Origin of the sequence: Candidatus Dactylopiibacterium carminicum (assembly GCF_014736495.1) — a bacterium.
GTDB lineage: Bacteria > Pseudomonadota > Gammaproteobacteria > Burkholderiales > Rhodocyclaceae > Uliginosibacterium > Uliginosibacterium carminicum.
Map to the genome: position 1 here is coordinate 1 of NZ_MDUX01000015.1, position 56,844 is coordinate 56,844.

53 protein-coding genes, 1 tRNA gene and 1 pseudogene (1 of these 55 only partly in view) are annotated in these 56,844 nt (G+C 60.7%); 29 read left to right on the plus strand and 26 right to left on the minus strand.

Annotated features, from left to right (window positions below; translation table 11 throughout):
* Positions 1-364: 364 nt before the first annotated feature.
* Positions 365-556 (plus strand): hypothetical protein, encoded by a 192-nt coding sequence (locus BGI27_RS06340; RefSeq protein ID WP_095524055.1) that lies wholly within the window; start codon positions 365-367, stop codon positions 554-556.
* A gap of 19 nt (positions 557-575) precedes the next feature.
* On the opposite strand, the gene sthA is transcribed toward BGI27_RS06340, so the two are convergent.
* A complete protein-coding gene (gene sthA / locus BGI27_RS06345) occupies positions 576-1,964 on the minus strand; it encodes a Si-specific NAD(P)(+) transhydrogenase (protein ID WP_095524056.1) in 1,389 nt (462 codons plus the stop codon).
* Between the two features lie 235 nt (positions 1,965-2,199).
* Between sthA and BGI27_RS06350 the strand changes: the two genes are divergently transcribed.
* The gene (locus tag BGI27_RS06350; protein ID WP_095524057.1) at positions 2,200-4,416 is read left to right on the plus strand and encodes an NADP-dependent isocitrate dehydrogenase; all 2,217 of its coding nucleotides are present in this window, start codon (positions 2,200-2,202) and stop codon (positions 4,414-4,416) included.
* Positions 4,417-4,485: 69 nt separating this feature from the next.
* Here the strand turns inward: BGI27_RS06350 and dut are convergent, their stop codons facing one another.
* The 3 genes from dut to coaBC form a co-directional block, all read right to left on the minus strand.
* Positions 4,486-4,935 carry a dUTP diphosphatase gene (gene dut, locus BGI27_RS06355; protein WP_095524058.1) on the minus strand — a complete coding sequence of 150 codons (450 nt, stop codon included), beginning with the start codon at positions 4,933-4,935 and terminating at the stop codon, positions 4,486-4,488.
* A gap of 126 nt (positions 4,936-5,061) precedes the next feature.
* Positions 5,062-5,454 (minus strand): tautomerase family protein, encoded by a 393-nt coding sequence (locus BGI27_RS06360; protein ID WP_095524059.1) that lies wholly within the window; start codon positions 5,452-5,454, stop codon positions 5,062-5,064.
* A 9-nt stretch (positions 5,455-5,463) separates the two neighbouring features.
* On the minus strand, positions 5,464-6,657 hold the full coding sequence (gene coaBC, locus BGI27_RS06365) for a bifunctional phosphopantothenoylcysteine decarboxylase/phosphopantothenate--cysteine ligase CoaBC (RefSeq protein WP_095524060.1): 1,194 nt from the start codon (positions 6,655-6,657) through the stop codon (positions 5,464-5,466).
* A 415-nt stretch (positions 6,658-7,072) separates the two neighbouring features.
* Here coaBC and BGI27_RS06370 point away from each other — a divergent pair, with 415 nt between their 5' ends.
* The 6 genes from BGI27_RS06370 to BGI27_RS06395 all read left to right on the plus strand — a co-directional run bounded on the left by BGI27_RS06370 (position 7,073) and on the right by BGI27_RS06395 (position 11,419).
* On the plus strand, positions 7,073-7,615 hold the full coding sequence (locus tag BGI27_RS06370; RefSeq protein ID WP_095524061.1) for a cytochrome b: 543 nt from the start codon (positions 7,073-7,075) through the stop codon (positions 7,613-7,615).
* 97 nt (positions 7,616-7,712) lie between these two features.
* Positions 7,713-8,390, plus strand: a complete 678-nt coding sequence (radC, locus tag BGI27_RS06375) for a RadC family protein (protein ID WP_095524062.1) — start codon at positions 7,713-7,715, stop codon at positions 8,388-8,390.
* Between the two features lie 92 nt (positions 8,391-8,482).
* Complete coding sequence (rpmB, locus tag BGI27_RS06380; protein ID WP_095524063.1) at positions 8,483-8,719, plus strand: 50S ribosomal protein L28; 237 nt, start codon at positions 8,483-8,485, stop codon at positions 8,717-8,719.
* Positions 8,720-8,750: 31 nt separating this feature from the next.
* Positions 8,751-8,918: a 50S ribosomal protein L33 gene (gene rpmG, locus BGI27_RS06385; RefSeq protein WP_095524064.1), complete on the plus strand. Its 168-nt coding sequence runs from the start codon at positions 8,751-8,753 to the stop codon at positions 8,916-8,918.
* A 149-nt stretch (positions 8,919-9,067) separates the two neighbouring features.
* A complete protein-coding gene (locus tag BGI27_RS06390) occupies positions 9,068-10,141 on the plus strand; it encodes a 3-deoxy-7-phosphoheptulonate synthase (protein WP_095524065.1) in 1,074 nt (357 codons plus the stop codon).
* 39 nt (positions 10,142-10,180) lie between these two features.
* Positions 10,181-11,419: a DUF1015 domain-containing protein gene (locus BGI27_RS06395; RefSeq protein ID WP_095524066.1), complete on the plus strand. Its 1,239-nt coding sequence runs from the start codon at positions 10,181-10,183 to the stop codon at positions 11,417-11,419.
* Between the two features lie 92 nt (positions 11,420-11,511).
* On the opposite strand, the gene BGI27_RS06400 is transcribed toward BGI27_RS06395, so the two are convergent.
* The 3 genes from BGI27_RS06400 to ylqF are packed head-to-tail and all read right to left on the minus strand — an operon-like array spanning position 11,512 to position 14,367.
* Positions 11,512-12,636 (minus strand): M14 family metallopeptidase, encoded by a 1,125-nt coding sequence (locus BGI27_RS06400; protein WP_095524067.1) that lies wholly within the window; start codon positions 12,634-12,636, stop codon positions 11,512-11,514.
* 26 nt (positions 12,637-12,662) lie between these two features.
* On the minus strand, positions 12,663-13,442 hold the full coding sequence (yaaA, locus tag BGI27_RS06405; protein WP_095524068.1) for a peroxide stress protein YaaA: 780 nt from the start codon (positions 13,440-13,442) through the stop codon (positions 12,663-12,665).
* 4 nt (positions 13,443-13,446) lie between these two features.
* On the minus strand, positions 13,447-14,367 hold the full coding sequence (gene ylqF / locus BGI27_RS06410) for a ribosome biogenesis GTPase YlqF (RefSeq protein ID WP_095524069.1): 921 nt from the start codon (positions 14,365-14,367) through the stop codon (positions 13,447-13,449).
* An 81-nt stretch (positions 14,368-14,448) separates the two neighbouring features.
* Between ylqF and BGI27_RS06415 the strand changes: the two genes are divergently transcribed.
* The 3 genes from BGI27_RS06415 (at position 14,449) to BGI27_RS06425 (ending at position 18,029) form a co-directional block, all read left to right on the plus strand.
* The gene (locus BGI27_RS06415) at positions 14,449-15,333 is read left to right on the plus strand and encodes an NAD(+) kinase (RefSeq protein WP_095524070.1); all 885 of its coding nucleotides are present in this window, start codon (positions 14,449-14,451) and stop codon (positions 15,331-15,333) included.
* A gap of 10 nt (positions 15,334-15,343) precedes the next feature.
* Positions 15,344-17,071, plus strand: a complete 1,728-nt coding sequence (gene recN / locus BGI27_RS06420) for a DNA repair protein RecN (RefSeq protein ID WP_095524071.1) — start codon at positions 15,344-15,346, stop codon at positions 17,069-17,071.
* A gap of 61 nt (positions 17,072-17,132) precedes the next feature.
* A complete protein-coding gene (locus BGI27_RS06425) occupies positions 17,133-18,029 on the plus strand; it encodes an alpha/beta hydrolase (RefSeq protein ID WP_170942973.1) in 897 nt (298 codons plus the stop codon).
* A 25-nt stretch (positions 18,030-18,054) separates the two neighbouring features.
* Here BGI27_RS06425 and BGI27_RS06430 read toward each other — a convergent pair whose 3' ends face one another.
* On the minus strand, positions 18,055-19,428 hold the full coding sequence (locus BGI27_RS06430) for an MATE family efflux transporter (RefSeq protein WP_170942974.1): 1,374 nt from the start codon (positions 19,426-19,428) through the stop codon (positions 18,055-18,057).
* A 115-nt stretch (positions 19,429-19,543) separates the two neighbouring features.
* On the opposite strand from BGI27_RS06430, the gene BGI27_RS06435 reads away from it, so the two are divergent.
* Complete coding sequence (locus BGI27_RS06435) at positions 19,544-20,320, plus strand: SDR family NAD(P)-dependent oxidoreductase (protein WP_095524107.1); 777 nt, start codon at positions 19,544-19,546, stop codon at positions 20,318-20,320.
* 6 nt (positions 20,321-20,326) lie between these two features.
* Here BGI27_RS06435 and BGI27_RS06440 read toward each other — a convergent pair whose 3' ends face one another.
* Together BGI27_RS06440 and BGI27_RS06445 are read right to left on the minus strand one after the other, a co-directional pair.
* Positions 20,327-20,647 carry a putative signal transducing protein gene (locus BGI27_RS06440; RefSeq protein WP_095524074.1) on the minus strand — a complete coding sequence of 107 codons (321 nt, stop codon included), beginning with the start codon at positions 20,645-20,647 and terminating at the stop codon, positions 20,327-20,329.
* Positions 20,648-20,764: 117 nt separating this feature from the next.
* Entirely contained in the window at positions 20,765-22,087 is a 1,323-nt protein-coding gene (locus BGI27_RS06445) for a hemolysin family protein (RefSeq protein WP_223871641.1), read from the minus strand.
* A gap of 306 nt (positions 22,088-22,393) precedes the next feature.
* Here BGI27_RS06445 and BGI27_RS06450 point away from each other — a divergent pair, with 306 nt between their 5' ends.
* The 4 genes and pseudogenes from BGI27_RS06450 to BGI27_RS06465 all read left to right on the plus strand — a co-directional run.
* Positions 22,394-23,659, plus strand: coding sequence for an L-lactate MFS transporter (locus BGI27_RS06450; protein ID WP_095524076.1), 1,266 nt, complete (start codon positions 22,394-22,396; stop codon positions 23,657-23,659).
* Between the two features lie 83 nt (positions 23,660-23,742).
* Entirely contained in the window at positions 23,743-24,390 is a 648-nt protein-coding gene (locus tag BGI27_RS06455) for a 6-phosphogluconolactonase (RefSeq protein WP_095524077.1), read from the plus strand.
* A gap of 41 nt (positions 24,391-24,431) precedes the next feature.
* Positions 24,432-26,057: a glucose-6-phosphate isomerase gene (gene pgi, locus BGI27_RS06460; RefSeq protein ID WP_095524078.1), complete on the plus strand. Its 1,626-nt coding sequence runs from the start codon at positions 24,432-24,434 to the stop codon at positions 26,055-26,057.
* A 359-nt stretch (positions 26,058-26,416) separates the two neighbouring features.
* Positions 26,417-27,172: pseudogene (locus BGI27_RS06465) on the plus strand (amino acid ABC transporter substrate-binding protein); the annotation flags it as partial.
* A gap of 1,135 nt (positions 27,173-28,307) precedes the next feature.
* On the opposite strand, the gene BGI27_RS06470 reads toward BGI27_RS06465, so the two are convergent.
* From BGI27_RS06470 to BGI27_RS06480, 3 genes are all read right to left on the minus strand, one after another.
* Positions 28,308-28,398: transfer RNA gene (locus BGI27_RS06470), tRNA-Ser, on the minus strand.
* Between the two features lie 57 nt (positions 28,399-28,455).
* Positions 28,456-28,992, minus strand: a complete 537-nt coding sequence (locus tag BGI27_RS06475; RefSeq protein WP_095524079.1) for a hypothetical protein — start codon at positions 28,990-28,992, stop codon at positions 28,456-28,458.
* A 90-nt stretch (positions 28,993-29,082) separates the two neighbouring features.
* Positions 29,083-31,044, minus strand: coding sequence for a DNA repair helicase YoaA (locus BGI27_RS06480; protein ID WP_095524080.1), 1,962 nt, complete (start codon positions 31,042-31,044; stop codon positions 29,083-29,085).
* A 249-nt stretch (positions 31,045-31,293) separates the two neighbouring features.
* Here BGI27_RS06480 and tfpB point away from each other — a divergent pair, with 249 nt between their 5' ends.
* Complete coding sequence (gene tfpB, locus BGI27_RS06485; RefSeq protein WP_478210097.1) at positions 31,294-32,988, plus strand: type IV pilus assembly ATPase TfpB; 1,695 nt, start codon at positions 31,294-31,296, stop codon at positions 32,986-32,988.
* Between the two features lie 94 nt (positions 32,989-33,082).
* Here the strand turns inward: tfpB and rplI are convergent, their stop codons facing one another.
* The 11 genes from rplI to rluD form a co-directional block, all read right to left on the minus strand.
* A complete protein-coding gene (rplI, locus tag BGI27_RS06490) occupies positions 33,083-33,532 on the minus strand; it encodes a 50S ribosomal protein L9 (protein WP_095524081.1) in 450 nt (149 codons plus the stop codon).
* A 15-nt stretch (positions 33,533-33,547) separates the two neighbouring features.
* Positions 33,548-33,820, minus strand: coding sequence for a 30S ribosomal protein S18 (gene rpsR / locus BGI27_RS06495; RefSeq protein ID WP_095524082.1), 273 nt, complete (start codon positions 33,818-33,820; stop codon positions 33,548-33,550).
* A gap of 2 nt (positions 33,821-33,822) precedes the next feature.
* Positions 33,823-34,137 (minus strand): primosomal replication protein N, encoded by a 315-nt coding sequence (gene priB, locus BGI27_RS06500; protein WP_095524083.1) that lies wholly within the window; start codon positions 34,135-34,137, stop codon positions 33,823-33,825.
* The gene (rpsF, locus tag BGI27_RS06505; RefSeq protein WP_095524084.1) at positions 34,137-34,526 is read right to left on the minus strand and encodes a 30S ribosomal protein S6; all 390 of its coding nucleotides are present in this window, start codon (positions 34,524-34,526) and stop codon (positions 34,137-34,139) included. Before rpsF ends, priB begins: the two co-directional genes overlap by 1 nt.
* Before the next feature lie 105 nt (positions 34,527-34,631).
* The gene (locus BGI27_RS06510) at positions 34,632-36,041 is read right to left on the minus strand and encodes an FAD-binding oxidoreductase (protein ID WP_095524085.1); all 1,410 of its coding nucleotides are present in this window, start codon (positions 36,039-36,041) and stop codon (positions 34,632-34,634) included.
* Position 36,042: 1 nt separating this feature from the next.
* Positions 36,043-36,402 (minus strand): DnaJ family domain-containing protein, encoded by a 360-nt coding sequence (locus BGI27_RS06515; protein ID WP_095524086.1) that lies wholly within the window; start codon positions 36,400-36,402, stop codon positions 36,043-36,045.
* Between the two features lies 1 nt (position 36,403).
* Positions 36,404-37,753 carry a 30S ribosomal protein S12 methylthiotransferase RimO gene (rimO, locus tag BGI27_RS06520; protein ID WP_095524087.1) on the minus strand — a complete coding sequence of 450 codons (1,350 nt, stop codon included), beginning with the start codon at positions 37,751-37,753 and terminating at the stop codon, positions 36,404-36,406.
* Positions 37,754-37,826: 73 nt separating this feature from the next.
* Positions 37,827-38,378 carry a polyhydroxyalkanoate synthesis repressor PhaR gene (phaR, locus tag BGI27_RS06525; RefSeq protein WP_095524088.1) on the minus strand — a complete coding sequence of 184 codons (552 nt, stop codon included), beginning with the start codon at positions 38,376-38,378 and terminating at the stop codon, positions 37,827-37,829.
* Between the two features lie 178 nt (positions 38,379-38,556).
* Positions 38,557-39,297, minus strand: coding sequence for a beta-ketoacyl-ACP reductase (gene phbB / locus BGI27_RS06530; RefSeq protein ID WP_095524089.1), 741 nt, complete (start codon positions 39,295-39,297; stop codon positions 38,557-38,559).
* Positions 39,298-39,453: 156 nt separating this feature from the next.
* The gene (gene phaC, locus BGI27_RS06535) at positions 39,454-41,205 is read right to left on the minus strand and encodes a class I poly(R)-hydroxyalkanoic acid synthase (RefSeq protein WP_223871643.1); all 1,752 of its coding nucleotides are present in this window, start codon (positions 41,203-41,205) and stop codon (positions 39,454-39,456) included.
* A 323-nt stretch (positions 41,206-41,528) separates the two neighbouring features.
* Positions 41,529-42,509, minus strand: a complete 981-nt coding sequence (gene rluD, locus BGI27_RS06540) for a 23S rRNA pseudouridine(1911/1915/1917) synthase RluD (RefSeq protein ID WP_420886920.1) — start codon at positions 42,507-42,509, stop codon at positions 41,529-41,531.
* Here rluD and BGI27_RS06545 point away from each other — a divergent pair.
* The 5 genes from BGI27_RS06545 (at position 42,496) to BGI27_RS06565 (ending at position 47,917) form a co-directional block, all read left to right on the plus strand.
* Positions 42,496-43,257 carry an outer membrane protein assembly factor BamD gene (locus BGI27_RS06545; protein WP_095524091.1) on the plus strand — a complete coding sequence of 254 codons (762 nt, stop codon included), beginning with the start codon at positions 42,496-42,498 and terminating at the stop codon, positions 43,255-43,257. The genes rluD and BGI27_RS06545 overlap by 14 nt on opposite strands.
* 5 nt (positions 43,258-43,262) lie before the next feature.
* Positions 43,263-43,910, plus strand: coding sequence for a LysE family translocator (locus BGI27_RS06550; RefSeq protein ID WP_095524092.1), 648 nt, complete (start codon positions 43,263-43,265; stop codon positions 43,908-43,910).
* Between the two features lie 144 nt (positions 43,911-44,054).
* Entirely contained in the window at positions 44,055-45,971 is a 1,917-nt protein-coding gene (locus BGI27_RS06555) for an ABC transporter substrate-binding protein (protein ID WP_095524093.1), read from the plus strand.
* A 321-nt stretch (positions 45,972-46,292) separates the two neighbouring features.
* On the plus strand, positions 46,293-47,549 hold the full coding sequence (locus tag BGI27_RS06560) for a putative Na+/H+ antiporter (RefSeq protein ID WP_095524094.1): 1,257 nt from the start codon (positions 46,293-46,295) through the stop codon (positions 47,547-47,549).
* A 161-nt stretch (positions 47,550-47,710) separates the two neighbouring features.
* A complete protein-coding gene (locus BGI27_RS06565; protein WP_095524095.1) occupies positions 47,711-47,917 on the plus strand; it encodes a hypothetical protein in 207 nt (68 codons plus the stop codon).
* 1 nt (position 47,918) lies between these two features.
* On the opposite strand, the gene BGI27_RS06570 is transcribed toward BGI27_RS06565, so the two are convergent.
* Positions 47,919-48,917: a LacI family DNA-binding transcriptional regulator gene (locus tag BGI27_RS06570; RefSeq protein ID WP_095524096.1), complete on the minus strand. Its 999-nt coding sequence runs from the start codon at positions 48,915-48,917 to the stop codon at positions 47,919-47,921.
* Between the two features lie 135 nt (positions 48,918-49,052).
* Here BGI27_RS06570 and BGI27_RS06575 point away from each other — a divergent pair, with 135 nt between their 5' ends.
* Entirely contained in the window at positions 49,053-50,870 is a 1,818-nt protein-coding gene (locus BGI27_RS06575; RefSeq protein WP_141239731.1) for a hypothetical protein, read from the plus strand.
* Between the two features lie 25 nt (positions 50,871-50,895).
* Here BGI27_RS06575 and BGI27_RS06580 read toward each other — a convergent pair whose 3' ends face one another.
* Positions 50,896-51,609, minus strand: a complete 714-nt coding sequence (locus BGI27_RS06580; RefSeq protein ID WP_095524098.1) for an ABC transporter ATP-binding protein — start codon at positions 51,607-51,609, stop codon at positions 50,896-50,898.
* Here BGI27_RS06580 and BGI27_RS06585 point away from each other — a divergent pair.
* The 6 genes from BGI27_RS06585 to BGI27_RS06610 form a co-directional block, all read left to right on the plus strand.
* Positions 51,596-52,201, plus strand: a complete 606-nt coding sequence (locus BGI27_RS06585; RefSeq protein ID WP_095524110.1) for an arylesterase — start codon at positions 51,596-51,598, stop codon at positions 52,199-52,201. The genes BGI27_RS06580 and BGI27_RS06585 overlap by 14 nt on opposite strands.
* A gap of 97 nt (positions 52,202-52,298) precedes the next feature.
* Positions 52,299-52,823, plus strand: a complete 525-nt coding sequence (locus BGI27_RS06590; RefSeq protein ID WP_095524099.1) for a gamma carbonic anhydrase family protein — start codon at positions 52,299-52,301, stop codon at positions 52,821-52,823.
* Positions 52,820-53,257 (plus strand): D-aminoacyl-tRNA deacylase, encoded by a 438-nt coding sequence (gene dtd / locus BGI27_RS06595; protein ID WP_095524100.1) that lies wholly within the window; start codon positions 52,820-52,822, stop codon positions 53,255-53,257. Before BGI27_RS06590 ends, dtd begins: the two co-directional genes overlap by 4 nt.
* Positions 53,254-53,757 (plus strand): C40 family peptidase, encoded by a 504-nt coding sequence (locus BGI27_RS06600; protein ID WP_095524101.1) that lies wholly within the window; start codon positions 53,254-53,256, stop codon positions 53,755-53,757. The genes dtd and BGI27_RS06600 overlap by 4 nt, the downstream gene beginning before the upstream one ends.
* Before the next feature lie 93 nt (positions 53,758-53,850).
* Positions 53,851-55,014 (plus strand): DUF2863 family protein, encoded by a 1,164-nt coding sequence (locus BGI27_RS06605; RefSeq protein ID WP_095524102.1) that lies wholly within the window; start codon positions 53,851-53,853, stop codon positions 55,012-55,014.
* A gap of 38 nt (positions 55,015-55,052) precedes the next feature.
* A protein-coding gene (locus BGI27_RS06610) for a glutamine--tRNA ligase/YqeY domain fusion protein (RefSeq protein ID WP_095524103.1) crosses the window boundary here: on the plus strand, positions 55,053-56,844 show its 5' portion. Its footprint extends 32 nt past the window's final position; only the first 1,792 of its 1,824 coding nucleotides appear in the window; the start codon lies at positions 55,053-55,055; its stop codon lies beyond the right edge, outside the window.

The following is a 56,844-nucleotide window of genomic DNA, read 5'->3' on the forward strand; positions in this document are numbered from 1 at the left end:
CCACTTGGTTGCCAGCTTAAGGCTTCGAAGTGTCTAGTGAACCGGGGGCGATTCACATGGCATGTTGCTGCTAGCCCTCAAGATGGGTGCAGATGCTCCAGCAGCACAAGAGAAACCACCCGACACGCTGCAAACACGACTAGTGCTAAGCACACCTGTACCAATGGCAACCACAGCACGTGTTGCCAAGTCCATCAACCCCAAGACCAGCAGTACATCAAGTACGACTTCCGCCAAGCAAGATGCAGCGGGACCTAAAAAGCATTATTAGTCTGCTGACAGCTTGGAGCAGCAACCAGTACCAGTCTCGGCGCCAGACATAAACTGGCTCGAAGGCTCCGACCTTCCGACTGCCAATGTGCGCGTGCGGCTCTACATAGATACCGAAGGCGAGGTTCGCCGCGTTCAGATCATGGCCGAGAACGCCGGGGAGTGGGCTCCCTTGCAGCGCATGTTTGAGCGCACGCGCTTTCTGCCCGGACGACGCGCCAACGCAAACGTGGCCAGTTGGCTGGAAATTGAAGTGGAGGTCTTGGAGTTGCTCCGCGTCCTGTAATACGGCCAAGCCAAGGCTTTCAGCACAGCCTATTCAACCCATTCAACGCCGCCACACGATAGGCCTCAGCCATCGTCGGATAATTGAATGTGGTGTTCACGAAATAGGTGATGGTGTTGTTTGGCGCAGGTTGCATCATGATGGCTTGGCCAATGTGGATGATCTCGGAAGCCTGGGCACCAAAACAATGGATGCCCAGCACTTCCAGCGTATCACGGTGAAACAGAAGCTTCAGCATGCCCGTGGTCTGGCCTGCAATCTGTGCGCGTGCCAGGCTACGAAACAGGCTGTGCCCTACTTCATAGGGCACTTTGGCTTCGGTCAGTTCCCGCTCGGTTTTGTTAAGTGAGCTGATCTCCGGCAGTGTGTAGATTCCTGTCGGGATTTCCCGTGCCAACTCCGACTGATAGACACCATCAACCAAGTGGGCGGCCGCATGGCGTCCTTGGTCATAGGCTGCCGACGCCAGGCTGGGCCAACCGATGACATCGCCCACTCCGTAGATATGGGGCAATGCGGTCTGATAATTCTCATTGACGGCGATCACTCCGCGCTTGTCTGGCTGAATGCCCAGGGACTCCAGCCCCATGTCGTCTGTGTTGCCCTGACGACCATTTGCCCATAACAGATAGTCCGTCTTGATGCGTTTGTTGGATTTGAGTTCGAGCACCACGCCATCCTCCTGCGGAATGACACGGGCAGCCTCTTCGTTATGGCGAACCAGCACGCCCTGCTCGCGCAGATGATAGGCCAGTGCATCGACGATCTCGTCATCCAGGAAAGACAACAGTCGATCCCGCGTGTTGATGAGATTCACCTTGCAGCCGAGGTTGCGGAAGATCGATGCGTATTCGCAGCCGATCACGCCTGCACCATAGATCGTGATGGATTCTGGTGATTCATTTAGGCGCAGAATGCTGTCGCTGTCATGCACACGCGGATGCGTGAAGTCGATTTCCGGTGGATGGTAGGGGCGCGAGCCGGTCGCAATCACGAATTGGTGGGCACGCAAGATCTCCTGTCCGCCATTGTGGAGTGCGACCTCCAATGTATTGGCATCGCAGAAACGTGCTCGGCCGTGAATGACCTGCACCGTATTGCGATCGTAGAAGCTCTGGCGCATCACCACCTGCTTGCGGATCACGCTCTCCGCCGTACGCAGCAAGGCAGGGAAAGAGATCCCCATTTCCATGGCGTCATGAAACTGCGGGTTCTCGCGTATCTCGCGCAGACCGGAAATTACCTGACGCAATGCTTTCGATGGGATGGTCCCCCAATGGGTACATCCGCCACCGACGAATTCGTACGCTTCCACCATGGCAACCGATTTGCCCGATTTTGCGCATTTCATCGCAGCCCCTTCTCCTCCCGGGCCCGAACCGATCACCACCACGTCAAATTGCTGCATCGATGTTCTCCGAGCGATCTTGCTGACATACCAGACGTGACATCCAGCGTTCCGGCTTGAATGTTTCGATTATCCTGCCTTTGTCGTAGCACATAAAGCAGATCGACCATAAGCAAGCCATCCACGAGCATGGCATGGGGAGGCCTGCGGCCATCGTTGCTATACTTGGTCGCTTGCCCGCAGCGGACCTGCCCGGCCATCCCCAATCGACCTGTCTGATTCCGGAAAGAGACTCATGAGCGACGCCAAGATCATCTACACCTTCACCGACGAAGCACCTGCCCTTGCCACCTACTCCTTGCTGCCGATCATCCAGGCCTTCACCAAGTCGGCTGGCATTCAGGTGGAAACCCGTGACATCTCGGTGGCCGGCCGCATCCTGGCGAACTTCCCCGAATTTCTGAAACCGGAACAGCAGATGGCCGATGCGTTGGCTGAACTGGGGGCACTGGCCAAGACACCTGCCGCCAACATCATCAAGTTGCCGAACATCAGCGCCTCAGTCCCTCAGCTCAAGGCAGCAATCAAGGAGTTGCAGATTCAGGGGTATGCCGTGCCGGATTACCCGGAGAATCCCACGAACGAAGCAGAACAGAAGATCAAGGGGCGCTACGCCAAGGTGCTGGGCAGCGCCGTGAATCCTGTACTGCGCGAAGGCAATTCGGATCGCCGAGTGGCCAAGGCAGTCAAACAGTACGCACAGAAACACCCGCACTCCATGGGCGCCTGGAGCCCCGACTCACAATCTCATGTGGCCAGCATGACCTCCGGGGATTTCTATGCCAACGAGCAATCCGCAGCCATTTCCGCCGCCGGCACATTGAAGATCAAGTTGGCCGGCCAGGCAGGCAGCAAGGTGTTCAAGGAAGTCAAGGTCAAGGCTGATGAGCTCATCAGCGCCACCTTCATCGATACTGGTGCGCTGCAGGCCTTCTATGCCAATCAGATCGCAGATGCCAAGGCAAAAGGATTGCTGTTTTCCCTGCATCTGAAGGCGACCATGATGAAGGTTTCCGACCCCATCCTGTTCGGTCACGCTGTCAGCACCTACTACAAGGATGTATTCGCCAAACACGCCGACACTTTTGCCAAGCTAGGCGTGAATCCACGCAACGGCATCGGTGACGCCTATGCCAAGATCCAGACGCTGCCCGAAGTTGACAAGACAGCCATCGAAGCTGACCTGCGCGCAGCAGAGGCAGCCGTGGCTGTCGCCATGGTGGATTCGGACAAAGGCATCACCAACCTGCATGTCCCCAGCGACGTCATCGTCGATGCCTCCATGCCGGCAGCCATCCGCAGCTCAGGCCGCATGTGGAATGCAGCCGGTAAGCTGCAGGACACCAAGTTCGTGATCCCTGACCGCTGCTACGCTGGCGTCTATCAGGCCGTGATCGACGATTGCAAGGCCCATGGCACTTTCGACGTCACCACCATGGGCAGCGTCAGCAATGTCGGGCTGATGGCCCAGGCCGCCGAGGAATACGGCTCACACGACAAGACCTTTGAAATCACCGAGGACGGTGTCGTCACGGTGACCGATGAAGCCGGCAAGGTACTCACCCGCCACGAAGTCAAGAAGGGTGACATCTGGCGCATGTGCCAGACCAAGGATGTGGCCGTTCGCGACTGGGTCAAGCTTGCCGTCACCCGTGCCCGTGCCACCGGCGCCACCACCATCTTCTGGCTGGACTCTGCGCGCGCTTACGACCGCAATCTGATTGCGCGCGTCGAAACCTACCTCAAGGCCCACGATACCGCTGGCCTGGATATCCGCGTGCTTGCTCCGGTGGAAGCCACCAAGCTCTCGTTGGAGCGCATCCGCAAAGGGCTGGACTCCATCTCAGTCACCGGCAACGTGTTGCGCGATTACCTCACCGACCTTTTCCCGATCCTGGAGCTCGGCACCAGCGCCAAGATGCTCTCCATCGTGCCCTTGCTGGCTGGTGGAGGCATGTACGAAACCGGTGCCGGAGGCTCTGCGCCGAAGCATGTGCAGCAATTCCTCGAAGAGAACTACCTGCGCTGGGATTCGCTTGGCGAGTTCCTCGCGTTGCAGGTCTCCATCGAAGATCTGGCCGCCAAAACCGGCAATAGTGCTGCAGCTGTACTGGCAGAAACGCTGGACACGGCCAACGCCAAATTCCTGGAAAACGACAAGTCGCCTGCACGTAAGGTCGGACAGACCGACAACCGTGGCAGCCATTTCTACCTGGCGCTCTATTGGGCACAAGCACTGGCCGGACAAACCAAGGATGGCGCACTCGCCGCAGCGTTCAAACCGGTAGCGGAAAAACTGACGGCTGACGAAGCCAAGATCGCCAAGGAGCTGATCGATGCCCAAGGCAGACCGGTGGATATCGGTGGCTACTACCACGCCTCATCAGACAAAGCCGCTCTCGCCATGCGCCCCAGCGCCACGCTGAATGCCGTGATTGACGCCTTGCGCTGAGCCGTCCCTGGAGAAACAAAAAGCCCCGGAACTCCGGGGCTTTTTCATTTACGGGTACGTTCAGCCCGATTACTGCCGCCCGGTACTGCCGAAACCACCAGCGCCACGCTTGCTGACATCGAACTCGTCAACCACGTTCAAAGCCACTTGCACCACCGGCACCACCACCAGTTGTGCAATGCGGTCCATCGGCTGGATGGTGAAAACTTCATTGCCACGATTCCAGGTTGAGACAAAGAGCTGCCCCTGGTAATCCGAATCGATCAGGCCAACCAGATTGCCCATCACGATGCCGTGTTTGTGCCCCAAGCCAGAGCGCGGCAAGATCAACGCTGCCAGCTTCGGATCCGCCAGATGGATGGCCATCCCCGTGGGGATCAGGTGGGTATTGCCGGGATTCAGCGTCAGCGGCGCATCGATGCAGGCACGCAGGTCGAGGCCGGCGGCACCGGCAGTGCCGTACTGGGGCAGGTTGTCGCGCACGCGCGCGTCGAGGATCTTGATGTCGAGTTGGTGCATGGTTGCCTTACGTGACAGTGACAGGTGACGAGTGATGGGTGGATGACTGGCGCGTTCAGCCAGCCATAGCCCGCATGCAGCGCAGCGAAATCCGGGCTATGCGCAACGGGATGAAGGCGAAACGGATCAAACCTCGACCTCGAAGCCAAGATCGATATCGACCGCGGATAAACCCTTGATGCCCCAATCTTCGCGCGGTATTTCGCGCAGGCGCACCAGCAGGTGGTCCGGCGGGATACCGAGCACGGCAAGCCGCTGCGCCAATTCGGAGTAGAGCTTGCGCTTGGCTGCCGGCGAACGACCGGAAAACAGATCGATGCTGATCAAGGTGAAACGCTCGGGTTGTACCTTGTCCGTCGGGCACGCGAAGCGCTCTGGCGGATGCACGCTCAGCCGTACGATGCGGTCATGCTCGGGAATCTGCAGACTGCAAACCAGCGCGGCATGCACGCTCTCGATCAAGGCTTGCTCTTCAGCCGGACTGTACTGGCGCCGGACTTCAATATGAACGACAGGCATCCTGACCTCCTAGCCGCCGGTGGCCAGCAACTGCACCAGATGCCCGACGATACCGACGGCGACCTCGCGCTTGCTGGCACGCGGCAGCGGATGGGAGCCCCAGGCGTCGTACAACACGACCTGATTGGTATCACCGCCCATACCGTCCTGCACCAGATTGCCCACCACCAGTTGCAGGCGCTTTGCCTCCAGCTTGCCGCGCGCATAGCTGTCGAGATCGCGGCTCTCGGCGGCGAAGCCGACGCAGAATGGCGCAGCCGGCAATGAAGCCACGTCAGCCAGGATATCGGGATTGCGTTCCAGCCGAATTGCCGGCAGTTCGCCAGCTTTCTTGATCTTGTCTGCAGCCACATCGACCGGACGGTAATCCGCCACGGCAGCCACGCCGACAAAGACATCTGCCTCCCCCACGTGCTGCATCACGGCCTGATGCATCTGCGCAGCGGTCTGCACGTCAATACGCTCCACACCATAAGGTGTAGGCAATGAAACCGGACCGCTCACCAGTTGTACACGGGCGCCGGCCTGTACAAACGCACGCGCCAACGCGTAGCCCATCTTCCCGGAGGAGATATTGGTGATCCCGCGCACAGGGTCTATGGGCTCATAGGTAGGGCCTGCGGTCATCAGTACACGCCTGCCGGCCAGAGGCTTGGGTTGCAGGAAAGCGGCCAGCGCCTCGAAGATCTCCACCGGCTCGCTCATGCGTCCTTCGCCAACCTCGCCACACGCCTGCTCGCCCGCTGCCGGTCCGATCACAGCCACGCCATCAGCACGCAGTCGTTCGACATTACGCTGGGTCGCAGGATTGCCCCACATCTGCTTGTTCATCGCCGGCGCCACCAGGAGTGGGCAATCCCGCGCCAAAACCAGCGTGGAAAGCAAATCGTCGGCCAATCCGTTCGCCAGCTTGGCCAGGATGTTCGCCGTAGCGGGCGCGATCAGCAGCGCATCCGCTGCCCGCGTGAGTTCGATATGGCTCATATTGTTGGCACGACGATCATCCCAGGCCTCGGTCCACACCGAATTGCCCGAAAGCGCCTGAAACGTGGTGGGCGTCACGAAGCGCACACCGTTTTCCGTCATCACCACATGTACGCGCGCACCGGCCTTGATCAGCAGACGCACAAGCTCAGCCGCCTTGTAAGCGGCGACTCCACCGGAAACCCCCAGTACGATGGTCTTGCCAGCCAGTTCACTCATGAGCAGCAACCGTCACATGAAAAGGGGAAGTGATTCTAGCCGCAATGCCGCCCGATCAGGGTAACCCGCCGCCAACAGCAGGAAGAGCTGCAAGCCCCTCGGCCAACCAGGCAGATCAACAAGAGACGACGCACGACGAAGGAAATTGGTCTCCTTCATGTACAAACTTCGCAGGATTTGTCCTGCGACATATTCCCGGCCCTTGAGGCGGTACTAATCTACACACGGTCTCGATCCTTGGCTTTTTGAACTTCGTCGCCCAATCGTCGAAGTCGCGCCGGCCAGCGCAGGAAAGAGGCTTACTTTTCATCGCTGCCGCCCCGCCTCCTCTGTAGCTCCTGCCCTCGTGCGCAAGCACGAAGGCCTCCGCCATCAGCGCCGGCTGACTTCCTCCTCCCCGCTTCCCGAGTCGCAAATGAAGTTTTCCCGTGTATCCCCTTTTCTCCGCGTCCTGCACTGGAGCGTGGTTGTCCTGACTGTTGCACTTCTGATTACCGGTATTTTCGTACTGGCCCGCTTTCCAGACACCGACCCGTCAAAACTCACAACAATCCTGCGTCACATGGTTCTCGGATTTCTGGTGTGCGTTGCAGTCCTGATCCGGATGTCTCTGCGCTTTGCCGGCAAGTACCCGCCGCCGGTCCTGTCAGGCATCACCTGGGTGGATCTGCTGGCCAAAATGGTTCATTGGATCCTCGATTTCATGGCTGTACTGATGGCTGTGACTGGTGTGGCCCTTGCGCTGCAGAGCCACCTGTTCGAAGCCATCCAGGACGGAAACGGCATGCCCGCAAATATGGCCAGAAACCCCTTGCTGCTGATTCATGCCTTTGTGGCCGGACTCTTTATCTCCATGATCTTTCTGCATGTAGCGGGAGCCCTGTTCCATCGCTTCATCCTGCGAGAGAGGAAACAGGACAATACGCTGGTCGACAGTAACGATCTGACCACTGTCTGACGCCTCCGCCAGTACTGATCGGGCAGCCCGCATGTCACCTATGTCCAGAGCATGTCCCGGGCAACAATCCGGGCTTTCTTTCTCAGCCCTGACACATATGGCAATCACCGACTGGCCCGAAGACGAAAGACCCCGCGAACGCCTGCTGGCTAACGGAGCCGCAGCATTGTCGGACGCAGAACTGCTGGCGATATTCCTTCGTGTCGGCATTCGTGGCAAAAGCGCCGTGGATCTTGCACGCGAACTGGTCACGCATTTCGGTAGCCTCGCGCGCCTGTTCTCGGCCTCGCTGCGTGAGCTCCGCACATTTCCAGGCATGGGAGACGCCAAGTTCGCCCAGTTGCAGGCTGTGCTGGAAATGGCACGGCGGGCGTTGGGAGAAGAGATGCGCTGTCGTGACGTGCTCGGCACCCCTGGTACCGTACGCGACTGGCTTCGACTCAAGCTCGCACATCTGCAGCATGAAGTCTTCATGGTGCTGCTGCTCGATGCACAGAACCAATTGATCGAAGCCTGCGAACTCTTCAGGGGCTCGCTCACACAGACCTCTGTCTACCCCAGGGAAGTGGTAAAGCTCGCACTGGCGCACAACGCTGCCGCAGTGATCCTCGCACACAACCACCCTTCCGGCCTGCGCGAAGCCAGCCACGCCGACGAGATGCTCACCCAGGCACTCAAGCAAGCGCTGGCGCTGGTGGACGTCCGCGTACTGGACCACTTCATCGTCGCTGGCCAACAGACGCCACTTTCCTTTGCCGAGCGCGGGCTGATATAGTGGCCGGCTCTCGCACGCCATGAATACTTGAGTCGGGAACAGACTTCCGGCTATAATCGCGCGCTTTACGGAACCAGTTACCGGAGCGAGATATGTCTCGAGTGTGTCAAGTCACGGGCAAAGGCCCGATGGTGGGGAACAACGTTTCCCACTCCAACATCAAGACCAAGCGTCGTTTCCTGCCGAATTTGCAGAGCCGTCGCTTCTGGGTTGAATCCGAAAACCGCTGGGTCAGCCTGCGCGTATCCAACGCCGGCCTGCGCACCATCGACAAGAAGGGCATCGAGGTCGTTCTCTCCGAGCTGCGCGCTCGTGGCGAAAAGATCTGATCTGCCACCAACCTATTAGCGGAGATTAATCATGGCCAAAAGCGGTCGCGAAAAGATCAAGCTGGAATCCACTGCGGGTACCGGCCACTTCTACACCACGAACAAGAACAAGCGCACCACTCCGGAAAAGCTTGAGTTCATCAAGTACGACCCGGTCGTTCGCAAGCACGTCGCTTATAAGGAAACCAAGCTGAAGTAAGCTTTGTGCGGCGCGGCCCGCACGCTCACTGGCTGGTTCCGACCTGCTGTATCCAGAAAAGCCCGCTCCACGCGGGCTTTTCTGTTTGGAAACCGGCACAAGCACCCAGGCAGCCATGCGATGCTGCCACTTCGAAACGGTTCATTGCCATGCCCCACGCTTCTACCGAAAACCTCAACGTCGTCTCGTTCGACGCCATGCTCTCTCCCGAGGAGATCAAGGCACGCGTACCGCTGTCCGACACGGCGGCAGCCGCAGTCGAGTCCGGTCGGGCCACCATCAAGGCCATCCTGGATCGCCAGGATCCGCGCCCGATGGTCATCGTCGGCCCCTGCTCCATCCACGATCCGGTAGCTGGGCTGGACTACGCCCGGCGCCTCAAGGTGCTGGCTGACGAGGTGGCTGACACACTGTACGTGGTGATGCGCGTGTATTTCGAGAAGCCGCGGACCACCGTAGGCTGGAAGGGCTTCGTCAACGACCCTCGCATGGATGACTCCTTCCATATCGAGGAAGGCATGGAACGCGGCCGCCGCTTCCTGCTGGACATCGCCGAACTGGGTTTGCCCGCGGCTTCCGAAACGCTGGACCCGATCGCGCCGCAGTATTACGGCGATCTGCTTTCCTGGGCCGCCATCGGCGCACGCACCACGGAATCGCAGACTCATCGCGAAATCGCCTCAGGCCTGTCTTCACCGGTCGGTTTCAAGAATGGTACCGATGGCTCGCTGGACTCCGCCGTGAATGGCTGTCTCTCCGCTTCACGGTCACATGCGTTTCTTGGCGTCAATGATCAGGGGCTGACCTGCATCGTGCGTACACGCGGCAATCCGTACAGTCACGTCGTATTGCGGGGGGGGGCCGGCCGGCCGAATTACGACACTGTTTCCGTATCGCTTGCCGAGCAGGCGCTGACCAAGGCCGGCTTGCCCGCCAACATCGTCATCGATTGTTCGCACGCCAATTCCTGGAAGAAACCGGAGCTGCAACCGCTGGTGATGAAAGACGTGGTGAGCCAGCTACGCAACGGCAACCGTTCGATTGTCGGCGTGATGATTGAAAGCTTCATCGAGGCCGGCAACCAGCCGATCCCCAAGGATCTTTCCACCTTGCGCTACGGTTGTTCGGTCACTGATGGCTGTGTGAGCTGGGACACTACCGCGCAGATGCTGCACGACGCCCGCACTGCGGTGCGTGAGACCATCGCGGCGCGGCGAACCTGAATTCCCCTGCAACAGAAAACTCCACTGAAAGGCAAACCCATGCATCTGGTCACCCCCTTCAAGGCACTACGCCCGGCCAGCGGCCGCGCCGCCGAGATTATCGCACCGCCCTACGACGTGCTCTCATCGTCCGAAGCCGTGGCACGTGCCGCCGGCAAGCCGTGGAGCTTCCTGCATATCTCCAAACCCGAGATTGACCTGCCCGAAGGCACCGATACCTATTCCCCGGCCGTATACGCCAAGGCCGCCGAGAATCTGCAGAAAATGCTCGACGCCGACGTGATCACGCGCGACGACAAGGCTTGTTACTACATCTACCGCATCATCATGGGCAGCCATGTGCAAACCGGAGTCGTCGCGGCAGCCTCCGTGGTCGAGTACGACAATGGGCGCATCAAGCGTCACGAATTCACCCGCCCGGACAAGGAGGATGATCGCGTACGCCAGATCGAAGCGCTCAACGCCCAGACTGGCCCGGTCTTCCTGGCCTACCCCGAATCACCTGCCATCGATGCCGTACTGGCAGCGACCATTACCGGTACGCCGGACGCGGATGCCACGGCTGACGACGGCATCCGTCACACCCTGTGGGTGATCCGCGACAACGCTACCATCGAAACGCTGACCAAAGGCTTCGATGCCCTGCCCGCGCTCTACATCGCCGACGGCCACCATCGCTCCGCGGCCGCTTCGCGCGTGGCAGCCGCCCGCCGCAGTGCCAACCCCAACCACTCCGGCGAAGAAAGCTGTAACTACTTCCTCTCCGTGATCTTCCCCGCCCATGTGTTGAAGATCATGGATTACAACCGCGTGGTCGCAGATCTCAACGGTCTGTCCAAGGACGAACTGCTTGCCAAGGTAGCGACCGGCTACACGGTAACCCCCTCCGCTGTGCCGGTAAAACCGGCGGTTTACGGCGAGGTCGGCATGTATCTGCCCGGTCAGTGGTACAAGCTGGCGGTCAAGCCTGAACTGATCCCGGCCGATCCGGTCGAGCGCCTGGACGTCAGCCTGCTCACCACTCACATCCTCACGCCCGTACTTGGCATTGCCGACCTGCGCCGTGACAAACGCATCGATTTCGTCGGTGGCATCCGCGGCCTTCCGGAACTCGAAAAGCGTGTGAATTCGGGTGAGATGGCCGTGGCATTCGCCATGTTCGCCACCACCATGAACGACCTCATGTCGGTTGCCGACGCCGGCCAGGTGATGCCGCCCAAATCCACCTGGTTCGAGCCCAAACTGGCCGACGGCATGGCATCCCACGTGCTGGACTGAGCTTCATCACACGGACAAGACAAAGCCGGCAATCGCCGGCTTTGTCTTGTCCGCCATCACCAGTTCCGATGAGGCCCGGATAATGGCTTCCTTCACCCCAGCGCGCGCAGATGCTCCAGCACCGGATACAGGAAGGCCTGGCCCAGATGCTGGCTGCGCGCACCATTCCAGCCGGTATGCGGGTCAGGCGCATTGGCGTTGTCCTTGAACGGCATCTCCAGGGTCAGGGACACGCAGCCGAAGTTCGCCGCCACCCACTTCGAGGCCAGCGTCATCATCTCGTCAGTAAAGCGGTCATCGGTGTAGCCATGTTCGGTCTGAAAGTCCGGGCTGGCCCATTTTAGGTTGGCCAGGAACGCGGCCTGGAGCGCCAGATTACGGGCCCCGTAGCCGGGCACCATGTGGCTTCCGTCGATGAAGACATAGGGCAAGGTCTCATCGCCATGGATATCGAGGAAGAGATCCACGCCGGTACGCCGCATTGCCGTCTGCAGATGCAAGACTTCAGGGCTGCGTTCGAGTGTGGGGGAATGCCATTCGCGGTTCAGGTTTACGCCGAGTGCATTGCTGCGCAGATGCCCCAGCACGCTGCCATCCGGATTCACGTTCGGAACCAGATGGAAACAGGCTTTGGCGCGCAATTCCCGCGCTACGGGATCAGAAGCATCAAGCAGGCGGCGGATGAAGCCTTCGATGAACCATTCGGCCATGCTCTCGCCCGGATGCTGGCGTGCCTGCACCCAGACCTGATGCGTCCCTTCACCGATGTGCAGCACATCCAGATCACGCCCTGCCAGACTCGCACCGATGCGCTCCACACGTACCCCGGCTGACCGCGTACACCAGCCCAGGAAATCCAGTCGCCGCTCCTGCGAGTAGGGCTCGAAATAGGCGAGCCAGACGGTGTCCTGTGCCGGCGTGAATTCAATCACCAGTTGCCGGCCGTCGTAATTCGTCTGCGGAATGCGAAACCAGTCCGCCCGATCATAGCTTGCTGCACAGCGATACCCATGCCAGCCATCGGCATAGCTGCACTCACCGGCATTCTCGATCACCAAACGCAGAGGTTGTCCGCGAACACCATGCAGGCGGAAATGAAACCACTGCATGAAAACACCACCGGCATCGTGACGGATGGCAAGGCGGACGTTGGTGGGATCCCGTGCATCCCGGATCTCGATGTTGCCGCTATCGAACTGGCTGCTGATATGGATCATGTTGGATCTGGAGGAGTGATCAGAATTCAGGCGGCTTCGCGGCGGAACACCCAGCGATCGCCATCCGAGGCGGCGGTCGACCAGGCGTAACCCTCCAGATCGAAGCCTTTGAGTGCTTCAACATCGGTGATGCCATTCACGATGGCATAACGACTCATCAGCCCGCGTGCACGCTTGGCATGGAAACTGATGATCTTGTAGCCCGCACCCTTGCGCTCTTCGAACACCGGCGTGACCACGCGCGCAGCGAGCTTCTTTGGCCGCACCGACTTGAAGTATTCCTCGGAGGCGAGATTCACCAGCACTGGCGAACCTCCTTGTGCGGCCAGCTCGGCATTCAACGCCAGCGTGATGGCGTCCCCCCAGAAGGCGTACAGGTTACGCCCCGCCGGATTGGAGAGCCTGGTGCCCATCTCCAGCCGATAGGCCTGCATCAGATCCAGCGGACGCAGCACACCATACAGACCGGAAAGAATACGCAGATGCTGCTGGGCAAAAGCGAGCCGGGCGGCATCCAGTGAATACACATCCAGCCCTTCGTACACATCGCCATTGAAAGCAAACACCGCCGCACGCGCATTTTTCTGGGTAAACGGCCGATGCCATTCCGCGTAACGCGCCACATTGAGGCTGGCCAGAGGATCAGAGATCGTCATCAACTGCGCCAGCTCGGCCGGACTCTTCTCGCGCAGGATGGCGACCAACGCCTCAGCCTGATCCAGAAAAGCCGGCTGGCTCGGCTTCACATGTGCCGGCACGGCACGCTGATAGTCGAGGGACTTGGCTGGAGAAACGACGAGCAACATGCATTCACTCCTCTTCTGTGCCGGAGCCCGTACTCCTGGCAGTTTCCGCCTCGGCCAGAAGGCGTTGATGCTCGGCAATCATCGCTGCACGACTCTCCGGGGTTTCCAGGCTGATGCGCCCCAGGCGGCCATCACGGTAATCCTGCAGCAGTACCAGCGCGGCTTTTTCCAGATCCAGACCGCCGCCCCGGATACGCATGCCGCGTCGCTTGGCCACCGCCTCAAGCACGGCCGGGCCATCCAGCCCTTCCGCCGCAAAGCCATAGCGCTCGGTCAGCCGCACCGGATAACGCTGCAACAGCGCATCGGCCAGAAAGCTGGCCACCTCTTCATCGATCACCGCATTGCGGCCGATGGCATGGCTTGCTGCCAACATGTAGCCGTCGCTGTCGTATTCGATCTTGGGCCACATCATGCCCGGGGTGTCGACCAGCATGTGGCGCGCATCCAGATCGGCACGCAACTGCGATTTGGTCACGGCCGGCTCATCCCCCACGGCCGAGATCTTGCGCCCGAGCAAGGCATTCATCAGCGTGGATTTGCCGACGTTTGGAATGCCCATGATCATCATGCGCAAGGGCTTCACATTATCGTTGCGGTGCGGCGCCAGCGCGCGGCAGAGTGCCGGCACGCGGGCAACGTCGGAAGCCTTCTTGCAGGAAAGTGCCACCGCCTTCACGCCGGGTTGCGCATCGAAATAGGCCAGCCAGGCCGCAGTGGCTTCTGGATCGGCCAAGTCTGTCTTGTTGAGGATTTTCAGGCACGGGCGCTGCCGATGCGCACGCAGCTGCGCGATCATCGGGTTGGCGCTGGCCATGGGCAGGCGAGCATCAAGCACTTCGATGATCACGTCGATATTGGCCATGGCGTCGGCGGCCTTCTTGCGCGCCGAGGTCATGTGGCCGGGAAACCACTGGATGGGCATGGAAAATCCGTTCGCGGACGACAGCACGCATTGTCCCACGCCCTGCCCCGTCTGCGCGCCCCTGTGGTTTAATCGCGAGCCATGAACGAGGAATTCCGCATCGTTGCCCTGGTCGGCAAATATCAAAGCGCAGACGTCGCCGAGTCGATCACGCGCATGGCCTGCTTCCTGCAAGAACACGGCCTGGAAGTCTGGCTGGAAGAAGGCACGGCACAGACCGTCGGCCGCCAATGCACGGAGCGGGTGGCAAGCTTCGACGTCATCGGCGAGCATGCCGATCTGGTCATCGTGATCGGGGGCGACGGCAGCATGCTCACGGCGGCACGCGCGCTGGCCGGCCACAACCTGCCCGTGGTGGGCATCAATCAGGGACGCCTGGGCTTTCTCACCGACGTTTCGCGTGAAGACATGTTCACGCGCATCTCCGATATCCTCGAAGGCCGTTTCCTGCGCGAACGCCGCTCGTTGCTGGAGGCCGAGGTCTGGCGGCATGGCGCCAGGGTGTTCACCACCACGGCGCTCAATGACATCGTGCTCTCACGCGGCGAGATCGGCCGCATGATCGAATTCGAACTGCATGTGGATACCGAATACATCTACTCGCAGCGCTCCGACGGCATCATCGTTTCCACGCCGACGGGCTCGACCGCCTATGCGCTGTCGGCCAACGGCCCGATCCTGCATCCGCGTCTGGCCGGCATCGTACTGGTGCCGCTGTGTCCGCATGGACTCACCTATCGCCCGCTGGCGCTGGCGCAGGACAGCGTGGTCGAACTGGTCATCCTGGGCGATCGCCGCTGCATGCTGCACAGCGACGGTCAGACACTGTTCGAGACCCTGCCCGGCGATCGCGTGCGTGTGCGCCGCTCCACGCACGGCGTGACGCTGCTGCACCCGGAAAATTACAGTTACTTCGCTGTGCTGCGTGAAAAGCTCCACTGGAGCGCGCCGCCACACCTCTCGTGAGACCTTCCCCATGCTGCGTCGTCTGCTGATCCAGGATTTCGTGCTGGTCGATCGTCTTGAGCTGGATTTCCGCCCCGGCTTCGGTGCCCTGACCGGCGAAACCGGAGCCGGCAAGTCCATCCTTCTCGACGCACTGTCGCTGCTGCTGGGCGAGCGTGCCGATGGTGGCATGGTACGCACGGGTCGCGAGCGCGCCGATCTGAGCGCCGAATTCGATCCCTGCGCGGAAGCGCAAGCCTGGCTGCGGGCCAACGATCTGGCCGTGGAAGACGACGGAGTGCTGCTGCGCCGTGTGGTGGATGCCGGCGGCCGCTCGCGTGCGTACATCAACGGCACGCCGGCCACCGCCACGCAATTGCGCGAACTGGGCGACTACCTCGCTGACATTCACGGACAGCACGCCCACCAGGCACTGCTGCGCAACGACGCCCAACGGGAGCTGCTGGATGCCCACGCCGGGCTGACGCCATTGGCCCGTGAAGTTTCCGACCTGTGGCGAGCGCTACAGACCGCACGCCGCGCACGCCAGGAAGCCATGGCAGGCATGGAGGCGCTGCTGCGCGAGCGCGAGCTGCTGAGCCACCAAGCCGAGGAACTTGGCCGGCTGAATTTCGAGCCAACCGCCTGGGACGCCGTCAATCAGGAACACACTCGTCTGGCCAATGCCGCCGGCCTCATCGAAGGCGCCACGACCGCATTGGAAGCCATCAGCGAACGGGATGCGCCGCTGAGCAGCGAGACCGAACGCCTGGCAGCCCGGTTGAGCGAACTGGCTGCGCATGACCCGGCCCTGAATGAAGTGAGCGAACTGCTCTCCGAAGCAGCAATCCGTCTGGAAGAAGCCGGCCATGCCTTGCGTCGCTACCAGGATCGCCTGGAGCTTGATCCGGCCCGCCTGCGCGAGGTCGAACAACGGATCGAGGAGGTGATCGGCTGCGCGCGCAAATACCGAGTCGGCCCCGAAGAACTGCCGACCTTGCTCACCCAGGCCAATACGCGCCTGGCGCAACTCACGGATCTTGCCGATCCGGAAGCCCTGGCAGCACGCGAAGATGCGGCAAAGCAAGCCTTTCTCAAGCGCGCCGAGGTACTTTCACAGCAGCGCGCCAGCGCAGCCGCCAAACTTGGCGAGGCGGTCACTGAAGCCATGCAGGATCTGGCCATGAGCGGTGGCCGCTTCGAAGTGGCCTTGTTGGTAGAACCTGAAGGTGCCGGCTTCGGGCTGGAACGCGTGGAATTCCAGGTCGCTGCCAATCCCAGCCAACCCTTGAGACCGCTGGCCAAGGTGGCCTCGGGCGGCGAACTGTCACGCATCGGCCTGTCGATCCAGGTCATCACCTCCGAAGCGCAGGCCGTACCCACACTGATCTTCGACGAGGTCGATACCGGCATCGGCGGACGTGTGGCCGAGATCGTCGGCCGCCGGCTGCGCGAACTGGGCACAAAACGCCAGGTGCTGTGCGTTACCCATCTGCCGCAGGTGGCCGCGCAAGCCAACTGGCAATGGCGCGTGAGTAAAGAGCAACGCGACGGGCAGACGCTCTCCAGCCTCCTCACGCTGGATGAAACCGGGCGCATCGAAGAGATCGCACGCATGCTGGGCGGTGTGAACATCACCGAAACCACACGCAACCATGCCGCAGAACTGCTGGGGCTCGAGGTACGGCACACAGCGCGGATCTGTAACAGAAACGCGCAACGACGATCAGGCAGGCATCGCCGTTTGGGTGGATACTGATGGCAGCCATGTCCTTCAAGGACAAAGGCTCCGAATCCCATCGCAGTACGAAAATCACCTCATGACCGCCAGCCTCACCCATCTGCAGCGCATTCCTCTCTGGCCTGATGCCCCCCCTGGTTCCGTGGGCATCTCCCTCACCGAAACCATCGAAGAGCGCAGCCCGGACACGGCCCAATTCCGTGACCGCGCCGTCACCGCCATCGGCAGCCCCAGCATCACCGCCTGGCTGCCGGAAAAGCCCAACGGCAGCAGCATCGTGCTTGCCCCTGGCGGTGGCTATGTACGCGTGGTTCTGGACAAGGAAGGCCACGAGATCGCGCAATGGCTCAATAGTCTCGGAATCACGGTCTTCATCCTGCTCTATCGCCTGCCCGGCGAAGGCCACGCCGCGCGCGAAACCGTGCCGCTGCAGGATGCCCAGCGCGCACTGCGACTGGTACGCGCCAACGCTGCAGCCTGGGGGCTGACGCCGGACCGCATAGGTGCCATGGGCTGTTCAGCCGGTGGCCATGTGATCGGCTCACTGGCAACGATGTTCGACCGCAAGGTCTATACCGCCATCGACAGCGCCGACGCACAATCGGCACGCCCGGACTTCGTCAGCCTGCTCTACCCGGTGCTCACCATGGACGAACGCTGGGCCCACCCGGGCTCACGGCTGAATCTGCTCGGCGACACACCGGATGACGCCACGGTGGCGGCCTGGTCCTGCGAGCAACAGGTCAGCCAGGCCACACCGCCCTGCTTCATCACCCATCCGGGAGACGATGCCTCGGTGCCTGTCGAGAACTCCCTGATGCTCTATCGTGCCTTACGTGAAAAGCGTCTGGACGCCGCCCTGCATGTGTTCGAGGCTGGCGGCCATGGTCACGGCATCCGCCTCGCCCAAGGCAAACCGGTATCGATCTGGACGGACGTGTTCACGCACTGGCTGCGCGGCCACAAATATCTCTGAGCACGCAGGAGCTGGCTCCGTCCGCTCAGGCGGACGGACGCTTCATGTGCTGAAGGATGCGTCGCCGCGTGTGTCGCGCATGCTGCACCCATCCGCCGGCCATCCAGCGGCCGGCCATGACGAAGCCGCGACAGCACTCGTCGGCGGCATAGCCGACCCAGATGCCGGCGAGCCCCCAGCCCCAATGCACGCCGCACAGCCAGGCCAAGCCAACGCCGAAGACGAAGACCGACACGGCGCTGACCTTCACCGGAAAGCGTGCATCTCCGGAGGCGCGTAGACCACTGGTAACCACGATGTTGAAGGTCCGGCCGAATTCCAGTCCCAGCTCGATCAACACGATCAGACCGACCAGCTTCAATATCTCGGGATCGGCCGTCAGCTTGCCCACGACGACAGGCGTCAGCCAGGCGGACAGCAGCGCGCAGATCATGATTGCCGCCAGCCCCCACCAGGTGGCGCGCCACAGCAAGCGATTGGCCTCACGCAAACGCCCGGCTCCCACGTGATGGCCGACCAGAATCTCGGTGCCGAAACCCACCGAATTGGTAAACAACGTGACCAACTGCACTGCCTGGAAGACGTAGGCATGCGCCGCCAGGGCTGCCTGTCCCAAGCTGGCGACCATCGCCACACTGATGATGAAACTCACCCGCCAGGCGACCTTTTCTCCGGCACCGGGCAGGCCTATATGAAGGATCGCGGCCAGCGGTGCACGTTGCAGGCGCAGCCAGTCGCCCGCGCGCAGGGTGATGCCCAGCCATTGCCGCCAGACGCGCCAGGCCAGGGCCACCGCACAGACACGCGAGATCGCCATCGCCAGCGCCATGCCTGGCAGCCCCCAATCATCCCAACTTCCTATGCCCAGCATCAGAGGTACCGACAGCAGCACCTGGGCGAGATTCATGCCGAGCACGATCTTTATCGACTCGCGGGTATAGGTGAAGGCGCGCAGCACGGCGATCATCGTCATCGACACCGCATCGAAAAGCAGCGCCAGGCCGAGCACGGTCATGTAGGGCACACCGATGGGCATCAACTCCGCCGGCAGATGCATCGCCACAAGAATGGGCGCCGATCCCAGTCCGAGCAGCAGCAGGGTAGCCAGCCCGACCCAGGCCGAAGCCGCCAGCCCCGTACAAGCCACGCGACGTGCCCCCGCCTTGTCGCCCGCACCGTGATGCTGTGTTACCACCACGCTGGCGCCAATGCTGATCACGCGGAACAGGATCTGCAAAGCACCGAATATCTGCCCCACCAGGCCAAAGGTGGCCACGGCACCGTCCGAAATCCGGCTCGTGAGCCAGAACCCGAACAGCGCCATCAGCACCATGAAGAGGTTTTCGACGAAGATCGGCCAAGTGATCGGAAACAGGCGAAGTTGTGCTGCATTTTGCATGTCTGCGATTTTAGCGTTCCACACAGGGTTTGCCTGACAAAGCTTGTGGCAAGATGGCTCTCGGTGCAGACGCTGGTTATCCTTGAGGCTTTTGGATCTTCGACAAGGAGCAGTCATGTTCAACGACCTCGCCGGCAAGCGCGTACTCATTACCGGATCCACCATGGGCATCGGCCTGGCCACCGCTCAAGCTTTCGCAGCCCTGGGGGCCAAGGTAGGCATCAATGGCCGCCGCGCTCCGGAGAATCTCGCCAGCCTGCTCGATGGCATGCATGCCGCAGACGGAGAAGCTGCCTTCTTCGCCGCAGACCTCTCCAGCCGAGAAACCTGCCACCAGTTGGTAGCAGATTTCGTCACACGCTTCGGCGGCATCGATGTGTTGATCAACAATGCCGGCGGCCTGGTCGGGCGCAAACCCCTGCCGGAAATCGACGACGACTTCTTCGACGCCGTGAATGATCTGAACATGCGCTCGGCCCTGGCCTGCACCCAGGCTGCGCTGCCGTATCTGAAGACCGCAGCGCAAACCAGTGGCCAGACCAGCGCGGTGATCAGCGTGGGGTCGATTGCCGGCCATACCGGTGGCGGACCGGGCGCAGCGCTTTATGGCGCGGCCAAGGCTTGGCTGCACAACATCCACAAGAACTGGGTGGATTACCACACGGCCGACGGCATCCGCTTCAACATCGTCTCGCCTGGCGTGGTGGACACTGCCTTCCATGCCGACAAGAACGAAGAAGTACGCCAGCGCATCAGCAGCGGAATTCCGATGGGGCGGTTCGGCAAACCCGAAGAGGTGGCGCCGGCCTTTCTTTTCTTCGCCTCGCACGCCTGCGCTGGCTACATCACGGGGCAGATCCTGGATGTGAATGGCGGACAGTTCATGCCCTGAATTCGCTCAACCGAACAGGTGCGCAACCAGGAAGCCCAGTACGGCGCCTGTCAGCAATCCGATCCAGAAGCGATCAGCGGATGCCGGCTCCGATGCGGGAGCTGGCATATCGGCCGGCTGAACGGTTTCCCAGGCCAGTACCCGCTCACGCGCCCTGACGTAGTTTTCTTCATCGACCACGACTCGCACGAAACCCGCCGCTGCGAGATCTCCTACGGCGCCTTGCAACTGCTCGCCCTGTACCCGGGCGGCAAAGCCTTCCTGACAGAGCAGATCGCAGACCATGTGCGCATCCAGCGCGTTGGCTGCTTCATAGACACAACGCATGGACACCTCCCGACGAGATCCGGCATTGAATGATCGGGATACCTTCCCGCGCCTGACGCGGGAGGTTTTCAGGACCTCCGATGGCAGGCCGCCACATATGGGGGCCTGCCATCGGCCTCAGGACTCCAGCACCGGCAGATCGAGCGGTGCCTGCGGCAGGGTCAGCAGCACCTTGTCCACGCGGTGCTTGTCCATGTCGACCACCTCGAAGCGCATGCCAAGGCATTCGAAGTAATCCGCCGGGCGCGGTACGCGCCCCAGCATGTGCATGACGAAACCACCGATGGTGTGGAAACGGCCAGAATCGAAGCCAGGCAGCTCCCCGAGCTCGAAAAGATCGGCAAAGCGCTCCAGCGTCATGGAAGCATCCAGCAGCCAGCTGCCATCCTCGCGTTGCACTGCGTCGGCTTCGGCTTCTTCATCGTCGGCCGGCATCTCGCCGACGATGGCGGTGAGTACATCGGTCAGCGATACGACGCCTTTCAGCTCGCCATATTCATCGACGACCAGCGCAAACTGCACACGCGACTTGCGGAAATTTTCCAGCAGTTGCGAAGTGGTCACAGTTTCCGGCACATACAGCGGCGTACGGGTTGCTGCTTCGATATCGAGTTGCTCACCAGCCAGTGCGGGCTTGAGCAGATCAGCAACGTGCAACACGCCGATGATGTTCTCCAGCCCGTCACGACAGACCACCAGACGACCGTATTCGCTGTCGGCAATAGTCTTGCGTGCATCCTCGATGTCTTCCAGATCGATGAATTCCACGTCCTTGCGTGGCGTCATGATGGTGCCGATGCGTTGCTCGTCCAGGCGCAGCACGTTGGAGACGATTTCCTGCTCGCTCTCGTGGAACACGCCGGCTTCCGCGCCCTGCTCCATCAGCACCTTAATTTCTTCGTTGGTCACCGGCGGCTCTCCCGAGCGGCGGGTAGCGTTGAAGAAGCGCAGGATGGCGTCACTGGAAACTGAGAATAGCCAAACCAGTGGCTTGGTAGCATGAGCCAGCCAGACCATGGGACGGGCGATGAACGAGGAGATGCTTTCCGGTGCCAGCAAGGCCAGGCGCTTGGGCACCAGTTCGCCCAACACAACGGAAAGATAGGTGATGAACACCACGACCGCGCCCACGGAAAGCGGACGGGCATAACTGGTCAGCCATTCGAACTGGACCAGCCAGGCTTCGATCGGACGGGCCAACGCATCCTCACCGACGACGCCGCTGAGAATCCCGATCGAGGTAATGCCGACCTGGATGGTCGACAGGAAGGAAGACGGTTCGTCATGCAGCCGTATTGCGACCTCTGCGCCCTTCGAACCTTCGTCTGCAAGCCTTTGCAAACGGGCCTTGCGGGAAGACACCATGGCAATCTCTGACATGGCAAAGATCCCGTTCAGGGCAATCAGCAGCAACAGCAGCAGGAACAAATTCATACTCATACAGGGGTGCCGGCCAGATCCGGCTAGGGATGAACACAGCTGCAGCATAACATGCTCATTTTTCCGGGCTGGGCATGAGGAGTACTCGGTGCCATCCGGCCCGACACCCAATGCGGATCCATCAAGGGTATCCACGGCCAACAAGTCCGCTCCAACGGTGACGCGAGCCCTCGCATACCGGAAGAATGTCGCGGCGCAGCAAAGATTCTCAGAAAAAATCCTTGATAATCATCAATCAAGACGCGCTCCAGCTATCAGAGACTGATCAAAGTCTCATTTCGGCAACATTCACTTGAGGTATCCCAAATGAAGAACCGATGGCTCATCGCCCTGGCTGCAGTAGGTATCCACATCTGCATAGGCTCGGCTTACTCCTGGAGCGTGTTCTCCAAACCCCTGCAGGCAGCCTTCGGCTGGAGCCTCAAGGAGGCCAACCTGACTTTTGGCATCGCAATCTTCTTCCTGGGCATGTCTGCCGCAGTGATGGGGCACTACGTCGAGCGTAACGGCCCGCGCAAGGCTGGCATGCTGGCCGCCATCTTCTGGGGGCTCGGCCTGATCGGTGCCGGCCTGGCAACCAAGATCGGCAATCTCTGGCTGTTGTGGCTCTCCTATGGCGTGATAGGCGGCATAGGCCTGGGGACAGGCTATGTGACGCCCGTCTCCACGCTGGTCAAATGGTTCCCGGACCGCCGCGGGCTAGCGACCGGGATGGCCATCATGGGTTTCGGCTTCGCTTCGATGATCGCCGCGCCCATCATGGCCAAGCTGATCGAGGCGCTGGGCGTTTCCACCACCTTCTTCATCATGGGCTCCGCTTACCTGGTGATCATGATGTCTTCCGCGCGTTACCTTGAGCCGCCGCCCAAGGACTGGAAACCAGCTGGCTGGGACGGCTCCATGGCCAACAAGAACGTCAAGGCGGACCTTTCCAACGTGACGGCCAACGAAGCGGTACGCACAAAACCCTTCTACGGCTTGTGGATCATGATGTTCATCAACATCACTTGTGGCATCGCGATCATTTCGGTCGCCTCACCACTGGCACAGGAAGTCACCGGCATAAGCGCGCTGGCCGCAGGCGCCATCGTGGGTCTGGTCGGCGTATTCAACGGGCTGGGCCGTATTGGCTGGGCCACGGCATCCGACTATCTGGGCCGGCCGAACACCTACATCATCTTCTTCGCCTTCCAGATCGTAGCGTTCTACTTCCTGCCCTCGCTGTCAGCCGCGCTGATCTTCCAGGTCGTGCTGTATGCAATCATGACCTGCTACGGCGGCGGTTTCGCCACGCTGCCGGCCTACATCGGCGATCTCTTCGGCACCAAGCAGATTTCGGCGATCCATGGCTACGTGCTTACTGCCTGGGCCATGGCCGGCGTGGTCGGCTCCGGCCTGGCCTCCTTCCTGCGCGAACAGACCGGCAGTTACGCTGCCATGATGCAGGTGTTTGCGGCGATCTTTGCTGTCGCGTTGGTGGTTTCCATTGCCATGAAGATCTATGTCGCACGCGCTCACGCCGCAAGGCAGCGGCCCGATCGCGATCAACTGGCAACGGAAAAGGCCGTCTGACGGCCTGCCACCCTGCGCAGGGAAGCCCGCCCTGACCCGGCGGGCTTTTTTATTGTCAGAATGACGGCTTCAAGGAGCCTGCAATGGACATTCGACTGCACTCTGCCTCAGATACAACCAGCCTGGATCTCGCGCTTGCCGATCACGTCGGTAGACATCTCGATGCTGCATTAGTCGCGCGTGGCGAGGCTTGGCTGGTGGTTTCCGGCGGACGCACGCCACAAGGCCTGTTTGCGCATCTGGCGCGGCAGCCACGCAATTGGTCGCGTGTATCCGTCACCTTGGCCGATGAGCGCTGCATTCCTGCCGACGACGCCCTGAGCAACACCCGCCTGATCCGTGAGCATCTGCAACAGAAAACTGCCGCTGCCCTGCGTTTCGTACCGCTAACAGAAAACACGCACTTTCCTGCGCAATTCGATTTCGTGCTGCTAGGCATGGGAGATGATGGCCATACCGCTTCCATTTTCCCCGACAGTCCGCAACGCGATGCCGCGCTGGCCATCGACGCTCCGGACTGGCTGCAAGTCGATGGTGGCAATCCTGTACCACAACGCATCACTCTGAGCGCTCGTCGCCTGCTCGCCAGCCGCTCGCTGGCACTGCATGTAACCGGCGAACGCAAGTGGCAGCTCCTGGCTCAGGTACTGGCCCGACCACAGCCCGCACTGCCGGTCAGCCAACTGTTGCATGCGCCACACCCTGACAAGGCCCTTTTCTGGGCCCCCTGAACAACACAGCCTGCAGACTGAAAACCGGATAGTTCTTCATCATGAACCCTGCTCAAACCACTGCCTGGACCGGACTCGCCGAGCATGCCACCCGGCTGGCATCGCAACACCTGCGCGAGCTCTTTGCCAACGATCCTGCACGCGCCATGCGCCTGCGCGCCCAGGCTTGCGGCATCCTGCTCGACTATTCAAAGAACCGGGTCGATGGCCCTGTGCTGCACGATCTGCTAGCCCTGGCCGAAGCTTGCGGCCTGCACGCACGCATCGAAGCGATGTTCACCGGAGCGCCCATCAATGGCACAGAAGGCCGCGCCGTGCTGCACACGGCGCTGCGCAGCCAGGACGACACGCCCGTATTCGTCGCCGGTGAGAATATCCTGCCCGCAATCCGTGCCGTACGCGCGAGCTGTCACGTCTTTGCCGGACGTGTACGCAGTGGCGAATGGCGAGGCTATGACGGCCAGACCATCACCGACGTCGTCAATATCGGCATCGGCGGCTCCGATCTAGGGCCGCTGATGGTCTGCGAGGCACTCAAACCCTATGCCGACGGACCGCGGGCACACTTCGTCTCCAACGTCGACAGCCTGCATCTGACGCAAACACTGGCCACACTGGACCCAGCCCGTACCCTGTTCATCATCGCCTCCAAGACCTTCACCACGCTGGAAACGCTCACCAATGCGCGCACTGCTCGTGCCTGGCTGGTTGCGGCTGGAGGTGAGGCAGCAGTGGCCCGCCATTTCGTGGCGGTCTCCACCAATGCGGAAAAGGTGGCGGCCTTCGGCATCGATCCGACCAACATGTTCGGCTTCTGGGACTGGGTGGGAGGCCGCTACTCACTGTGGAGTGCCATTGGCTTGCCTATCGCGCTCGCCATCGGCCCGCAACGCTTCGACGAACTGCTGGCAGGCGCCTACGCCATGGACCAGCACTTCCGCCATGCGCCACTGGACAGAAACCTGCCCGTGCTGATGGCCCTGCTGGGCATCTGGTACGTCAATTTCCTCGATTGCCACAGTCAGGTCGTCGCTCCATACAACCAGACTCTGCACCGCCTGCCTGCCTTCCTGCAGCAGCTGGACATGGAATCCAACGGCAAGCGGGTGCGCGGCGATGGGGAGGCTGTCGGCTACGCCACTGGTCCGGTGATTTGGGGAGAGCCCGGCACCAATGGCCAACATGCCTTCTTCCAGCTCTTGCACCAGGGTAGCCAGATCATCCCCGTCGACTTCATCCTCGCTCTCAAGCAGCCAGGCCAGATCGCGGTCCACCGGCGTGCACAGATCGCCAACTGTCTGGCCCAAGCAGCTGCATTGATGCAGGGCAAGACCGAGGACGAAGTCCGCGCGGAGATGCGGGCAAAAGATATCCCTGATGGCGAGATCGAAAAACTGCTGCCACACCGAGTGTTCCCGGGCAATCGACCGAGCAATCTGCTACTGATGGACGATCTCTCGCCCGAAAGCTTGGGTGCGCTGCTGGCGCTGTATGAACACAAGGTCTTCGTGCAAGGCGTGGTCTGGGGAGTCAACTCCTTCGATCAATGGGGCGTGGAGCTGGGCAAACAGCTCGCCAGCGGCCTGGAGCAACGCCTGGACGGCAGCACTACACCAGCCTACGACCCGTCCACCGAAGCGTTGCTGGCCTATATCGCCCGGCAATGACTCTTCCGGTCGCAATGGCCGGCCATTTCCGGAGCATCGCCGGGCATAAGCCCGGCATCCCCGCCCTGATACTGATACCGCCGCGGGCATGCTACTTGCAGTTTTCTGTCATCCATCGACGCCAGGAATACAGATCCGGTTGACCTGGATACAACGGCCAGGCGCATTGCTAGGAAATGCCCCCACAGCCTGAGCCGCTCCCGCTTTCCGTTCTCAAGGAGTGTTGCATGCATTTCCCAAGACTGGCCATGCTCGTCATGTGCCTGGCACTGCCCATGGCCCACGCAGCCGATACGCTGGACCGAATACGCCAGACGCAGACTATCACCATCGGCAACTGAGAGGCTGCCCGCCCTTTCTCCTTCCTGACGCCAGAAGGCCAGGCGAGTGGCTATTCCATTGAGTTATGCCATAAGGTTGTAGAGCGTATCCGCAAGGAACTCAAGCTCTCCGAACTGAAGCCCCGTTATGTCACCGTCAGTGGCGCCGAGCGCATTCCCAAGCTGCTGAGTGGTGAAATCGACCTGGAGTGCGGCTCTACCACCAACACCAAGGCACGACAAGAACAAGCCGCGTTTTCCTACACCATCTTCGTCGCCGGCATGAAGGTGCTTACGCGCAAGGACGCGAGCATCTCGGACATCCGTAGCCTGAATGGTGCAGGCGTGGCACTGAGCAAGGGCACGACCTCTGAAAAACTCTTCCTGCAACTACGCGAGAAGGAAATCCAGACCATGGCCTTGCAGACTTTTCCTTCGAATGTCGAGGCGCTCAAAGCACTGACCGAAGACAAGGTATCCGCCTTTCCGCAGGATGACGTCCTGCTCTCCGGAGTCATCTCCACCCTGCCGGACCGTGACCGTTACATCCTCGCTGGAGAATATCTCTCCATTGAGCCCTACGCGATCATGGTTCGCAAGGAAGACAAGGCACTGCTTGCGTTGGTCGATGCCACGCTGGCCAGCCTCTATGGTTCTGGAGAAATTCATCGCATCTACGACCGCTGGTTCAACACCAGCCAGTTGCAAGTACCGATCTCCCGACTCACACGCGAAGCCTTCACACGCCCCTCACGTGACTCCGGTTTCGCCAAAGTTCTGGGCTACACGCTGTAGGAATGATTCGATAGTAAAAAAGCCCCATTTGGGGCGCTTTTTTTTGTTCGTGGCGGGGACCTCCTCTCTTCCAGGAAGAACGGAGGGCATACCGGGGTTGATGGCACGGCTGATCTATGGCGCGGTGCTTCGGGTGCATGAGTGCTGCACGCTGCTGATGCCCGGCATTAGTCGTTGGTATTGGGAGACACTCGTGCTCTGCATTCCTAAAGGGTCCAAGCCCCGTCGCGCCTCCCAACGCATTCATTGCGGCGCCCCCATAGAACTCATGCCTCATCCTTCACGTTTGTCGTGCGCTGAATTGGAGCCACGGACTCAGGGGAACCTCAAGGGTCCCAGAATCGCAACGGTGTCTGGCTGCATGGTCGTCATCCCTAGCAGCTGTTCCGAAGGAGGGATATCGCCCCCGTGTTGTTTGAAGTCAGACAACCAATTCTCAAAAGCAATCCCTAAGGGCTTGGCGTGGCAAAGAAACAAGCCTAAGGCAGGATGTGCCACAAAGAACTCCGATCTGAAACCATATCAGGGCACCTCGGGAACGCACAGCAGCATCTGTCCCGCACGCGCCCCCAAGCACCGGAGCCATCCGCAATTCGGTTTCACGACGAGGCTAGGGCTAATCGCGGACACTCACTCCCTCTGCACACCCAAAAAACTGCCTAAACCGGGAAGTCTAGAAGGGATTTCCCCCGCACTACCTGAGTCGCCCCAGCTTCCCTAGACAGTTCCAAGCTCCATGAAATACTGCTTTTCGTAGCCTATCGGAGGCATGCCATTCGCCTTACTTTGCTGATGCCATTCTTATGGATGAGATTACCGTTCTCGTCGTATTAATAGCTAGTAGCCTCACCACACTGAAGGAGCCGGCTGTTGATGCCATAGTCTAGTCGCCGCCGAACCTGCGGTGGTAGGCACGGTTGGCCACAGTGCCGAGCGCGAAGGTTCCCGAGGGGGATGGTGCCCAGTTCGCCATACGCATTGTAGCCGTGCCAATCTTCGTCCGCCCAGATAAGTCGGCACTGAAACTTCTCTATCCAGAAGAAAGCGTGTTTGAAGCACGTGCGCAAATATGGACGAGATGTGGTGTGGGTAAAAACAAAAAAGCGCCCTGAAAGGCGCTTTCTGTCTATGTTTCTGGCGGAGAGGGGGGGATTCGAACCCCCGTCAGGATATTATCCTGAACACGCTTTCCAGGCGTGCGACTTAAACCACTCATCCACCTCTCCGCGAAGCTCGGCATTATAGCCAGGCTCTGACCAAGGAGGCAAGATCTCTTCACTCTTTCAACGAAGCAAAGGCTTGACGCGTGCCTTGAAAGCCGCAGCATGCTCTGCACGTTGCGTCTGGTTGAGTGCGACGATGATCTCGTTACCCAGCCGGATGTACTCGCGAAGGCAATCCGCCTTGTTCAGCTGTTTCTGGAAGGCGCGTGCACGTTGCGGAAAATGTTCCCGTGCAACTTCAGCGTAAAGCTTCTGCAGCGCCTGAAAACGCGCATCTTCATCCCCCATGAGGGTCGTTGCCACAGCTTCGGAGATCGGAGCCTCCATGACAGGCGGCACCATTGAAACCGGAATCGCGTCGGCCTTCTGTTCGATCAACCCTGCAATCTGCAGATGCTGGAAATGCTGTTGATCCTCATAGCCGATTCCCACGCCGGACAGTGTGCTGACCAGGTCGAACACGCTGCGACAGCCATCGATCATGATCAGCAGGGAGCGAGCGCGAGGGTGCAGACGCAGGCGTCGCAGCTGGATTTCCTCGACTCCGGCCGGAGTCTTGGTGAAGACCAAACCATCCATCTGGATTTCTTTCAACATTGTTTGGGATTACTGCATAAGAATAATTCTTATGCCCCCGTATTTTCAATGTGTTGTTGAACCAAACCGTGACAAAGCGCTTGGCGGCATTCAATCAGCCAACACTGCGGGTGGAGGCAGGGTCCCCAGGAAGCGGCAGACTTCGTCCTCAACGCGGGTGCGGCGCATCGGTGGCAGGCTCTGCCAGACACGGCGGCCATAGGGCTTGGTGATCATGCGAGGATCACACACCATCAGCACACCTCTATCGCGCTCCGAGCGGATCAGGCGACCCGCCCCCTGCTTCATACTGATCACCGCACGCGGCAACTGATATTCCATGAAGGGATTGCGCCCCTGCTTTTCCAGCCAGGAAACACGTGCCTTCAGCACGGGATCATCGGGAGGGGAGAATGGCAGCTTGTCGATGATCACAACCGACAGCGCATCGCCCGGAACATCCACGCCCTCCCAGAAACTCTGGCTGGCCACCAGCACCGCATTGCCCAGCTGACGGAAACGCTCCAGCAGTTCACTGCGCGAGGCCTGCCCCTGGATCAGTAGCGGAAAATCCAGTGCCAGACGGTGAAAGCGTGCCTCCAGCCCTTCATGCAGCGTCTTCATCGCACGCAAGGATGTACACAACACGAAGGTTCGCCCTTGGGCGGCCCGGATCACCGGCACGGCGGCTTCGAGCACGGCATCCAGGTAGGCGGGGCTGTTCGGGTCGGGCATATTGTCTGGCGCATACAGCATGGCCTGCTCGCCGTATTCGAAGGGGCTCCCCCAGATACCGGTCTCCGGCGCGGGGTCCAGCGCATCCAGCCCCAGCTCGCCACAGTAATGACCAAAGCTCTTACCGACCGCCAGGGTGGCCGAGGCAAATATCCAGCTCTTGGCATTGCCTTCCACCTGCTTGCGAAAAATCTTAGCCACCCGTAGCGGCGTAGTATTGAGCGTGGCGGACTGGCTAAATACCTCCACCCAGCGGATGCTGTCGGGCTGATTAAGGCGACGCCAGTTCATCAGGCGCTCATGTATTTCGGTGGCACGCTGCCAACATTTTTCCAGCCCTTCGGAGCGCTCCGCCTGCGACTCGGCCAGTTGGACGAAATGCTCGAGTTCGGCTTCGACGCCATCCAGCGCGCTACCGAAGCCAGCCCGGTCAGCCACCTGATCGAAGGACAGGCGCGCATTCTCGCCCGGAATGGCCAGACGCAGATCCTTCGCAGCCTTCTCCAGGGTACGGGTGGCTTCTTGCAAGGGCAGGAAATCCCGCGCAGAGGCGAGTACTTCATGCCGTGTGTCGCGCGCCAGATCCAGCATCTGCCCGGTGGAAACCGAATCCCCAAAGAACATCGAGGCTGTTTCCGGTAGCTGATGTGCCTCGTCGAAAATCACGGTGTTGCAGGCGGGCAGCAGCTCCCCCATCCCTTCGTCACGCAACATCACGTCGGCAAAGAACAGATGATGGTTCACTACCACGACGTCCGCCTCCTGCGCCGCTCGCCGCGCCGCCATCACGAAGCATTCCTTGGCATTGGGGCATTCCTGGCCCAGGCAGTTGTCCCGCGTGGACGTAGCCGCCAGCCAGACGGTGGAATCTTCGGGCACTCCGGCACATTTGCTTTTGTCGCCCGTCTGTGTATGCAGTAACCAGCGGGCTATGGTCCGGATGTGCGCGGCGTCCTCGCGATTGAGGAACCGGCCCTCCAGCTGGGCACGCGCAATATGGTAGTGGCAGGCATAGTTCTGCCGACCTTTGAGCAGCGCCACGCTGACAGGCACCTTCAGCGCCTTCCGTACGGCAGGCAGATCGCGATGGAAGAGCTGATCCTGTAAGGTTTTGGTACCGGTGGAAACGATAACCTTACCGCCAGACAACAATGCCGGCACCAGATAGGCGAAGGTTTTGCCCGTACCTGTTCCCGCCTCGGCCACCAACAGGCGGTTGCCATGGATGGCACGCGCGATCGCCTGCGCCATCTCCAGCTGCTGGGGACGCGGGCGAAAACCGGGGATCACGCGGGCGAGCGTGCCCTCGTCGCTGAAGTGGGGAAGCAGGTCAAGCATGGGCGGGCGATCTTAGCACGCACGGCCCTGCCCTCACCGCCGGACAAATTGCTGCAAAGCCCGTCGGCTGCGCATTGCCGGCAACCACACAGGGAGCTAGAGTGCGCAGGCCTCGCTGAAAGATAGATGTCATGAACATGCCCACCGGAACACGCACACACGCAGACGCTGATCGCCGCCTTTCGCTCAAGGAGATCCTGCACCTGTTGATCGAAGACGAACTGGGTTTCGCGCGGGGACGCCGAACGCATCCATCACGAGCGACATCGCCACAAAGCCGGACAGCACCCCCTCGCACTCATTGCAGAGCATCAGCTCAAATCATTGCAGCCCCCTCATCGGCTGCTGCATCTGGAAACCCTGACCGAATGGCTGGCGGGAAAACTGGAGGTGGAGTACTTCCACATCGATCCGCTGAAGATCAACTTTGCAGCCGTCACCGAGGTAATGACTGCTGCCTACGCGGCGCGCTTGCAGGTCTTGCCGGTGCAGGTCAGTCCACACGAGGTAATGATCGCCAGCGCGGAGCCCTATGTCCGTGAGTGGGAACGGGAGCTGCAACCCGTACTGCGGCGCCCTATCCGGCATGTTTTCGCCAATCCGGCCGACATCCGCCGCTATCAAGTGGAGTTCTACAACCTCGCCCGCTCGGTCAAAAAGGCCTCGCAAGACGAGCAGTTGCGTAGCGGGGTCAGCAATTTCGAACAACTCGTTGAACTTTCCAAGACCAATCGCCAGTTCGATGCCAACGAACAGCACATCGTTTCCATCGTTGACTGGCTCTGGCAATACGCCTTCGAGCAGCGCGCCTCGGACATCCATGTGGAGCCACGCCGTGAGATGGGTATCGTGCGCTTTCGCATCGACGGGGCGCTGCATCAGGTGTATCAACTGCCGATGTCCGTCATCAATGCGATGACGAGCCGCATCAAGATCCTCGGCCGAATGGATGTGGTGGAGAAACGCCGCCCGCAGGATGGCCGCATCAAGACCCGCACACCGCAGGGCACCGAGGTGGAACTGCGGCTATCCACACTCCCCACAGCCTTTGGCGAAAAGCTGGTGATGCGCATTTTCGACCCGGATGTGCTGGTGCGTGGATTTCCGGAACTGGGCTTCTCGCCGGATGATCTCTCCCGCTGGCAACACATGACCTGTCAGCCCAACGGCATCATCCTGGTTACCGGCCCTACCGGTTCGGGCAAGACCACCACGCTTTACTCCACACTCAAGCAACTGGCCACCCCGGAGGTCAACGTCTGCACCATCGAAGATCCGATCGAAATGGTGGAGCCCGCCTTCAACCAGATGCAGGTACAGAACAGTATCGATCTGGGTTTCGCCGATGGAGTGCGCGCACTGCTGCGTCAGGACCCGGACATCATCATGATCGGCGAAATCCGCGATCTGGAAACTGCCGAGATGGCGATCCAGGCAGCACTCACAGGCCACCTGGTGCTCTCAACCTTGCACACCAACGACGCGCCCTCGGCCATCACTCGACTTCTGGATCTGGGAGTGCCGGCTTATCTGATCAACGCCACCCTGCTTGGCGTGATGGCTCAGCGTCTGGTGCGTACCCTGTGCCCGCATTGCAAACGCATCGTCCCGGCACAAAACGAGCATGAAACCGCATGGCGCCAGCTGGTTGCCCCCTTCAAGGCGGCCATGCCTTCCCAATTGCATCAGGCCACAGGCTGCCTTGAATGCCGCAATACCGGCTATAGCGGCCGAGTGGGGATCTACGAAACCTTGCTGATGTCACCGGCACTACGCACACAGATCCAGCAGCAGGCCGATCTCGCCACCATTCGGCAGCAGGCCATGCGCGAGGAGATGAAACCCTTGCGCATCTCAGGCGCCCTGAAAATCGCCCAGGGGCTCACCACGCTGGACGAGATCCTGCGCGTGGCACCGCCCTCACAAGACGAAATGACAGGCTGACTACCTATACCCAATCATTCCATTTCCCACGGACGGAATACCAAAAGAAAAAGGCTGCCCGAAGGCAGCCTTTTTTCAGCACAAAGTGCACCTATCAGTGTTCGCCGAGCACCGAAACAGTGATGTTGGCCAGCACGTCGGTGTGCAGAGCAACTTCAATCTGGTTGTCACCAATGGTCTTGATCGGGCCATTGGGCATACGGACACCAGACTTCTCGACCTTGTGACCCAGCGCTTCGAGCGCCTCAGCGATGTCAGCGTTGGTCACGGAGCCGAACAGGCGACCATCCACGCCGGCCTTGCGGACCAGCTGAACGGTAAGACCTTCGACCTTGCCAGCAGCAGCTTGTGCCTCGGCCAGCTTTTCGGCAGCGACCTTTTCCAGCTCGACGCGGCGAGCTTCGAACTCGGCCAGGTTGTTGGCGTTGGCACGCTTGGCGCGGCCGCTGGGGATCAGGAAGTTGCGCGCGTAGCCGTCCTTCACATTGACCACGTCACCGAGATTGCCCAGGTTGACGACCTTTTCAAGCAGAATGATTTGCATCGTGTATCCCCCGGATTACTGGTGCAGGTCGGTGTACGGCATCAGCGCGAGGAAACGCGCGCGCTTGATGGCGGTCGACAGCTGGCGCTGGTAGTGGGACTTGGTCCCTGTGATGCGGGCCGGCATGATCTTGCCGTGTTCGGTGATGAAATCCTTCAGGATTTCGATGTCCTTGTAGTCGATCTCTTCGATCTTCTCGGCAGAGAAGCGGCAGAACTTGCGGCGCTTGAACAAGCCACCACCACGATTGCCGCCCTTCTTTTCATCCTTCTTGGGCCTGAATGCCATGATTAATTTCCTTCCAACAATTCAAATGTTCTGACGTGCAACACCGGATTGCGATTTTTCGCGCTTTTTGCGCCGAGAAACCCTTCGATCAGGATCGAAGTCCCCAGTGGCACCACCTCAATCTGTTGCGCTACCGCGCCAACCGCCCTGATAGCAAGTTCGCAGGAGACTTCACGTTCTACCTCCGCCTCGACCTGTCGCGAACCATGTTCGATCCGCAGATCCAGGACCGGAACCCTCGCCGGCGTCCAGCGCAGCGCTTCACGCGCCACCAGAATGCCGCCGATGCGGACCGTGTTCTCTGCTCCCTGCGGCATCAAGCCTCGGGTTGGGCAGATGCCTCGGGCTTGGTTTCTTCAGCAGCGGCCGGGGTCAGCGAACGGGACTTCTCTTCCTTCATCATCGGGGAAGGTGTAGTCACGGCCTTCTTGGTACTGATGGTGAGGTGGCGCAGCACGGCGTCATTGAACTTGAACGCGTGCTCGATTTCGTCGAGAGTTTCCTGGTCCACTTCAATGTTCATCAGAACGTAGTGGGCCTTGTGGATCTTCTGGATCGGGTAGGCCAGTTGACGGCGGCCCCAATCTTCCAGACGGTGGATCTGCCCATTGCGCGAAGCCACGAGGGTCTTGTAGCGCTCGATCATAGCGGGCACTTGCTCGCTCTGATCCGGATGGACGATGAAAACGATTTCGTAATGTCGCATGCGGACTCCTTACGGGTTGGAAACAGCCCCCCGGCATGCGTACCGGTGGAGCAAGGGAACCAAAGATTCTAAACGGATGCTTGTCGACAGGCAAGCACGACTATTTCAAAGCAGCTTTCCGGGGTTAAACAAGCCACGCGGATCCAGCGCTTGCTTGATACGGGCCATTAATTCCAGTTCCAGCGGAGACTTGTAGCGCCGGATCTCCTCGCGCTTGAGCTGGCCCAGACCATGCTCTGCAGAGATGGAACCATTCAGACTGGCCGCCACGTCATGCACGATACGATTGACCTCTGCCGTGCGTGCCACCAATGCTGTATTCGCTTCTCCACCTTCGCGCATGGATGCGTTGTAGTGCAGATTGCCATCCCCGGCATGGCCGAATGCCACGATGCGGACACCGGGAAATGCCGCCTGAAGTGCAGTATCCGCGCGTTCGAGAAAGGTCGGGATGGCGCTGACCGGTACCGAAATATCGTGTTTGATGCTGATGCCGTCCTTTTTCTGCGCCTCCGAGATATTCTCGCGCAAGGCCCACAAGGCCTCCGCTTGTGCCTCGCTCTGCGCCAGCGCGGCATCGAGCACCCAACCACGGCCGAAGCCTTCTTCGAGCACCCGCTCGCAAAGACTGACCAAGGGTGACGCTGCATCCCCGTCGGCCAGTTCGACCAGCGCATACCAGGGCGCTCGCGTCTGCAACGGTCGGGCACAGATCGGCATGCGTGCGAGCAGCAGTTCATGCGCTTCCGCACTGACGATTTCGAATGCGCTCAGGCGCTCGCCGCACCGCCCTTGCAGGAGCGATAGAAAATCCATCGCTGCTGACGTGTCGGCCATCGCCAGCCAGGCCACACTGCGTGTGGCAGGTAAAGGATGAAGCTTGAGCACGGCTGCGGTGATGACACCCAGCGTACCTTCGGAGCCCACGAAGAGCTGCTTGAGGTCATAGCCAGTGTTGTCTTTGCGCAGCCCGCGCAAGCCATCCCAGATACGGCCGTCAGCCAGCACCACTTCCAGTCCCAGGGTTAGCTCGCGCATATTGCCGTAACGCAGCACCTGTACGCCTCCTGCATTGGCAGCCAGGTTGCCGCCAATCTGGCAGCTTCCTTCGGATGCCAACGACAGAGGAAACAAACGACCCTGTGCCCTGGCAGCTTCCTGGACAACCACCAGTGTGCAACCGGCCTCGGCCGTCAGGGTAGCATTCACCGGGTCCACAGCACGGATGCGGTTAAGACGAGAAAGCGATAGCAGCACCTCTCGCCTGCCCGCATGTGGTACGCCAGCGCCCACCAATCCCGTATTGCCCCCCTGCGGCACGATGGGTACGCCAGCTTCGGCACACGCGCGCACCACTGCGGCCACCTCCTCCGTGCTGGCAGGGCGCGCCACGCAGAGCGCTTCGCCACGATAGCGTCCGCGCCAGTCTTCCTCGTAGGGGGCGCAAGCCGGGCCGGCCGGCAACACGTGAGCGTCACCGAGCTGATTGCGCAGGTTATCGATCAGGGATTGCATGTCAGGGTTTGCGCGCCAGGGCGTCAAGATACTCGGGCAGGATGGCCAGTTGCGGCTTGCCCGCCTCCGCCAACCACAGATTGATGCGTGTGAGGCGGGCAAGCAGGCTGGCCCGCCCTGCATCCGTACTGGCCAGGCTGGTCAGCTGACTGGCCAGCGCCACCGCCTCACGATGCTTTTCCAGCTCTGGCGGCAGATAGCCGGAGTTGCGCAGTACACGATAAGCCGCCCGCTGATCTGCGGGCACGAAGCTCAGATCTTCGTCGGGCAATGGGCGGCCCGCGCCCTCCAGATGTTCAAACACGCCCTCCGCGAGCGCTCGCTCGATATTCTGCTCAGCCAGAAGATCGAGCAACAGCATGTTATTGCTCCGCCCACAGCGGTTCGGCGTAGAGATCATGCACGTCGCAATCGGTCACCCGCACCTGGTAGAACTTGCCAACTTCCATCTCGCTGCCTTCGGGCACGATCACCAGACCATCAATCTCGGGAGCATCCCCTTCGGAGCGGCAAATGGCGCCTTCGTCAGGATCGATCTCATCGACGATGACCACGATCTCACGCCCGATTTTCGCTTCCAGCCGCTGGGTCGAGATGTCTTCCTGAAACTCCATCAGGCGTTGGCGACGCTCTTCGCGCAATTCGGCAGGCACGGCGTCCGGCAAGACGTTGGCGGTAGCACCTTCGACCGGTGAATAGGCAAAGCAGCCGACACGATCAATCTGTGCCTCGCCCAGGAAGTCCAGCAACTGATTGAAGTCGTCTTCCGTCTCTCCCGGAAAACCAGTGATGAAGGTCGAGCGGATCGTCAGCTCCGGGCAGATCTCGCGCCAGCGACGGATGCGCTCCAGATTGTTCTCGGCACTTGCCGGCCGCTTCATGGATTTCAGGATGCGCGGGCTGGCATGCTGAAAGGGCACATCCAGATAGGGCAGGATGCGGCCCTCGGCCATCAACGGCAGGATGTCGTCCACGCTGGGATAGGGATAGACGTAGTGCAGCCGGACCCATACGTCGAGCTGCGCCAGCTCCTGACATAACTCCTGCAGACGGGTCTTGACCGGACGGCCATTGACGAAACCCGTGCGGTACTTGAGATCGACACCATAGGCGCTGGTGTCCTGTGAGATTACGAGCAGCTCGTTCACGCCAGCATCGACCAGCGTCTCGGCTTCGCGCACCACGTCATGGATCGGGCGCGACACCAGATCCCCGCGCAAGGACGGGATGATGCAGAAGGTGCAACGATGGTTGCAGCCTTCCGAAATCTTCAGGTAGGCGTAGTGATCCGGCGTCAGTCGGACCCCCTGCGGCGGCACCAGATCGGTGAAGGGGTCGTGAGGTCTTGGCAGGTGTTGATACACAGCGCTCATCACTTCGTCTGCCGCATGCGGCCCGGTCACAGCGAGCACCTTGGGGTGCGTCTGTTCCACGATGCCGCGCCCTGCCCCATCCTTCTTCGCGCCCAGACAGCCGGTAACAATCACCTTGCCATTCTCGGCCAGCGCCTCGCCGATCGCATCCAACGATTCCTCTACGGCGGCGTCAATGAAACCGCAGGTATTTACGATCACCAGGTCGGCACCATCGTATTGCGGCGCAATATCGTAGCCCTCGCCACGAAGGCGGGTGAGGATCTGCTCGGCATCGCTCGACGCCTTGGGACAGCCGAGGGAGACAAATCCCACGCGGGAAGTATGTTGCTTGTTCAAGGAATGCTCTCTGTGTAAACGTCACGAGCCTGCGCCACGGCGCAGGCTCATAGGCAGTGATGGGACGGATAGTTTATTTGCGTTCCTGGGTTTCGTCACTGGCGAACGGAAACGCGCTGAACATGTTGCGCGCCTGGCTGTTGATCTGGTCCTGCATCTGCGAAAACATGCGCTGAGTCTGCTCCATGTAGGTTCCCATCATGTTCTGCATGGCAGGCCCTTGGAAATTCAGGAACTGGGTCCACATATCCTTGCTCATCGGACTGTTCTCGCCGTAGAGCGCACTGGTCTGCTCCTGCAGTTTGGCCTGCATCTCGGAGAAAGCCTTGATGTTGTTCTCCAGATAACGCCCCATGAAACCCTGAATGGCATTGCCGTAGAAACGGATCATCTGTGCCAGCAAATCGCTGGTGAACATCGGTGCGCCGCCGGACTCCTCCTCGAGGATGATCTGCAGCAGGATGCTGCGGGTGATGTCTTCGCCAGACTTGGCGTCGACCACCTGGAAGCTGTCTTGCGCGAGAACCAGATCACGCACGTCGGCCAGCGTGATGTAGCAACTGGAGACCGTATCGTAGAGCCGGCGGTTGGGGTATTTCTTGATCAGTCGGATAGCTTCAGCCATGTTGCCTTGTCCCCAGTGTGGTTTTCATGTTGCGCTGCGGGGCGGATTATAACAGTGCGCAAAAACGGCCCTGCAGCAAGCTGCAAGGCCGTGTTGCGAACAAATGTCACAGCATCGGGCGTGACCGCAAAAATGCCAAGGATGCATCGGCAGGTGGGCACAGCGAGACCAGCGCCGCTCAACACATATGCAGGCCGCCATTGATATTGAGGGTAGCGCCCGTAATGAATCCGGCCTTGTCGGACGCCAGATAGGCACACAGATCGCCAATCTCATCGGGTCGCCCCAGGCGGCCAACCGGAATGGTGGAGATGATTTGCTCGCGCACTTCTTCCTTGATCGCCATGACCATGTCGGTCCCGATATAGCCGGGGGCAATGGCGTTCACGGTCACACCCTTCCTGGCGACTTCCTGCGCAAGTGCCTTGGTGATGCCGAGAATACCGGCCTTGGCCGCTGAATAGTTGGCCTGACCAAACTGCCCTTTGACGCCGTTGACCGAAGAAATATTGATCACACGCCCGAAACCACGCTCAGCCATCAGTGGCAGCAACGGATGCGTCACGTTGAAGACGGAATCGAGGTTGGTGGAAAGCACCGCATCCCACTGGCTCTTGTCCATCTTGCGGAAGACCGAATCGCGCGTGATGCCGGCATTGTTGACCAGAACGTCGATCCGGCCGATCTCTGCCTCGATCTTTCTGATCATGGCCTCACACTGCGCGTAGTCGGTGACGTCAGCCTCACCGATCTTGAAATCGAATCCTTCAGCCCGTGTCTTTTCCAGCCATTCCTTGGCTGGAGGAAAGTCCGGCAGGCAATTGGCTACCACGGTCCAGCCATCGTTGGCCAGAGACTTGCAGATCGCAGTGCCGAGGCCGCCCATGCCACCTGTCACCAACGCCACATTCTTTGCCATTTGCATCTCTCCTTCTTCAGATCATCGCGCCACGGGGATGGTGACGCCACCACATGCAGCAGGGATTGCGGCCCGCTGCGTCTCGATACATCGGAAACATCAGACTGGCGAGTAGTTCCGCCACATGCCGACAGCGCAACAGGTGAAAAACAAGCTTCAGGCCCGTTCTTTCACATACCGGCCTGGTGCCGCTTCTATCTGCCGGTATTCGCGTGACCCCAGCTTGCTACGCGCAGCCACCAGATCTCCGCTGCGTGCCTTGAGCCACTCCACCCAATTCGGCCACCAGCTGCCACGGTGCTCCACCGCACTTTCAAGCCATTCCTCCGCAGTCGCCACAGCCGTCGCATTGGTCCAGTAACTGCGTTTGTTCTTTGCCGGCGGATTGACCACGCCAGCGATGTGACCACTGGCACCAAGCACGAAGGTGCTTTCACCGCCAACCAGGCGACGCCCCAGAAAGGAGGTTCGCCACGGCACGATGTGGTCTTCACGTGTGGCCACGAAATAACTCGGGCAATTGATGCGCCCGAGATCGATGGACTCACCCAGCATGGTGAGCTTGCCAGGTACGCGCAGGTTGTTTTCTAGATAGGTGTTGCGCAAGTAGTACGCGGCAAATGGTCCGGACAGATTGGTGCTGTCGGAATTCCAGTAAAGCAGGTCGAAAGCCGTCGGGGTATTACCCTTGAGGTAGTTGTCGACCACGTAATTCCAGATCAGATCGTTCGGCCGGAGAGCCGAGAACACCTGAGACAACTCGCGTCCATGCATCAGACCGCCTTTGCCGATCGTAGCTTCGCGCGCCGCCACGAATCTCTCATCGATGAAACAAGCGATATCGCCCGTCTCGGAAAAATCGAGCATGGAGGTCAGGAAGGTCGCGCTTTCAATCGGATCTTCCCCGCGGGCGTATGCCACGGCCAGCGCAGACGCAAGCAGTGTTCCGCCAATGCAGAACCCCAGTACGTTGGGCTTCTGCACTTTGGTCAGCGTACGCACGATCTGCAGGCTGAGAAGAATGCCTTGGTCCAGATAATCGTCCCAGCCAAGCTGCGCCTGGGCGGCGCCCGGATTCCTCCAGGAGATCAGGAATACCGTGATGCCCTGCTCGACGGCGTAGCGGACAAAGGAATTCTCTGCCTGCAGATCGAGAATGTAATACTTGTTGATATTGGGTGGCACGATCAGCAGCGGCTGCTTGCTGACCTTCTCGGTCAGCGGCGCGTACTGGATCAGCTGCATCAATTCATTTTCGAAGATCACCGCCCCTTCGGTGGTCGCCAGATTGCCGCCAACCTCGAAGGCCGCATCATCGGTCATCGAGATACGGCCTTTCTCCACATCACCGATCAGATTCAGCAATCCCTTGCTCAGGCTCTCGCCTTTGGTGTCCAGTGCTTTCTGCACGACTTCAGGATTGCTCGCCAGGAAGTTCGAGGGAGCAAGCGCATCCACGTATTGGCGAGTCATGAACTGCAAGCGGCTTTTCGCGACCTTGTCCGTGATCGGCAGCGCATCCGCCACGGCAGTCAGGAAGTTGGCGTTGATCAGATAAGCCTGCCGCATGTAGTCATGCAGCGGGCTGGAACTCCACTCCGGCGCGTTGAAACGCCTGTCTCCCGCACCGGGAGAAACGATGGGCTCACTCTCCACGCCTGGTTTGCGCTGGGCCATCGAACGCCACAAACGCCCATGCAGCTCGGCGTGTTCGCGCTGCAGTCTGCGGATCTCGTCATTCTCCAGCCCTGGTGCCGCAGCTCCGCCAAAGGCTGGGAAACCCGCCAGATTGCTCGGCGGAGCACTCTCCGTCACCTTGCCAAGCATGCCGAAGAAACCCTGCACGAAATTCTGGCTTGCCCGTACCCAAGCTTCCGCAGTTTCCCGCGATTGCTCCGGATTGATCATGCACGCTCCTCCTGAAATAGAATCCGGGAATACACAGGCCCGCTTGGACGTACCTGCCATGATGGAGCGGCCATTGTTGCCATGCACAAAGAACAGCGTCAATCGAGGCCCGGAAGCCTGCCCCTATGTACATAGTCGTAATCGCCTGGCTTTTTGTCGCACTGCTGGTCGCACTCGATCAGGCGTCAATCATCGCCATGCTCCTGAGCTTCATGTTCGGGGGTGTGCTCCCGCTGGCACTGCTGTGGTGGATTCTCGGGACGCCAGCACGATCCCGCGCTAGGCAGGCCAGAGAGTCTCGCAATAAAGACTGACACCGTGCATCACATGCCACGCAGGGCTGCAAGCAAGGCCTCTATGTCCTCAGCCAGAGAAATCCGCCAGTTCATCGTTTCACCGCTGGCGGGATGTACCAGCCCGAGCTGGAAGGCATGCAGTGCCTGTCGTGAAAACCCACGGGTGACCGCTGGTGGTGTACGGCGACCAGCATAGACAGGATCACCGATCAGGGGATGCCCCAGATGTGCCATATGCACGCGGATCTGATGGGTGCGCCCGGTTTCCAGCACGCACTCCACTGCACACGCACCCGCAAAACGCTCGATCACCCGAAAATGCGTACGTGCCTCGCGCCCACCCTGTACCACTGCCATCCGCGTACGCTGGGTAGGATGGCGATCAATCGGTGCGTCCACCACGCCACTGGCTGGCGTATCACCGGTCACTACGGCCAGATAGTGGCGCTTCACGGTGCGTGCCTGCAGTTGACGCACGAGGTCAGTCTGTGCCGCCAACGTGCGCGCAACGACCATCAGACCGGAAGTATCCTTATCCAGGCGATGCACGATCCCCGCACGTGGCACGGTTGCCAGCGCAGGATCGTGGGCCAGCAAACCATTGAGCAGAGTCCCAGTCCAGTTGCCGCTCCCTGGATGCACCACCAGCCCGGCAGGCTTGTTGATGACGATGATGTGCTCGTCCTCAAATTCGATCTGCAGCGGGATCGGTTCCGGCTCGGCGGTTTGCAGAGCAGGATCGGCCTGGATCCAAAGTTGAAGGCGCTCACCGCCGCGCATCCGTGCGCGGACATCGTGCAAAGTCTGCCCGTCGCTACAGACACGCCCGTCACGGATCCAGGTCTGCAGGCGGCTGCGCGAGAACTCAGGCAGCAGCCCTGCCAACGCCGCATCCAGACGCAGCCCGGCCAGGGTCAAAGGAACAACGAACTCACGCAGGTCGCCTTCTGGGCTTCCGCTATAATCGTCGTCATTACTCTCGGTAGGTATCGGAATGTCTAAGCTCACCCTGCGCAGGGTACCGTTTGTCCTCGCCCTGTGCCTGCTGACTGCCTGCAGCAGCACACCTCCAGCCCCTGCTGCAACGGATCCTCAAGTCGCCTACCGACAGGCCAAAGAGCAGCTGGATGGGGGCCTCTTCGAAGATGCGATCAAATCCTACGAGCAGCTTGAAGCCCGCTTCCCTTATGGCCGCTACGCGCAGCAGGCCCAGCTCGATATCGCCTACGCCTATTTCCGTCAAGGTGAGGCGGAATCTGCCCTGGCTGCCTGTGATCGTTTCATTCGCCTTTACCCCAACCATCCGAATGCCGACTACGCCTACTATCTCAAGGGGCGCGTGTATGAGAATGACCGTATCGACAGCTGGTTCTCCTTCTTGCCGCAGCAGCCACTTTCCGAACGTGACTCCACTGCGATCAACAATGCGTTCGAAACCTACCGTCTGCTGAGTACACGCTTTCCGAATAGCCGTTACGCAGTCGATGTCCAGGAACGCATGCGCAATCTGGTCGAAGCCCTGGCGACGCACAATCTGAACACCGCTAACTACTACCTTGCGCGACGCGCGCCACTAGCCGCAGCCAACCGTGCCCAGGAAATCATCACCCGCTTCCCGCAGTCGAAACAGGTCGAGGATGCATTGGTCGTCATGGTGCGTGCCTATCGCGATCTGCAACTGACCGATCTGGCCAGTGACGCCGAGCGCGTGCTACGTCAGAACTATCCCAATAATCGCTTGGTCACCGGCGGGTAATCTTCATGGCACTGGAAACGCTGCTGCTGTTTTTACCCGCAGCGTTCCTTCTGTCCCTCGTCCCCGGGCCGGACAATCTCGGCGTGCTGGCGCTCGGTCTGGCGCAAGGACGCCGCGAAGCACTGGGATTCGCGCTGGGATGTTCGGCCGGCTGTCTGAATCACACCCTACTGGCCGCACTCGGCGTCACCGCCCTGTTGCGAGGATCTCCGCTGGCTCTAGGTGCTTTGCAATGGGCTGGTGCAGCATGGCTCGCCTGGATCGGTTGGCAGACACTGCGCAGTCGCCCAGGAATCAGCCCCCAGGAGGCAGCGCCGGATGTAGAAGGCTTCACGCAGCAATTCCGCCGCGGGCTCATCGCCAATGCCATCAATCCAAAGGTGGCGCTTTTTTTCCTGGCGTTCCTGCCTCAATTCGTCTCTCCGCAAGGCTGGGCTACCGGCTGGCAGATCGCAGTGCTGGGCCTGCTCTTTGCGATCTGCGCGACGCTGATCTTCAGCGGCATCGCCCTGACGGCAGCGCGCCTTGGGGGCTGGCTCAGACGGCATCCGCGAAGCGCTGCGACACTGCACTATGGCAGTGGCCTCCTGTTTCTCGCACTGGCGCTGCGATTGCTTCTCTCACCCCTGGATGCCCAGCCACGCGCGGGGTAGAACAGTAAACGATTTCCATCGGGACACCTGCTTCCTAATCGAAGTGCTTTTCATCAGGGGAAACCCAAACTTGACCCGGCAAGTTAAACGTTTTACCTTAAATCATCACAAACGCTAGCCCAGCATTTTCCCGAGGAGACATTCATGTCGAACCATCGCATCACCCCAGCGTTGTCGGCAGCACTCGCCTGTGCTGCGCTGGGGCTTTCGCTCCCTGCGCACGCCCTGCGTGAAGCGCCATCGCTCGCTCAGACCGTAGCTGCCAAACAACTACCACCCATGGCCCAGCGCCTGCCCGAGAAGCCTGAGGTCGTGACGCCGCTCAAGCAGACCGGCACCTACGGCGGCACCTTGCGCACAGCAATGCGCGCCAGCGCAGACCACAACAGCATCCTGCGCGTGGTCGGCAATCAAGGGCTGGTGCGCTGGAGCATGGACTTCAACAACGTGCTGCCCAATCTGGCCGAGTCCTGGACCCTGAGCCCGGACGGCAGCGAGTACACCTTCGTATTGCGCCGGGGCGCACGCTGGTCCGACGGGAAGCCCTTCACTGCGGAGGATGTGCTGTTCTCGATGAACGATCTGGTCTACAACCGTCAGTTCTTCGTCAGCCCGCCCGAGCAATACGTTGCCAAGGACAAACCAGCGGTGATCAGCAAGGTGGATGAATACACCGTGCGCATCAAATTCGCAGGCCCCAACCTACTCTTCCTGGAGCAGCTCGCCACACCGATCGGCCAGCATCCCACGATGTATCAAAAGGCCTATTGCAGCCAGTTCCATCCGAAATACAACCCGAAAGTGGACGAACTCGTCGCCAAGGAAAAGCAGAAGGACTGGGCCGCGTTGCTACGCCAGAAGTGCGGTGACATCGAAACCCCGTCGCGCTGGAGCAATCCGGAGCGCCCGACGATGGATCCCTGGGTAATCAAGGAGCCTTACACAGGCAATGCCACCCGCGTACTGCTGGAGCGCAACCCTTATTTCTGGCAGGTGGACACAGCAGGCCAGCAGTTGCCTTATCTTGACCGCGTACAATTCCAAGTAATCTCCGAGGTGGAAACCATCGTGCTGGCCGCCCTCAATGGCCAGCTTGACTACCAGCATCGTCACATCACCAGCATCCAGAACCGGCCCGTCCTGGCCGAGAACGCAGCCCGCAGCGGCTACAAGGTCATGGCCCTGCCCGGCACGGGGGCCAATTCGGTGGGCCTGTACCTGAACCACTCGACGCAGAATGCCAAGCTGCGTCCGCTGATGCGCAACAAGGATTTCCGCGTGGCGCTATCCCTGGCGCTGGATCGCAAGGAAGTGAACGACATCGTCTATCTCGGCCAAGGCTTGCCTTGGCAGATCGGGCCGTTGAAACAGTCGAAGTGGTACAATGAGAAGCTAGGCACCCAGTATCTAGAACATGATCTCAAGCGCGCCAATGCTCTGCTTGATGGCCTCGGCCTGACCAAGCGGGATAGCGACGGCTATCGGCTATACGCGGACGGCGGACGCGTTTCGCTGAATGCCATCGTCTCCATTGCCTGGAGCAACCAGGTGGAGACACTGGAGCTGGTCCGCCGCCATCTAGCCCAGGCGGGCATCGAATTGGTGATCCGCAGTTCGGAACGCTCGCTCTTCTACGACCGCGCCAACAATAATGACTACGACATCAGCGTCGACACCGTGCCTGGTGGCATGGACGTCACGCTGAACCCACGCGCCATCGTCGCCATCAACCCGATGGAATCCCGCGTGAGCCTGCCCTGGGCACGCTGGTACCTGTCCGGCGGCAAGCAAGGTGAAGAGCCCTCGCCCGCCATGAAAAAACGCCTGCAACTCTTCGATCAATGGCGTGTCGCGCCCACACCTGCCGAAGCAGAGCGCCTGCTGCGTGAAATCCTGGCGTCTGCCGCTGATGAGTTCGAGATGATTGGCGTGGTCCGCTCTCCCAGCGATACCGCAATCCGCAACCTCAAGCTGCAGAACGTGTATGAACAGATGCTGGTGAGCTGGGTCTATCCCAACCCCGCCCCGGCGCTGCCGCAGCAGTGGTTCTTCAGCAAGTGACCCCGGAACCCGCAGAACAGGCGGGCATCAAATAACCTGTTCGTCCTCCTCCATTTAGGCCCCGGCTTCCACCGGGGCCTTTTTCTTGCCTTCGGACTCCCGCCATCACTCCGGCCAAAATCTGCGCTTTGCCGCCAGGGCCTAGAAATAGGCAGCACGGTCGTAAACCCGACAAAACAGTCCCTTTGCTTTGGACATTGATGCACCATAACGCGCCATGCGACACGGAGGGGCACTCCGGCGCGGTTCTTGCGTCAGCACTCCATCGCGCCCGAGCCACTGCGGCACGCGTTTCCTCCCTGAAACCCAGAAGCTCACAATATGAATCCAAGCACCCTCGAAATCATCGGCAGCGTCCTCTTCGCCATCGCGCTGATTCACACCTTCTCGGCAAAATTCTTCGAAAAACTGGCCCATCGTCAGCCCGGCCACGCCGGCGTCTGGCATCTGCTGGCAGAGGTGGAAGTCGTCTTCGGTTTTTGGGCCATGATCCTCGTGCTGTACGTTCTGCTGACCCAGGGCAAGGATGCGATGGCGCATTTCCTGGATTCACAGAACTTCACCGAGCCCATGTTCGTATTCGCCATCATGGTGGTCGCCGGCTCCCGCCCCATCCTCCAGGTGGCGCTGCGATGCATGCGCATCATGGCGGCGCTGGTACCGCTGCCAAGAGGCGCGAGCTTCTATCTCGTCACACTTTCACTGGTGCCACTGCTCGGTTCGTTCATCACGGAACCCGCTGCGATGACCCTGGGTGCGTTCATCCTCTATGACCGCTACTACACAAAAAACATCTCCACGCGCCTGAAGTACGCCACCATCGGCGTACTTTTCGTCAATGTTTCCATCGGCGGCACCCTGACGCCTTACGCAGCCCCCCCGATCCTGATGGTGGCCGGCAAATGGAACTGGGATCTGGCTTTCATGTTGACCACCTTCGGCTGGAAATCCGCCATCGCGGTCTGCGTAAACGCGCTGGGGGCGACCTTGCTTTTCCGCAAAGAGCTGGCGGGGCTTCAGCATGAAACCCAAAGTGAAAGGGCGCCTGTACCATTGCCGGTCATCATCGCCCACCTCCTGTTCCTTGTCGGCGTGGTCGTGTTTGCCCACCATCCTGCGGTATTCATGGCCTTGCTGCTGTTCTTCATCGGCTTCGCCCATGCCTATGAACGCCATCAGGATTGCCTGATCCTGCGTGAGGGCCTGATGGTGGCTTTCTTCCTGGCTGGGCTGGTGGTGCTGGGAGGCCTGCAGAAATGGTGGCTGCAGGATCTGCTGGCCGGGCTTTCGGATACCACCTTGTATTTTGGCGCCACGGCACTGACCGCGATCACCGATAACGCAGCGCTGACCTATCTGGGCTCGCTAGTGGAAGGCGTGGATGACGCCTTCAAATATGCGCTGGTCTCCGGTGCCGTCACTGGTGGTGGCCTCACGGTGATTGCCAACGCGCCCAACCCGGCGGGCTATTCGATCCTGCGTACAGCGTTCGAGGACAACGCAGTGAACCCGCTTGGCTTGCTCGCCGCAGCAGCGTTGCCGACGCTGGTAGCGATCTGCGCCTTCCGCCTGCTCTGAATGCGTGCCGCTTGTCATGCCTGACGCATGGCAAACGGTTGCCTGTGGGGTGACGAAAGAGAAATCAGACACCCCGCCGCCGGGGCAGATGGGCACCTTCCGATTCCAGCGCAGGCCTGTGGGCTATATCGGAAAACACCGGATCCGTCAGAAAGCCCATCATGCAAGTCGAAGACCAATCCCCGGCAGGCGAACGCCGCGAAACGCTCTCCGAGCTAGAGGACCTGCTGCATGTCGTACAGGAGATGTGCCGTCGCCTGAGCTATGAAACCCATGGCGACGCGTTTCCCCGGGTACAGGAACTCAGCGCGCTGCTCCTTCAGGCCCGCGAACTGGTATCAGGCCTCCGTCAGGCGGAGGCAGACTGAATCAGCCGACCCGGGCTGTCGAGGCACGTGGCACCAGCCGTGGCTCCAGCAGAACGTCGCGCTCGATGCCGGACTTGTCGCGCACGGCCTCCAGCAACAGATTCATCGCGGCCTCGCCCTGCTCTTCACTGCGCATGTTCACCGAGCTCAGTGGCGGGTGCATGAAAGCCGCCACGGGGATGTCATCGAAGCCGGCAATGGCGACATCCTCCGGCACGCGGATGCCCAGCGTCTGTGCCTCATGCATCAGGCCGATCGCAACCAGATCGTTGTAGGCAACCACGGCATCCGGGCGCTCATTGCGTAGCAGCAGGGCGGAAGCCTCACGCTGCCCGCCTTCCATGGTGGGCCACTCCACGGCATGTGTGATCGGAGAGAGCCCGGCCTCCTGCAAGGCTTCGGCCAAGCCCGCCAGGCGCTCACCATCCCAACGTGCCTGTGGAAAGCCCAGGTAGGCGATACGGCGACGACCCGTCTCCAACAGATGGCGACCCAGCATATAAGCCGCACGATGACCATCGGTACGCACGCAACGGATGCCTGCGGCATCGCGGCGTCCGAAGAAAACCACGGGCTTGCCGAGCTCTCCCAGCCAGGCAAGCGACTCATCCGGCAGGCGCGAACTCACGACCAAACCATCGACCCGCCCAGAAAGAGCCTCCAGCAGTTGCCGTTCGCTGGCGGCACGTTCCTGCACGTCGACCACCAGCAGGTTGTAATCCTGCGCCAGCGCCACCCGGTTCGCCCCCTTGATGATATTGGCGAAGTGGGGGTTGCGCACGTCCTGCACCGCCAATCCCACGGCGCGGGTCTGGCCGGTGACCATGCTGCGTGCCTGGGGATTCAGCCGGTAGCCCAGACTGGCGATCGCCTCGGCCAGGCGCTTTTCCACTTCGGGCGTAAAGCGTTGCAGACCGTTGAGATATTTCGACACCGTGGCCGTGGATACCCCGGCAGCAGCAGCAACATCGCGAATCGTGGGCGGGCGTTTGGCAGGCATGGCATTCAGACTCGCGGAAGGTAACGGCGTTACCTTATTGCCGACAACGCCCCATAGTCAATTACCCTAATCAATGTTGACTCCCTGGCAGGACAAGCCTAATCTATAAGTTAATCGTTTAACTGCAATTTTCCCATGAGTCTTCCTTACCCCTCCCCGTTCATGGATGCCCCACCGTCCCCCCTCGCCAGAAGCCCTTTCGACGAGATCGTGACCCAGCATTTGCTGCCACAGCTCGATCATTTCTGTGCCCGGCTTCTGGCGGAACGCAGGGATCTCCAGCTCGACGGCGAACTGGTATTCAGCGGCAAAGACAAATTCCTGCCGGGCAAGATCGCCAAAGGCATGAGTTATCTGCTGCTGGCACAACCAGTGGGCTCATCGGCGCAGGCCAGGCACCTTGCCGCATTCGGAGAAATAGCTCAGCTGACCCTGGAGGATGCCAACGACAGCTGGGGCATCTATTACTACCTGTCTGCCCTCAACGGCTTGCGTGAAGCCGGCCTGCTGACACGCGCCCTCAGCGCTGGCCAACTCGCCGCACTGGCCGACAAGCTGGATTGGCGCCATTTCGTCGATGCGGAAAGCTTCCGCCTCAAGGAACTGCCGACCAATTACTACGGCGTAGCCTTCTCCATCGCCCGCCTGCGCTTCCTGCTCGGCTGGGAAGACTCACGCGCCAGCGAGATCCTGCTCGACAAAACGCTGGAGCACTACCGCACTTACTCGGGTGAGTACGGCTTTTCCGATGAAACCGAGGGCCAAGGACGCTTCGACCGCTACAGCGTGCTGCTGGTCGCCGAAATCTGCCAGCGCTTCATCGAAACCGGGCTCGAGGTCACGGAACAGCTCCGCATCTGGCTCAAGCGCGCCAGCGACGTAGTACTGGGCCAGCTCTCAGTGAATGGCGCCGGCTTCAGTTTCGGCCGCTCCATCGGCGCCTACGGCGATACAGCCTTCGTCGAGATCCTGACCACGGCCGCCCACCTGGATCTGCTGACACCCGCACAACTCGATCTGGCCTACGCCGCCTGCACGACCAGCGCGGCCCGTTACGCGGAATTCTGGTTTGATGCCGAAACCCATTCCGTCAATCTCTGGGATCGTGGCCGTCGCACCGACACCTATCGCGGCAAGCATCGCATCCTTGGCGAAAATCTCAGCCTGCTGCACCAGCTGTTCTACACCGCGCGCCAATGGGAAGCGCTCGGCTTCCATGGCAAGCCACCGATGGCAGACTTCTCGGCGGCGCTCGCTGAGCTGCCACGCCATGCGCTGACCTGGTTCGCCCGCGGCGAGCATGACCGAACCTTGATCACCTGTCGTGATGGCACGCATGTGATCAGTCTCCCCCTCATCAGCGGTGGCAGCGGTTACCACAGCCAGAATCCCTACTTCAGCATCCCCTTTGCCGACGGCCTGATCCAGGCCGCACCGGATACCGGGTGGCCGCAGCTGTTACCCCGCCTGCTGCTCGCGGATGGCAGCGAACTGATTCCGGCGGCGTTCCAGCAAGATCTGCAGATCGAGCAACAGGGCGAACAACTGCTGGTCCGCTTCCACCAGGCCGCACTGGATCGCCTGGGCGGAACGGAACCCCAGGCGGACACTCGCGTACGGGTCAGCACCACCTACCGCTTCGCACCGGGTGAGATCACGCGCGAGGATTGCTTCACTCCACAGGAGCCCTTGCAGGGTGCACGCCTCAGCATCGAGTTCGGCAGCTTCAGTCGCCTGCCGCAATGTGAAGGATGCGAGGTACGCTTCGCGGAGGGGCTGGTGAATGAGATCGCATTCGAAGGCGCGGAACAATTACAGGTTGCCGACATATCGACCGATCCGGACTATCACACGCCCACCGGCCCCTTGCTCACCCGCGTACGCGCCGAAACCGGCGAGCTGCCCGCCGCAGGCCCCTGGCGCCTGCGCTGGCATATGCGCTATCGCAACTAATGCCACTCGGGCAGTTGTAGCGCCATCAATCCTGTAGCGCCGCAGCCTCCAGCATGCGCCCACCACGCAGGCGGATGCTGCGATGGCAGGCATTCGCCAGCGCCTCATCGTGAGTCACGAGCAACAAGGTCGTACCGGACTCTCGGTTCAACGCAAAGATCAGTTCGATGATCTGGCGGCCGGTCTGCACATCCAGATTGCCGGTCGGCTCGTCCGCGAACAGAATCGCGGGCTGCACCGCAAAAGCCCTGGCCAAGGCCACGCGCTGCTGTTCGCCCCCGGAAAGCTGGCGCGGATAGTGGCGCCCGCGCGCGTCCAGCCCCACGCGCTCCAGCCAGTGGCGGGCCAGCTGCGCGGCATCGCGCCGCCCGACCAGCTCCAGCGGCATCATCACGTTCTCCAGCGCGGTCAGGGCCGGCAGCAACTGGAAAGACTGAAACACGAAGCCGATCCGCTCGCCACGCACGCGCGCCCGCGCATCCTCATCCAGCACGGAAAGATCGTGGCCAGCCAGTTCGACACTGCCAGCGGTGGGAACATCCAGCCCGGCGAGCAATCCCAGCAGGGTGGATTTGCCGGAGCCTGACGCACCGACGATGGCCACGGTCTCGCCGCCGGCCACCTCGAAACTGATCTCCTGCAGAATATCGAGCGCGCCGCCATCGGCCAGCGCCACGCGCTTGCCCAGTCCGCTGACCCGTAGAACCGTTCCGGAGGCTTGTTGCATGTCTCGTTTCATGGTGTTCCTGTTTGCTTGTTTGATGTTGCCTGCCGCACAGGCAGCCACGATCCTGGTCTGGGGCGACAGCCTCTCGGCCGCTTACGGCATCCCGCAGGAAACGGGCTGGCCGAAGCTGCTCGAAGCCAAGCTGAAAGCCGAAGGCTACCGGTACGCAGTAGCCAATGCCAGCATCAGCGGCGAAACCACGGCCGGTGGCCTGGCCCGCCTGCCCGCCGCGCTGGTGCAGCACAAACCGGATGTCGTGATTCTCGAGCTGGGTGCCAATGACGGCCTGCGTGGCCTGTCGCTGGATGCCATGCGCAGCAACCTCGACACGATGATCCATGCCTCTCAGAAGGCCGGCGCCAAAGTGTTGCTGGTCGGCATGCGCATGCCGCCGAACTTGGGCCCGCGATATACCGACAAGTTCCACGCGACCTTCACCGGGCTGGCAGCCGAACGCCGTACTGCGCTGCTGCCCTTCCTCATGGAAGGATTTGCCGGGCAACGCGATCTTTTCATCGATGACGGCATCCACCCGACAGCCAAGGCGCAGCCGCTGATCCTTGCAAACCTGTGGCCGAAACTGCAGCCCCTGCTGCGCAAATGATCCCGCCGCTGGCGGCTATGCCCCGTCCGCACGGGCTGTTATCATTCTTGGCGCTACTGTGCGTAGCAGCATTTCTTTTGAATCAAAGGTATAGCGCATGGCGGTCTTCGCCCTTGACGAGATTTCCCCGATCCTGGACGAAAACGTCTGGGTTGCGGACAGCGCACACGTGATCGGCCGGGTGATCCTCGGCGCCGACGCCAGCGTGTGGTTCAACGCCGTATTGCGCGGCGACAACGAGCCGATCACCATCGGCGCGCGCACCAACATCCAGGATGGCTGCGTGCTACATACTGACCCCGGTGTCCCACTGACCATCGGCGCGGATGTCTCGGTAGGCCACATGGCCATGCTGCATGGTTGCACCGTGGGCGAAGGCAGCCTGATCGGCATGAACGCCACCTTGCTCAACCGCTCCGTGATTGGCAAGCATTGCCTGATCGGCGCCAAGACACTGATCCCGGAAGGCAAGGTGATTCCGGACCGTTCGCTGGTGGTGGGCACGCCCGGGCGCATCATCCGCGAACTGACCGACGAGGAAGTCGCCCGCCTGGCGGCCAGCACCGACGCCTATATCCGCCAGGCACGGCGTTTTCGCGCCGGCTTGCGCAAGCTTGCATGATCGCGCTGATCCAGCGCGTACGTCATGCCTCGGTCAGTGTAGAAGGCCGCGAGGTTGGTGCTATCGACGCAGGGCTGCTGGCCCTGGTCGGCATCCAGCGTGAGGATGATCAACAGGCTGGTCAGCGTCTGCTCGACAAACTGCTGGCCTTCCGTGTCTTCTCCGATGAGCGTGGGCGTATGAACCGCTCGCTCGCGGATACCGGCGGTGGCCTGTTGCTGGTCTCGCAGTTCACGCTTGCGGCCGACACCCGCAGCGGCACACGCCCCAGCTTCACGCCGGCAGCCCCGCCCGATCTGGCGCGCACGCTGTTCGATTCCTTCGTCGAGAGCGCCCGCAGCCGGCACGGCAAGGTCGCCTGCGGCGAATTCGGAGCCGACATGCAGGTCAGTCTGCTCAACGATGGCCCCGTCACTTTCTGGCTGGAAACATGAGACGCCTTTTCGCCGCTTGCTCACTTGCCCTGCTCGCGGCCTGCGGTGGCCAGCCCGCCAAGCGCCCCACTCCAACGCCAACGCCTGCCGAGCGTCCGGCTCCCCATCTGCGCCTTGAGGATCAATACGCCGCCAACGAAATCGTCCTGCGCGCCATGGGGCTGCTCGATACCGGCTACCTCTTCGGCGGCCGCAACCCGGAAGCCGGGCTGGACTGCAGCGGCATGGTCAGTCTGGTAGTGGAACAGGCCACCGGCCTGCTCTTGCCGCACAACGCCGCGCAGATCGCCTCGCGCACGCGCAAGATCGCACGCAGTGAATTGCGCGCAGCGGATCTGGTGTTCTTCAACACCAATGGCAAGCCCTATTCGCACATGGGCATCTACCTGGGTGACGGACGCTTCATCCACGCGCCCTCCTCACGCGGCAAGGTTCGCGTCGAAAGCATTGACAAGGCCTACTGGACGCAGCGCTTCACCGCCGCACACAGCCTGTTCTGATCGCGCGCAAAGGCTCCCGGCAACGGCGTTGCGCCGTTCCTGCAAGGCGATTTGTAATAGACTCCCGCCCTTGCCATTGAACAAGCCATCAACATGAAACGCAACCGTTTCGGGCGCCGCAGCAGCCTGCCGCGCGAAGCCGAAGAGCTGCTGCGCCTGGCCAGTGGCCTGGCGGACTCAGGCAGCCGCGCCGAAGACAGTTACTGGGAGGCGAGCCTGTTTGGCGCCATCATCGATCAGCTCCAGGGCGCCGGCGAAGAAGTGCTCAACGCCACGCTGGATCAGGCCTACATCGCCAATCCGCGTGCTTACGATGTGCTGGCCGACTGCATCGAAACCTGCGCGGAACAAAATGACGTCGCCGAAGGGCAACTGCTGCTGATCGCGGCCCCCCTGCTGGCCTGGTCGCGTTTTTCCATTCCCGCCACACCAATCCCAACCAAGGTACTGCAGAACCTGCGTGTGCATCTGCAGGCCCATGTACTGGCGCGTAACGTCAAACTCGCTCTGGCCGACGTGCTGTTCAGCCCAGACCAGCTGCCGCAGGGTTACTGCGATACGGCATCCTTCACCGCCAGCCTTGCGGACGCCGCCCGCAACGGTGCCACGGCAGCCATCGATCCCTCGGCACTGCCGGAGACGAACCGTTTTCTCTCCGACGTACGCTATTTGCTGGGTGCCGTCATCGTGCTCCCCGGCGAACCTGTGTTCCGCTGGCAGGAGGCCGATGGCTCACGCGAACAGGCACTCTCACAATGGCGTTCCCAAGGGGGCGCCTGCCTGCAGCCATTGCTGCCCGGCTGTGCCACCGAACTCGTGCTACCGGATGCCTATTTTGCGGCCTGCCGCGAGGCAGACCGCGCCTCGCGCCCTTACTCCATCCAGGCGTCGGTGGCCTTCCTATCCACTACGCTGGATGTCTCTCCAGCGGAACTACGCGCAGTAATCGCTCCGTTCCACGAGCAGCAGCTCGAAGAATTCCGCATCGGCTTCACACACGGCGATGGCGGCCAGGTGGTACATGGCGTGGTCTGGCCACTGCTGGGGCAGGAAGATGACCCGGCCGAAGTGCTGGCCCAGATCGGAAGCATGCTCAAGGAATGCGGCATGACGCGCATACAGCAACTGGATCAGCGCTTCCCTCTCGAGTACTGCGATGATTGCAGCGTACCGCTCTATCCGTCTCCCGAAGGCGAGGCGGTGCATGCCGAGCTGCCCGAAGCGCAGGCAGAGCAAGTGCCTCGCCATCTGCATTGATAGCCCCCGACCGACACCCTATACGCGGAAACCGAATCGTGAGTACCACCGAAAAGCCCGCCGCCAGTGCGGCCACACCGACTACCAATTTTCTTCGCAACATCATCGAGGCCGAGCTTGCCGAGGGCAAGTTCGTCGGCCGTGGCTGGGCCGGCCAGCCAGGTGAGGGCAGCCTGCATGCAGCAGCCCCTCTCGACCCGGCAAAGATCCGCACGCGCTTCCCGCCCGAGCCAAACGGCTATCTCCACGTGGGGCACGCCAAGTCGATCTGCCTGAATTTCGGGCTCGCTCGCGATTTCGGTGGTGTCTGTCACATGCGCTTCGACGACACCAATCCCGAAAAGGAAGAACAGGAATACGTCGACTCCATCCTTGATGCAGTACGGTGGCTGGGCTTCTCGTGGGACTCGAACGACACCTCGCATCTCTTCTATGCGAGCAACTATTTCGACTTCATGTACCACGCGGCCGAACTGCTCATCGAACGTGGCCATGCCTACGTCGACCAGCAGAGCGCGGATGAGATGCGTGCCACCCGCGGCACGCTGACCGAGCCGGGGCAGAATTCCCCCTGGCGCGATCGCCCGGTAGAGGAAAACCTGCGACTGTTCCGGGAGATGCGCGAAGGCAAGCACACCGAAGGCAGCCTGGTGCTGAGAGCGAAGGTCGACATGGCTTCGCCCAACATCAACCTGCGCGATCCCGCCATCTACCGTATCCGCTTCGCCGAACACCACAACACCGGCAACAAGTGGTGCATCTACCCGATGTACACCTTCGCGCACCCGATCGAGGATGCGCTCGAACGCATCACGCATTCGATCTGCACGCTGGAGTTCGAGGATCAACGGCCGTTCTACGACTGGCTGCTGGCGCAGTTGCGTGACGCCGGCATGTTCGCCGATCCGTTGCCGCGCCAGATCGAATTTGCGCGAATGAACCTGACCTACGTGATCACCAGCAAGCGCAAGCTGATGCAGCTGGTCAACGAAAAACACGTGGATGGCTGGGACGATCCGCGCATGCCCACCATCGTCGGTTTGCGCCGCCGTGGTTACACCCCTGCGAGTCTGCAGATGCTGGCCGAGCGCACAGGCGCCTCGAAATCCAATTCCTGGATCGATTTTTCGGTGCTCGAAGGCTGTCTGCGCGAGGATCTCGAAGAAAAGGCCGCACGCGGAATGGTCGTACTGGACCCGCTGCGTCTGCGCCTCACCAACTGGGACGCCCTCTTCGGTGCCGATCATGTCGAGCCCTGCACGGCACCGGTCCACCCGCATCATGAAGAGATGGGGGTGCGCAAGTTCAATCTGACACCGGAAATCTGGATCGAGCGCGAGGATTTCCAGGAGATCCCAGAAAAGGGCTTCCGGCGGCTCTATCCGCCCCGCACCGATGCAAACGGCGCGGAGATCGCGGGCAACATGGCACGCCTGAAATACGGATACGTGATCAGGTGTACCGGCTGCGAGAAAGATGCGGACGGCAAGATAGTCACGGTACTGGCCGAGATCGTGCCGGACACCAAGAGTGGCACACCCGGCGCCGACAGCGTCAAGGTCAAGGGGGTGATCACCTGGGTTTCCGCTTTCCTGGGGTTGCCGGCGGAAATCCGCCTCTATGACCGCCTGTTCACAGATCCGCAACCCGATGCGGGCGGCAAGAACTTCCTCGACGCGCTCAACCCGGAGGCCAAGCGGATTGTCCAGGGCTGGATCGAGCCTTCACTGGCACAAGCCATGGCAGGAGCCAGCTTCCAGTTCGAACGCCACGGCTATTTCGTCGCGGATCGCATCGATCACACGCCTGGCAAGCCGGTGTTCAATCGGA

Excerpts from the sequence above, each read along its gene's own strand:
- sthA (WP_095524056.1), bottom strand. The coding sequence starts at position 1,964 with ATGCAGCAATTTGACGTGGTGGTGATCGGTTCGGGCCCGGGAGGAGAA.
- BGI27_RS06350 (WP_095524057.1), top strand. The coding sequence starts at position 2,200 with ATGAGCGACGCCAAGATCATCTACACCTTCACCGACGAAGCACCTGCC.
- dut (WP_095524058.1), bottom strand. The coding sequence starts at position 4,935 with ATGCACCAACTCGACATCAAGATCCTCGACGCGCGCGTGCGCGACAAC.
- BGI27_RS06360 (WP_095524059.1), bottom strand. The coding sequence starts at position 5,454 with ATGCCTGTCGTTCATATTGAAGTCCGGCGCCAGTACAGTCCGGCTGAA.
- coaBC (WP_095524060.1), bottom strand. The coding sequence starts at position 6,657 with ATGAGTGAACTGGCTGGCAAGACCATCGTACTGGGGGTTTCCGGTGGA.
- BGI27_RS06370 (WP_095524061.1), top strand. The coding sequence starts at position 7,073 with ATGAAGTTTTCCCGTGTATCCCCTTTTCTCCGCGTCCTGCACTGGAGC.
- radC (WP_095524062.1), top strand. The coding sequence starts at position 7,713 with ATGGCAATCACCGACTGGCCCGAAGACGAAAGACCCCGCGAACGCCTG.
- rpmB (WP_095524063.1), top strand. The coding sequence starts at position 8,483 with ATGTCTCGAGTGTGTCAAGTCACGGGCAAAGGCCCGATGGTGGGGAAC.
- rpmG (WP_095524064.1), top strand. The coding sequence starts at position 8,751 with ATGGCCAAAAGCGGTCGCGAAAAGATCAAGCTGGAATCCACTGCGGGT.
- BGI27_RS06390 (WP_095524065.1), top strand. The coding sequence starts at position 9,068 with ATGCCCCACGCTTCTACCGAAAACCTCAACGTCGTCTCGTTCGACGCC.
- BGI27_RS06395 (WP_095524066.1), top strand. The coding sequence starts at position 10,181 with ATGCATCTGGTCACCCCCTTCAAGGCACTACGCCCGGCCAGCGGCCGC.
- BGI27_RS06400 (WP_095524067.1), bottom strand. The coding sequence starts at position 12,636 with ATGATCCATATCAGCAGCCAGTTCGATAGCGGCAACATCGAGATCCGG.
- yaaA (WP_095524068.1), bottom strand. The coding sequence starts at position 13,442 with ATGTTGCTCGTCGTTTCTCCAGCCAAGTCCCTCGACTATCAGCGTGCC.
- ylqF (WP_095524069.1), bottom strand. The coding sequence starts at position 14,367 with ATGCCCATCCAGTGGTTTCCCGGCCACATGACCTCGGCGCGCAAGAAG.
- BGI27_RS06415 (WP_095524070.1), top strand. The coding sequence starts at position 14,449 with ATGAACGAGGAATTCCGCATCGTTGCCCTGGTCGGCAAATATCAAAGC.
- recN (WP_095524071.1), top strand. The coding sequence starts at position 15,344 with ATGCTGCGTCGTCTGCTGATCCAGGATTTCGTGCTGGTCGATCGTCTT.
- BGI27_RS06425 (WP_170942973.1), top strand. The coding sequence starts at position 17,133 with ATGACCGCCAGCCTCACCCATCTGCAGCGCATTCCTCTCTGGCCTGAT.
- BGI27_RS06430 (WP_170942974.1), bottom strand. The coding sequence starts at position 19,428 with ATGCAAAATGCAGCACAACTTCGCCTGTTTCCGATCACTTGGCCGATC.
- BGI27_RS06435 (WP_095524107.1), top strand. The coding sequence starts at position 19,544 with ATGTTCAACGACCTCGCCGGCAAGCGCGTACTCATTACCGGATCCACC.
- BGI27_RS06440 (WP_095524074.1), bottom strand. The coding sequence starts at position 20,647 with ATGCGTTGTGTCTATGAAGCAGCCAACGCGCTGGATGCGCACATGGTC.
- BGI27_RS06445 (WP_223871641.1), bottom strand. The coding sequence starts at position 22,087 with ATGAGTATGAATTTGTTCCTGCTGCTGTTGCTGCTGATTGCCCTGAAC.
- BGI27_RS06450 (WP_095524076.1), top strand. The coding sequence starts at position 22,394 with ATGAAGAACCGATGGCTCATCGCCCTGGCTGCAGTAGGTATCCACATC.
- BGI27_RS06455 (WP_095524077.1), top strand. The coding sequence starts at position 23,743 with ATGGACATTCGACTGCACTCTGCCTCAGATACAACCAGCCTGGATCTC.
- pgi (WP_095524078.1), top strand. The coding sequence starts at position 24,432 with ATGAACCCTGCTCAAACCACTGCCTGGACCGGACTCGCCGAGCATGCC.
- BGI27_RS06475 (WP_095524079.1), bottom strand. The coding sequence starts at position 28,992 with ATGTTGAAAGAAATCCAGATGGATGGTTTGGTCTTCACCAAGACTCCG.
- BGI27_RS06480 (WP_095524080.1), bottom strand. The coding sequence starts at position 31,044 with ATGCTTGACCTGCTTCCCCACTTCAGCGACGAGGGCACGCTCGCCCGC.
- rplI (WP_095524081.1), bottom strand. The coding sequence starts at position 33,532 with ATGCAAATCATTCTGCTTGAAAAGGTCGTCAACCTGGGCAATCTCGGT.
- rpsR (WP_095524082.1), bottom strand. The coding sequence starts at position 33,820 with ATGGCATTCAGGCCCAAGAAGGATGAAAAGAAGGGCGGCAATCGTGGT.
- priB (WP_095524083.1), bottom strand. The coding sequence starts at position 34,137 with ATGCCGCAGGGAGCAGAGAACACGGTCCGCATCGGCGGCATTCTGGTG.
- rpsF (WP_095524084.1), bottom strand. The coding sequence starts at position 34,526 with ATGCGACATTACGAAATCGTTTTCATCGTCCATCCGGATCAGAGCGAG.
- BGI27_RS06510 (WP_095524085.1), bottom strand. The coding sequence starts at position 36,041 with ATGCAATCCCTGATCGATAACCTGCGCAATCAGCTCGGTGACGCTCAC.
- BGI27_RS06515 (WP_095524086.1), bottom strand. The coding sequence starts at position 36,402 with ATGCTGTTGCTCGATCTTCTGGCTGAGCAGAATATCGAGCGAGCGCTC.
- phaR (WP_095524088.1), bottom strand. The coding sequence starts at position 38,378 with ATGGCTGAAGCTATCCGACTGATCAAGAAATACCCCAACCGCCGGCTC.
- phbB (WP_095524089.1), bottom strand. The coding sequence starts at position 39,297 with ATGGCAAAGAATGTGGCGTTGGTGACAGGTGGCATGGGCGGCCTCGGC.
- phaC (WP_223871643.1), bottom strand. The coding sequence starts at position 41,205 with ATGATCAATCCGGAGCAATCGCGGGAAACTGCGGAAGCTTGGGTACGG.
- BGI27_RS06545 (WP_095524091.1), top strand. The coding sequence starts at position 42,496 with ATGTCTAAGCTCACCCTGCGCAGGGTACCGTTTGTCCTCGCCCTGTGC.
- BGI27_RS06550 (WP_095524092.1), top strand. The coding sequence starts at position 43,263 with ATGGCACTGGAAACGCTGCTGCTGTTTTTACCCGCAGCGTTCCTTCTG.
- BGI27_RS06555 (WP_095524093.1), top strand. The coding sequence starts at position 44,055 with ATGTCGAACCATCGCATCACCCCAGCGTTGTCGGCAGCACTCGCCTGT.
- BGI27_RS06560 (WP_095524094.1), top strand. The coding sequence starts at position 46,293 with ATGAATCCAAGCACCCTCGAAATCATCGGCAGCGTCCTCTTCGCCATC.
- BGI27_RS06565 (WP_095524095.1), top strand. The coding sequence starts at position 47,711 with ATGCAAGTCGAAGACCAATCCCCGGCAGGCGAACGCCGCGAAACGCTC.
- BGI27_RS06570 (WP_095524096.1), bottom strand. The coding sequence starts at position 48,917 with ATGCCTGCCAAACGCCCGCCCACGATTCGCGATGTTGCTGCTGCTGCC.
- BGI27_RS06575 (WP_141239731.1), top strand. The coding sequence starts at position 49,053 with ATGAGTCTTCCTTACCCCTCCCCGTTCATGGATGCCCCACCGTCCCCC.
- BGI27_RS06585 (WP_095524110.1), top strand. The coding sequence starts at position 51,596 with ATGTCTCGTTTCATGGTGTTCCTGTTTGCTTGTTTGATGTTGCCTGCC.
- BGI27_RS06580 (WP_095524098.1), bottom strand. The coding sequence starts at position 51,609 with ATGAAACGAGACATGCAACAAGCCTCCGGAACGGTTCTACGGGTCAGC.
- BGI27_RS06590 (WP_095524099.1), top strand. The coding sequence starts at position 52,299 with ATGGCGGTCTTCGCCCTTGACGAGATTTCCCCGATCCTGGACGAAAAC.
- dtd (WP_095524100.1), top strand. The coding sequence starts at position 52,820 with ATGATCGCGCTGATCCAGCGCGTACGTCATGCCTCGGTCAGTGTAGAA.
- BGI27_RS06600 (WP_095524101.1), top strand. The coding sequence starts at position 53,254 with ATGAGACGCCTTTTCGCCGCTTGCTCACTTGCCCTGCTCGCGGCCTGC.
- BGI27_RS06605 (WP_095524102.1), top strand. The coding sequence starts at position 53,851 with ATGAAACGCAACCGTTTCGGGCGCCGCAGCAGCCTGCCGCGCGAAGCC.